Source organism: Nocardioides sp. LS1, assembly GCF_003865225.1.
GTDB lineage: Bacteria > Actinomycetota > Actinomycetes > Propionibacteriales > Nocardioidaceae > Nocardioides > Nocardioides ginsengisegetis.
Genome location: NZ_BIFF01000005.1, coordinates 1 through 55,501 on the forward strand (window position 1 = coordinate 1; position 55,501 = coordinate 55,501).

General features: G+C 71.5%; 53 protein-coding genes and 5 tRNA genes (1 of these 58 cut by a window edge). 21 read left to right on the forward strand and 37 right to left on the reverse strand.

What is annotated here, in order from left to right; all coding sequences use genetic code 11:
- Positions 1–170: 170 nt before the first annotated feature.
- From clpX to EJF31_RS22350, 12 genes are all read right to left on the reverse strand, one after another.
- Positions 171–1,454: an ATP-dependent Clp protease ATP-binding subunit ClpX gene (gene clpX, locus EJF31_RS14150; RefSeq protein ID WP_125037819.1), complete on the reverse strand. Its 1,284-nt coding sequence runs from the start codon at positions 1,452–1,454 to the stop codon at positions 171–173.
- Between the two features lie 102 nt (positions 1,455–1,556).
- Positions 1,557–2,168: an ATP-dependent Clp protease proteolytic subunit gene (locus EJF31_RS14155; RefSeq protein WP_125037820.1), complete on the reverse strand. Its 612-nt coding sequence runs from the start codon at positions 2,166–2,168 to the stop codon at positions 1,557–1,559.
- A 2-nt stretch (positions 2,169–2,170) separates the two neighbouring features.
- Positions 2,171–2,776, reverse strand: a complete 606-nt coding sequence (locus EJF31_RS14160) for an ATP-dependent Clp protease proteolytic subunit (protein WP_125038411.1) — start codon at positions 2,774–2,776, stop codon at positions 2,171–2,173.
- Positions 2,777–2,901: 125 nt separating this feature from the next.
- Entirely contained in the window at positions 2,902–3,372 is a 471-nt protein-coding gene (locus tag EJF31_RS14165; RefSeq protein ID WP_125037821.1) for an SRPBCC family protein, read from the reverse strand.
- 7 nt (positions 3,373–3,379) lie between these two features.
- Positions 3,380–4,558, reverse strand: coding sequence for an alpha/beta hydrolase (locus EJF31_RS14170; protein WP_125037822.1), 1,179 nt, complete (start codon positions 4,556–4,558; stop codon positions 3,380–3,382).
- A gap of 230 nt (positions 4,559–4,788) precedes the next feature.
- Positions 4,789–6,180, reverse strand: a complete 1,392-nt coding sequence (gene tig, locus EJF31_RS14175) for a trigger factor (protein ID WP_125037823.1) — start codon at positions 6,178–6,180, stop codon at positions 4,789–4,791.
- Positions 6,181–6,219: 39 nt separating this feature from the next.
- Positions 6,220–6,292 (reverse strand) — tRNA-Pro (locus tag EJF31_RS14180).
- A gap of 45 nt (positions 6,293–6,337) precedes the next feature.
- Positions 6,338–6,411, reverse strand: a tRNA-Gly gene (locus EJF31_RS14185).
- A 126-nt stretch (positions 6,412–6,537) separates the two neighbouring features.
- On the reverse strand, positions 6,538–7,641 hold the full coding sequence (locus tag EJF31_RS14190; protein WP_125037824.1) for a PP2C family protein-serine/threonine phosphatase: 1,104 nt from the start codon (positions 7,639–7,641) through the stop codon (positions 6,538–6,540).
- 25 nt (positions 7,642–7,666) lie between these two features.
- Complete coding sequence (locus EJF31_RS14195) at positions 7,667–8,518, reverse strand: Fpg/Nei family DNA glycosylase (RefSeq protein ID WP_125037825.1); 852 nt, start codon at positions 8,516–8,518, stop codon at positions 7,667–7,669.
- A complete protein-coding gene (locus EJF31_RS14200; RefSeq protein ID WP_125037826.1) occupies positions 8,511–9,026 on the reverse strand; it encodes a ribose-5-phosphate isomerase in 516 nt (171 codons plus the stop codon). Before EJF31_RS14200 ends, EJF31_RS14195 begins: the two co-directional genes overlap by 8 nt.
- 25 nt (positions 9,027–9,051) lie before the next feature.
- Positions 9,052–10,560, reverse strand: coding sequence for an alpha/beta hydrolase (locus EJF31_RS22350; RefSeq protein ID WP_260430867.1), 1,509 nt, complete (start codon positions 10,558–10,560; stop codon positions 9,052–9,054).
- A gap of 33 nt (positions 10,561–10,593) precedes the next feature.
- Between EJF31_RS22350 and EJF31_RS14215 the strand changes: the two genes are divergently transcribed.
- Complete coding sequence (locus tag EJF31_RS14215) at positions 10,594–10,953, forward strand: DUF2568 domain-containing protein (protein WP_185736282.1); 360 nt, start codon at positions 10,594–10,596, stop codon at positions 10,951–10,953.
- Here EJF31_RS14215 and EJF31_RS14220 read toward each other — a convergent pair.
- Positions 10,943–11,536 carry a TetR/AcrR family transcriptional regulator gene (locus EJF31_RS14220; RefSeq protein ID WP_125037827.1) on the reverse strand — a complete coding sequence of 198 codons (594 nt, stop codon included), beginning with the start codon at positions 11,534–11,536 and terminating at the stop codon, positions 10,943–10,945. The two genes, EJF31_RS14215 and EJF31_RS14220, sit on opposite strands and share 11 nt — an antisense overlap.
- A gap of 112 nt (positions 11,537–11,648) precedes the next feature.
- Here EJF31_RS14220 and EJF31_RS14225 point away from each other — a divergent pair, with 112 nt between their 5' ends.
- Positions 11,649–13,175 (forward strand): MFS transporter, encoded by a 1,527-nt coding sequence (locus tag EJF31_RS14225; RefSeq protein WP_125037828.1) that lies wholly within the window; start codon positions 11,649–11,651, stop codon positions 13,173–13,175.
- 12 nt (positions 13,176–13,187) lie between these two features.
- Here the strand turns inward: EJF31_RS14225 and metG are convergent, their stop codons facing one another.
- The 4 genes from metG to chrA are packed head-to-tail and all read right to left on the reverse strand — an operon-like array spanning position 13,188 to position 18,269.
- Entirely contained in the window at positions 13,188–15,005 is a 1,818-nt protein-coding gene (metG, locus tag EJF31_RS14230) for a methionine--tRNA ligase (protein ID WP_125037829.1), read from the reverse strand.
- 23 nt (positions 15,006–15,028) lie between these two features.
- Entirely contained in the window at positions 15,029–16,189 is a 1,161-nt protein-coding gene (locus tag EJF31_RS14235; RefSeq protein ID WP_125037830.1) for a peptidoglycan recognition protein, read from the reverse strand.
- Positions 16,190–16,248: 59 nt separating this feature from the next.
- Positions 16,249–16,905 (reverse strand): disulfide bond formation protein DsbA, encoded by a 657-nt coding sequence (locus EJF31_RS14240; protein WP_307718978.1) that lies wholly within the window; start codon positions 16,903–16,905, stop codon positions 16,249–16,251.
- Positions 16,902–18,269: a chromate efflux transporter gene (gene chrA / locus EJF31_RS14245; RefSeq protein WP_185736334.1), complete on the reverse strand. Its 1,368-nt coding sequence runs from the start codon at positions 18,267–18,269 to the stop codon at positions 16,902–16,904. The genes EJF31_RS14240 and chrA overlap by 4 nt, the downstream gene beginning before the upstream one ends.
- 54 nt (positions 18,270–18,323) lie before the next feature.
- Between chrA and pepN the strand changes: the two genes are divergently transcribed.
- On the forward strand, positions 18,324–20,873 hold the full coding sequence (gene pepN, locus EJF31_RS14250; protein ID WP_125037832.1) for an aminopeptidase N: 2,550 nt from the start codon (positions 18,324–18,326) through the stop codon (positions 20,871–20,873).
- Positions 20,874–20,978: 105 nt separating this feature from the next.
- Here the strand turns inward: pepN and EJF31_RS14255 are convergent, their stop codons facing one another.
- On the reverse strand, positions 20,979–21,362 hold the full coding sequence (locus EJF31_RS14255; protein ID WP_182539756.1) for a DUF5130 family protein: 384 nt from the start codon (positions 21,360–21,362) through the stop codon (positions 20,979–20,981).
- Positions 21,349–21,702, reverse strand: a complete 354-nt coding sequence (locus tag EJF31_RS14260; protein WP_125037834.1) for a hypothetical protein — start codon at positions 21,700–21,702, stop codon at positions 21,349–21,351. The genes EJF31_RS14255 and EJF31_RS14260 overlap by 14 nt, the downstream gene beginning before the upstream one ends.
- Before the next feature lie 124 nt (positions 21,703–21,826).
- Between EJF31_RS14260 and EJF31_RS14265 the strand changes: the two genes are divergently transcribed.
- Positions 21,827–22,888, forward strand: coding sequence for a mechanosensitive ion channel family protein (locus tag EJF31_RS14265; protein WP_125037835.1), 1,062 nt, complete (start codon positions 21,827–21,829; stop codon positions 22,886–22,888).
- A 52-nt stretch (positions 22,889–22,940) separates the two neighbouring features.
- On the opposite strand, the gene EJF31_RS14270 is transcribed toward EJF31_RS14265, so the two are convergent.
- Positions 22,941–23,369 carry an OsmC family protein gene (locus EJF31_RS14270; RefSeq protein ID WP_125037836.1) on the reverse strand — a complete coding sequence of 143 codons (429 nt, stop codon included), beginning with the start codon at positions 23,367–23,369 and terminating at the stop codon, positions 22,941–22,943.
- Positions 23,370–23,463: 94 nt separating this feature from the next.
- On the opposite strand from EJF31_RS14270, the gene EJF31_RS14275 reads away from it, so the two are divergent.
- Positions 23,464–23,847: a globin gene (locus tag EJF31_RS14275; RefSeq protein ID WP_125037837.1), complete on the forward strand. Its 384-nt coding sequence runs from the start codon at positions 23,464–23,466 to the stop codon at positions 23,845–23,847.
- A gap of 313 nt (positions 23,848–24,160) precedes the next feature.
- Here EJF31_RS14275 and EJF31_RS14280 read toward each other — a convergent pair whose 3' ends face one another.
- Both EJF31_RS14280 and EJF31_RS14285 read right to left on the reverse strand, forming a co-directional pair.
- Positions 24,161–25,036, reverse strand: coding sequence for a thioesterase family protein (locus EJF31_RS14280; protein ID WP_185736283.1), 876 nt, complete (start codon positions 25,034–25,036; stop codon positions 24,161–24,163).
- A gap of 37 nt (positions 25,037–25,073) precedes the next feature.
- Positions 25,074–25,259, reverse strand: coding sequence for a hypothetical protein (locus tag EJF31_RS14285; RefSeq protein WP_125037838.1), 186 nt, complete (start codon positions 25,257–25,259; stop codon positions 25,074–25,076).
- A 114-nt stretch (positions 25,260–25,373) separates the two neighbouring features.
- Here EJF31_RS14285 and EJF31_RS14290 point away from each other — a divergent pair, with 114 nt between their 5' ends.
- From EJF31_RS14290 to EJF31_RS14300, 3 genes are all read left to right on the forward strand, one after another.
- On the forward strand, positions 25,374–25,979 hold the full coding sequence (locus tag EJF31_RS14290; protein ID WP_125037839.1) for a TetR/AcrR family transcriptional regulator: 606 nt from the start codon (positions 25,374–25,376) through the stop codon (positions 25,977–25,979).
- An 80-nt stretch (positions 25,980–26,059) separates the two neighbouring features.
- The gene (locus EJF31_RS14295) at positions 26,060–27,277 is read left to right on the forward strand and encodes an acetyl-CoA C-acetyltransferase (protein WP_125037840.1); all 1,218 of its coding nucleotides are present in this window, start codon (positions 26,060–26,062) and stop codon (positions 27,275–27,277) included.
- A gap of 48 nt (positions 27,278–27,325) precedes the next feature.
- Positions 27,326–27,817, forward strand: coding sequence for a MarR family winged helix-turn-helix transcriptional regulator (locus EJF31_RS14300; protein WP_125037841.1), 492 nt, complete (start codon positions 27,326–27,328; stop codon positions 27,815–27,817).
- Positions 27,818–27,928: 111 nt separating this feature from the next.
- Here the strand turns inward: EJF31_RS14300 and ettA are convergent, their stop codons facing one another.
- The 5 genes from ettA to EJF31_RS14325 all read right to left on the reverse strand — a co-directional run bounded on the left by ettA (position 27,929) and on the right by EJF31_RS14325 (position 34,823).
- Complete coding sequence (ettA, locus tag EJF31_RS14305) at positions 27,929–29,611, reverse strand: energy-dependent translational throttle protein EttA (RefSeq protein ID WP_125037842.1); 1,683 nt, start codon at positions 29,609–29,611, stop codon at positions 27,929–27,931.
- Positions 29,612–29,699: 88 nt separating this feature from the next.
- Entirely contained in the window at positions 29,700–30,125 is a 426-nt protein-coding gene (locus tag EJF31_RS14310) for a single-stranded DNA-binding protein (RefSeq protein ID WP_125037843.1), read from the reverse strand.
- Between the two features lie 126 nt (positions 30,126–30,251).
- Positions 30,252–31,907: a GTPase gene (locus EJF31_RS14315; RefSeq protein ID WP_125037844.1), complete on the reverse strand. Its 1,656-nt coding sequence runs from the start codon at positions 31,905–31,907 to the stop codon at positions 30,252–30,254.
- 55 nt (positions 31,908–31,962) lie between these two features.
- Positions 31,963–33,705 (reverse strand): dynamin family protein, encoded by a 1,743-nt coding sequence (locus EJF31_RS14320; protein ID WP_260430869.1) that lies wholly within the window; start codon positions 33,703–33,705, stop codon positions 31,963–31,965.
- Positions 33,702–34,823 carry a PrsW family intramembrane metalloprotease gene (locus EJF31_RS14325; protein WP_125037845.1) on the reverse strand — a complete coding sequence of 374 codons (1,122 nt, stop codon included), beginning with the start codon at positions 34,821–34,823 and terminating at the stop codon, positions 33,702–33,704. The genes EJF31_RS14320 and EJF31_RS14325 overlap by 4 nt, the downstream gene beginning before the upstream one ends.
- 58 nt (positions 34,824–34,881) lie before the next feature.
- Here EJF31_RS14325 and EJF31_RS14330 point away from each other — a divergent pair, with 58 nt between their 5' ends.
- Together EJF31_RS14330 and EJF31_RS14335 are read left to right on the forward strand one after the other, a co-directional pair.
- Positions 34,882–36,315: an aminopeptidase P family protein gene (locus tag EJF31_RS14330; RefSeq protein ID WP_260430871.1), complete on the forward strand. Its 1,434-nt coding sequence runs from the start codon at positions 34,882–34,884 to the stop codon at positions 36,313–36,315.
- A 38-nt stretch (positions 36,316–36,353) separates the two neighbouring features.
- A tRNA-Arg gene (locus EJF31_RS14335) sits at positions 36,354–36,427 on the forward strand.
- A gap of 55 nt (positions 36,428–36,482) precedes the next feature.
- Here EJF31_RS14335 and EJF31_RS14340 read toward each other — a convergent pair.
- A complete protein-coding gene (locus EJF31_RS14340; RefSeq protein WP_125037847.1) occupies positions 36,483–37,133 on the reverse strand; it encodes a response regulator transcription factor in 651 nt (216 codons plus the stop codon).
- 108 nt (positions 37,134–37,241) lie between these two features.
- On the opposite strand from EJF31_RS14340, the gene EJF31_RS14345 reads away from it, so the two are divergent.
- The 3 genes from EJF31_RS14345 to EJF31_RS14355 are packed head-to-tail and all read left to right on the forward strand — an operon-like array spanning position 37,242 to position 40,395.
- Positions 37,242–38,291, forward strand: coding sequence for an acyl-CoA dehydrogenase family protein (locus tag EJF31_RS14345; protein ID WP_221767587.1), 1,050 nt, complete (start codon positions 37,242–37,244; stop codon positions 38,289–38,291).
- Positions 38,288–39,637, forward strand: coding sequence for a bifunctional PIG-L family deacetylase/class I SAM-dependent methyltransferase (locus EJF31_RS14350; RefSeq protein WP_185736284.1), 1,350 nt, complete (start codon positions 38,288–38,290; stop codon positions 39,635–39,637). Before EJF31_RS14345 ends, EJF31_RS14350 begins: the two co-directional genes overlap by 4 nt.
- On the forward strand, positions 39,634–40,395 hold the full coding sequence (locus EJF31_RS14355) for a glycosyltransferase (RefSeq protein ID WP_125037850.1): 762 nt from the start codon (positions 39,634–39,636) through the stop codon (positions 40,393–40,395). The genes EJF31_RS14350 and EJF31_RS14355 overlap by 4 nt, the downstream gene beginning before the upstream one ends.
- A gap of 63 nt (positions 40,396–40,458) precedes the next feature.
- On the opposite strand, the gene EJF31_RS14360 is transcribed toward EJF31_RS14355, so the two are convergent.
- The 3 genes from EJF31_RS14360 to EJF31_RS14370 are packed head-to-tail and all read right to left on the reverse strand — an operon-like array spanning position 40,459 to position 42,775.
- Positions 40,459–41,496, reverse strand: coding sequence for an adenosine deaminase (locus EJF31_RS14360; RefSeq protein WP_260430874.1), 1,038 nt, complete (start codon positions 41,494–41,496; stop codon positions 40,459–40,461).
- Positions 41,497–41,551: 55 nt separating this feature from the next.
- On the reverse strand, positions 41,552–42,289 hold the full coding sequence (locus tag EJF31_RS14365) for a thioredoxin domain-containing protein (protein WP_125037851.1): 738 nt from the start codon (positions 42,287–42,289) through the stop codon (positions 41,552–41,554).
- A gap of 3 nt (positions 42,290–42,292) precedes the next feature.
- Positions 42,293–42,775: a MauE/DoxX family redox-associated membrane protein gene (locus EJF31_RS14370; protein WP_125038418.1), complete on the reverse strand. Its 483-nt coding sequence runs from the start codon at positions 42,773–42,775 to the stop codon at positions 42,293–42,295.
- A 113-nt stretch (positions 42,776–42,888) separates the two neighbouring features.
- Here EJF31_RS14370 and orn point away from each other — a divergent pair, with 113 nt between their 5' ends.
- A complete protein-coding gene (gene orn / locus EJF31_RS14375; protein WP_220481760.1) occupies positions 42,889–43,503 on the forward strand; it encodes an oligoribonuclease in 615 nt (204 codons plus the stop codon).
- A gap of 41 nt (positions 43,504–43,544) precedes the next feature.
- Positions 43,545–43,620: transfer RNA gene (locus EJF31_RS14380), tRNA-His, on the forward strand.
- 70 nt (positions 43,621–43,690) lie between these two features.
- On the opposite strand, the gene EJF31_RS14385 is transcribed toward EJF31_RS14380, so the two are convergent.
- Complete coding sequence (locus tag EJF31_RS14385; RefSeq protein ID WP_125037853.1) at positions 43,691–44,581, reverse strand: alpha/beta fold hydrolase; 891 nt, start codon at positions 44,579–44,581, stop codon at positions 43,691–43,693.
- A 137-nt stretch (positions 44,582–44,718) separates the two neighbouring features.
- Here EJF31_RS14385 and EJF31_RS14390 point away from each other — a divergent pair, with 137 nt between their 5' ends.
- The gene (locus EJF31_RS14390; protein ID WP_125037854.1) at positions 44,719–45,252 is read left to right on the forward strand and encodes a PadR family transcriptional regulator; all 534 of its coding nucleotides are present in this window, start codon (positions 44,719–44,721) and stop codon (positions 45,250–45,252) included.
- Positions 45,249–45,593: a DUF6204 family protein gene (locus EJF31_RS14395; RefSeq protein ID WP_125037855.1), complete on the forward strand. Its 345-nt coding sequence runs from the start codon at positions 45,249–45,251 to the stop codon at positions 45,591–45,593. The genes EJF31_RS14390 and EJF31_RS14395 overlap by 4 nt, the downstream gene beginning before the upstream one ends.
- Before the next feature lie 61 nt (positions 45,594–45,654).
- Here the strand turns inward: EJF31_RS14395 and EJF31_RS14400 are convergent, their stop codons facing one another.
- From EJF31_RS14400 to EJF31_RS14420, 5 genes are all read right to left on the reverse strand, one after another.
- On the reverse strand, positions 45,655–46,302 hold the full coding sequence (locus EJF31_RS14400; protein ID WP_125037856.1) for a hypothetical protein: 648 nt from the start codon (positions 46,300–46,302) through the stop codon (positions 45,655–45,657).
- Complete coding sequence (locus EJF31_RS14405; protein WP_125037857.1) at positions 46,292–46,849, reverse strand: RNA polymerase sigma factor; 558 nt, start codon at positions 46,847–46,849, stop codon at positions 46,292–46,294. Before EJF31_RS14405 ends, EJF31_RS14400 begins: the two co-directional genes overlap by 11 nt.
- Positions 46,850–46,915: 66 nt before the next feature.
- On the reverse strand, positions 46,916–48,964 hold the full coding sequence (locus tag EJF31_RS14410) for a penicillin acylase family protein (RefSeq protein WP_125037858.1): 2,049 nt from the start codon (positions 48,962–48,964) through the stop codon (positions 46,916–46,918).
- A gap of 30 nt (positions 48,965–48,994) precedes the next feature.
- Entirely contained in the window at positions 48,995–49,942 is a 948-nt protein-coding gene (locus EJF31_RS14415; RefSeq protein ID WP_125037859.1) for a pirin family protein, read from the reverse strand.
- A gap of 83 nt (positions 49,943–50,025) precedes the next feature.
- Positions 50,026–52,047, reverse strand: coding sequence for an ATP-binding protein (locus EJF31_RS14420; protein ID WP_185736285.1), 2,022 nt, complete (start codon positions 52,045–52,047; stop codon positions 50,026–50,028).
- 103 nt (positions 52,048–52,150) lie between these two features.
- Here EJF31_RS14420 and EJF31_RS14425 point away from each other — a divergent pair, with 103 nt between their 5' ends.
- The 4 genes from EJF31_RS14425 to EJF31_RS14440 form a co-directional block, all read left to right on the forward strand.
- Positions 52,151–53,722 carry an NAD(P)/FAD-dependent oxidoreductase gene (locus tag EJF31_RS14425; protein ID WP_125037861.1) on the forward strand — a complete coding sequence of 524 codons (1,572 nt, stop codon included), beginning with the start codon at positions 52,151–52,153 and terminating at the stop codon, positions 53,720–53,722.
- A 60-nt stretch (positions 53,723–53,782) separates the two neighbouring features.
- Positions 53,783–53,858: transfer RNA gene (locus EJF31_RS14430), tRNA-Lys, on the forward strand.
- 168 nt (positions 53,859–54,026) lie between these two features.
- The gene (locus EJF31_RS14435; protein ID WP_221767588.1) at positions 54,027–55,025 is read left to right on the forward strand and encodes a plastocyanin/azurin family copper-binding protein; all 999 of its coding nucleotides are present in this window, start codon (positions 54,027–54,029) and stop codon (positions 55,023–55,025) included.
- Positions 55,026–55,081: 56 nt separating this feature from the next.
- Positions 55,082–55,501: the 5' portion of a calcium-binding protein gene (locus EJF31_RS14440; RefSeq protein WP_125037862.1), read on the forward strand. The gene runs 369 nt beyond the window's last position; only the first 420 of its 789 coding nucleotides appear in the window; its start codon is at positions 55,082–55,084; the stop codon falls past the right edge of the window.

Below are 55,501 nucleotides of genomic sequence, written 5' to 3' on the forward strand. Positions count from 1 at the left end.
GGCCTACATCGCCGCCCGGACCACCGATGCCAAGTCGGACCCCCACCTGCGCCGCAAGCTCAAGCGCTACCTCGCCCGCGAACTCTTCACCCTGCTCCGACAAGACCTACGAGCCCTCAACACCCCCACCATCGCGGCTTGACGCGTCATAGGAGCATCGACTCGACCCCTTAGGCCGACTTCTTCTTCTTGGCCTCGGTCTCGCGGGGAACGAGCGTCGGGGCCAGGTCGTCGGTGACGACCTCGCCGGTGACGATGACCTTGCCGACGTCGCCGCGGGAGGGCACGTCGTACATCACGTGGAGGAGGACCTCCTCGATGATGGCGCGCAGGCCGCGCGCGCCGGTGCCGCGCTCCATCGCCTTGTCGGCGATCGCGGCGATGGCCTCGGAGGTGAACTCCAGCTCCACGCCGTCGAGCTCGAAGAGCTTCTGGTACTGCTTGACGAGCGCGTTGCGGGGCTCGGTGAGGATCTGGACCAGGGCCTCCTGGTCGAGCTTGCTGACGCTGGCGATCAGCGGGAGCCGGCCGATGAACTCGGGGATCAGGCCGAACTTCGTCAGGTCCTCGGGGCGGACCTGCAGGAGCAGGTCCTCGGCCTCGCGCTCGGCCTGGCCGCGCACCTCGGCGGTGAAGCCGAGGGTCTTCTTGCCGACGCGCTGCTCGACGATGTGCTCGAGCCCGGCGAAGGCGCCGCCCACCACGAACAGGATGTTGGTGGTGTCGATCTGGATGAACTCCTGGTGGGGGTGCTTGCGGCCACCCTGCGGCGGCACCGAGGCGGTGGTGCCCTCGATGATCTTCAGCAGCGCCTGCTGCACGCCCTCACCGGAGACGTCGCGCGTGATCGAGGGGTTCTCCGCCTTGCGGGCCACCTTGTCGATCTCGTCGATGTAGATGATGCCGGTCTCGGCCTTCTTGACGTCGTAGTCGGCGGCCTGGATGAGCTTGAGGAGGATGTTCTCGACGTCCTCCCCGACGTAGCCCGCCTCGGTGAGGGCGGTGGCGTCGGCGATGGCGAACGGCACGTTGAGCATCCGCGCCAGGGTCTGGGCGAGGTAGGTCTTGCCGCAGCCGGTGGGTCCGATCACGAGGATGTTGGACTTCGCGACCTCGACGACCTCCTCCTTGCTGTGCTTGCCCGCCACGGGCTGGAGGCCGGCCTGCACCCGCTTGTAGTGGTTGTAGACCGCCACGGCGAGGGACTTCTTCGCGTGCTCCTGGCCGATGACGTAGGAGTTGAGGAACTCGAAGATCTCCTTGGGCTTGGGCAGCTCGTCGAGGCTGACCTCGGCGCCCTCGCTCAACTCTTCCTCGATGATCTCGTTGCAGAGGTCGATGCACTCGTCACAGATGTAGACGCCGGGACCGGCGATCAGCTTCTTGACCTGCTTCTGGCTCTTCCCGCAGAAGGAACACTTGAGCAGGTCCCCTCCGTCACCGATACGTGCCACGTGCGGTCATCCTCCAGGTCGAATCCAACAAGCTGTGAAACTCCTTGACGGTACCCCGTGCCGCCCCCGATCGGGGGCGGGACACGAGGAACAGTCGATGCGTCAGCGGACGCTCGCGGGCGTGCCCTTGCGCGACTCGATGACCGAGTCGATCAGGCCGTACTCGACGGCCTGGTGCGCGGTCAGGATCTTGTCCCGCTCGATGTCGGTGCTGACCTGCTCGATGGAGCGGCCGGAGTGGTCGCTGATCATCTTCTCGAGCAGCTCGCGCATGCGCAGGATCTCGTTGGCCTGGATCTCGATGTCCGAGGTCTGGCCGAAGGTGCCCTCGGTGTAGGGCTGGTGGATCAGGATCCGACTGTTGGGCAGCGCCATGCGCTTGCCGCTGGTGCCGGCGGCGAGCAGGATCGCCGCCGCGGACGCCGCCTGGCCGATGCACACGGTCTGCACGTCGGGCTTGATGAAGTTCATCGTGTCGTAGATCGCCGTCAGCGCGGTGAAGGAGCCACCGGGGCTGTTGATGTAGATCTGGACGTCCTGGTCGGGGTTCATCGACTCCAGGCACATGAGCTGCGCGATGACCGCGTTGGCGACGTCGTCGGAGATCGGGGTGCCGAGGTAGATGATGCGGTCCTCGAACAGCTTGGCGTAGGGGTCGATCCGCCGGAAGCCGTAGGACGTGCGCTCTTCCCACTGCGGGATGTAGTAGTTCATGTTCAGTCCTTCACTCGGGCCGGGCGGCCATCGTCGGCGGCTTCGCGGGCGGACTTGATGACCTGGTCCACGAGGCCGTAGTCACGGGCCTGCTCGGCGGTGAACCACCGGTCGCGGTCCGCGTCGGCCACGACCTGCTCGATCGCCTGGCCGGTGTGCTCGGCGATCAGGTCGAGCAGGACCTTCTTGATGTGCAGCGACTGCTGCGCCTGGATCTTGATGTCGGAGGCGGAGCCACCCATGCCCGAGGAGGGCTGGTGCATCATGATCCGCGCGTGCGGCAGGGCGTAGCGCTTGCCCTTGGTGCCGGCGCAGAGGAGGAACTGGCCCATCGAGGCGGCCAGGCCCATGCCCACGGTCGCGACGTCGTTGGGGATGTAGTTCATCGTGTCGTAGATCGCCATGCCGGCGTCGACCGAGCCACCGGGGCTGTTGATGTGGAGGAAGATGTCCGCCTCCGGGTCCTCCGCCGAGAGCAGCAGCAGCTGGGCACAGATCGCGTTGGCGTTCTGGTCGCGGACCTCGGAGCCGAGGAACACGATGCGCTCGCGGAGCAGCCGCTGGTAGATGTGGTCGTCGAGGACGCTGAGGCCGGCCCCGCCATTCATCTGGGGGGCGAAGTCAGGGCTGGGATTCTGGGTCACGCTAGGACCCTAGCCCGAAGGATCGACAGTTCCACGGCATATCCACCCCTGTTCGCCGACAGCGGAAGCCCGCGGCCGGCGGGGCCGGATCAGCCCGCCTCGGCGGCCGCCTTCAGCCGGGCGCAGGTCTGCTGCATGCCGGCCTCGAGCTCGTCGGCGTGGCCGACGCTGCCGCCCAGCGCGAGCGGCGCGAACACCTTCGAGAGCAGCGTGATCCGCTCGGGCACCGGGCGGCGGTGCACGACGCGGGTGCCGCCGGCGCCGTCGGGCTCGAGCTCCCAGATCCAGCGGGCTCCGCTGGAGCGGGTGTCCCAGGCGACCCGGCGGCCCGGCTCCAGGACGGCCAGCACGCTCCGGGTCGGCCAGACCACGGCCTTGCGGCGGTTGAGCCCGAGGTACCACTGCCCCACCCGCAGGCCGCCCGGCTTCAGCGGCAGCATGGTCACCAGCTCGGGACTCCACTCCGGCATCCGGGCGAAGTCGCTCAGGAGCGCCCAGACCGCCTCGGGCGGTGCGGCGATCGTCGTCTCGGCCCGCAGCTCGCGGTCGGCACCGGTCATCGGCTCATCACGCGAGCCACTCTGCCAGTGCGCGGTGGATGTCGGGATGGTTGAGCAGCCCGAAGTGGTCGGTGCGGCCCACGTGCAGGACGTCGGCCCCCGGGAAGAGCTCGGCGCCGAACCGGTCCCGCCCGTACGCCGACGGCGGCCGCACCAGCAGGTCCCCGACGTAGCGCCCCACGGGGTGGCGCGCCGACGTCGTCACGGTCGCCGCGACCAGCCGGTAGCGCGCGTGCGGCAGCGGCGGGACGTCCTCGGCGAGCCCCGCGACGAGGTCGTGCACCCCGGTCGAGCGCCAGTCCAGGATCCGGCCGAACGCCGCGGTCTCGGGCAGCCGGGCCATGCCGCGACTGCCCTGGCCGACGCCCCGGGCGATGGGCGCGCCGAGGTGGGGCGTGCCGAGGGTGACGACGTCGGAGACCCGGCCCGTCCACGGCTCCTCGACGTCGGCGGCGACCGCCCCGGCGGCCCGGACCACGAGCCCGCCCATCGAGTGGCCCACCAGGGCGATCCGCGTGACCGGGGTCGGCCACTCCTCCACGAGTCGCTGCATCAGGGCGGACAGGGCGACGCCGTTCTCCCGCAGCGGCAGCCCGGTGTTGGCCCGCAGGAAGGCCGGTGTCCAGCCGCGCTCGGCCAGCGCCTCGCCGTACGTCGGATGGCCCTCCGCGCGGCCGCGGTCCCAGTAGGACTCGTTCTCGCAGAGGCCGTGCAGGAACACCACGACGCGACCGGTGGCCGCGGGGAACGCCGCGGCCAGCTCCGCCCGCTCCAGGGGTACGTCGCTCCCCGCGCGCCGGACGGCCATCGGGATGGCCAGCTGCGGGCGCTCCCGCAGGAGCCGGTCCCCGATCAGCCCGTTGACGGCCGCGGAGACGAACCGGCCGCGGGCGTCGTCCTCGAGCCGCGGACCGACCCCGGTCGCGGCCACGGCATCGAGCCCCTTCGACGCAGCCCGGAAGCCCACCGACAGCCCGCCGTAGACCGCCGCGGCGATCCCCCGGTGGGCCAGCTCCGGGACCGTGGAGGTGCCGCCGCTGGCCCGTCGGGCCAGGCCGTGGACGCGGTCGGCCCAGGCGTAGTGGGTGTCGCGCACGGTCTTGACGACGAGCTCGTCGGCGACCTCGGAGAGCAGGCTCAGCGCGTCGAGGACCGTGGGTCCCGGGGAGCGGTGCGGTGCGGTCATGGCCCCAGCCTACGATTTGAGTGGACGGTTGTGCACTCACCTCGCCGGTCGAATCGGGACTTCCAGCCACATGAATCGGGAGTTCGGACCACGCGAGTCAGGCGACTGACGAGAAGTCCCGAGTCGACTGACCAGAAGTCCGGATTCGAGTGGTGGAAAGTCCCGACTCAACGGCGACGGCCCGCCCGGACAGTGTCCGGGCGGGCCGACGTACGACGTGCGGGTGGTGCTCATGCCTCGGTGGGCTCCTCGGCGGCGTCCTCGGAGGAGGCCGCGGCCTCGTCCTCGGGCTCGCCGATGGTGCCGTCGGGGCGCAGGTTCTTCAGCTCGACCGCGTTGCCCGAGGCGTCCTTGACGACCGCGGACTCCACGATCGTGGCCAGCGCCTTGCCGCGCAGGATCTCCTGCACGAGGTCCGGGATGTGGTTGTGCTCGAACATGTGGTTCGCGAACTCCTGCGGGTCCTGGCCGGACTGCTGGGCGCGGCGGACCAGGTGGGAGGAGAGCTCGTTCTGGTCGACGCCGAGCTCCTCCTTCTTCGCGACCTCGTCGAGGATGAACTGCGCGGCGACGGCGTCGCGGACGCGGCGGTCCAGCTCGGCCTCGAACTCCTCGATGGTCTGGCCCTCGTCCTCGAGGTACTTCTCCATCGTGATGCCGGCGTAGGCGAGCTGCTGCTCGACGTTCTGGCGGCGGGCGTTGAGCTCGTCGGTGACCATCGTCTCCGGCAGCGGCACCTCGACCTTGTCGAGGAGCTTCTCCAGGACGGCGTCGCGCGCGGCGGCGGCCTGCTCGAGGCGCTTGCCGCGGCCCAGGCGCTCGCGCACGTCGGCGGTGAGCTCCTCGGCGGTGTCGAACTCCGAGGCGAGCTGCGCGAAGTCGTCGTCGAACTCGGGGAGCTCCTGCTCCTGCACCTGGGTCACGGTGACCGCGACCTCGACGTCGGCGCCGACGAGGTCGCCGCCGACCAGCTGGGAGGTGAAGGTCTTGTCGTCGCCGGCGGACATGCCGGTCAGGGCCTCGTCGAGGCCGTCGAGCATGCCGCCGCGACCGACCTGGTAGGACATGCCGCTGACCTCGGCACCCTCGACGAGCTCGCCGTCCTGGGTGGCGCGGAGGTCCAGCACGACGAAGTCGCCGTCGGCGGCGGGGCGCTCGACGTCGCTGAGCGTCGCGAAGCGCTCACGCAGCGCCTGGACCTGCTCCTCGACGTCGGCGTCGGTGATCTCGACGTCCTCGACCTCGGCCTCGAGGCCGTCGTAGGCCGGGAGGGTGATCTCGGGTCGGATGTCGACCTCGGCGGTGAACTCGAGGGTCTCGTTGTCCTCGAACTTGGTGACCTCGATGTCCGGCTGCGCGAGCGGCTGGAGCGAGTTCTCCTGGAGGGCCTCGATGTACTTCTTGGGGAGCACGTCGTTGATGGCCTCGTCGAGGACGGCGCCGCGCCCGACCTGGCGGTCGATGACCGTCGGGGGCACCTTGCCGCGGCGGAAGCCGGGGATGTTGATCTGCTGGGCGATCTTCTTGTACGCCGCGTCGAGGCTCGGCTTGAGCTCCTCGAAGGGCACCTCGACGGTCAGCTTGGCCCTGGTCGGGCTCAAGGTCTCGACGGCGCTCTTCACAAGGTTCTCCTCATCAGTTGTTCCTGGTCCGGTCATGCGTCGGGGCGACAGGACTCGAACCTGCGATCTCCTGCTCCCAAAGCAGGCGCGCTAGCCACTACGCTACGCCCCGCCAAGTGGGCACCCGCCCCGTGATCGGCACGGACCGGACCCTGCTTGGAGCGGATGACGGGAATCGAACCCGCGTAATCAGTTTGGAAGACTGAGGCTCTACCATTGAGCTACATCCGCACGCGTGCCCCGGCCCCGCGAGTGGCCGGAAATCTGCGGGTGTCATGGTGCCACACGGCGAGGGCTGCGCCCCAACCGAGGCAGGCCCGTACGCCGGCCGCCGGGTCCATGCCGGGCCGATATGCGTCAGCGGCGGTGCACCAGGAGCAGCGCGCGGTCGTCGTTCTGCGAGCCCAGGGCCTCCACGAGACGGGCCGCTCCTCCGTCGAACTCGCCGCGCAGCAGGCGCTCGGCCTGGCCGACCATCCGGTCGATGCCGAGACCGATGTCACGCCGCCGGGTCTCGACCATGCCGTCGGTGTAGAGCAGCAGTGCGTCGCCGCGGCGCAGCTCGCCCCGCACGCAGGGGAAGTCCGCGCCCTCGATGAGGCCCAGGATCGGCCCCTCGGTCTCCAGGACCGCCCAGCGGCCGGACCCGGCCGCGAGCTGGATGGCCGGCGGGTGGCCGGCCGTGCGCACCTCGAAGGCGCCGGTGTCGAGCTGGAGGGAGAGGTGGACCGCCGTGGCGAACCCCTCCTCCCACTGCTGGCGCAGGAGGTAGTTGTTGGCCGACGGGAGGAAGTGAGCGGGGTCGAGCGCGGTGAGCAGGCCACCGAAGGCCCCGGAGAGCAGCAGTGCGCGGGTGCCGGCCTGCTCGCCCTTGCCGGACACGTCGACGACCACGACCTCGAGGCGCTCGCCGCCCGGGGAGGTCGTGGCGACGATGAAGTCGCCCGCGAAGGGCGTGCCGCCGGCCGAGCGCAGCGCGGACTCGGCGTACCAGCCGTGCGGGAGCTCGGGGATGCCGCCCTGGCCGAGGATCCGGTCGCGGAGGTCGACCAGCATCGACTCGCCGAGCACGCCGGCCACGCCGAGGCGCGAGCGGCGGAAGGAGGTGAGCAGGATGATGAAGCTGAGCAGGAAGACGATCGCGACGGCGATGACGGTCCGGATCTGGATCACCGACTGCCGGGTGAGCGCGAGCATCAGCCCGACCATCACGAACACGACGAACCACGGCAGCTGGCGCGGCCCGAGGAGCAGGCTGCCCAGGAGCAGCGGCACGACCAGTGCGTTGATCGGGATGACGTTCGGGAAGACCATGATCGACGCGGTGATCGCGATCGCCGCAAGGGTCAGCCAGAACACGATCCGGCTCTCGCGGGCGGCGCCGGCGAGGCTGGGGAATCGTCGCGGACGACGCACGGGGGTGGGGCGCGCAGCCCGGGCCGGCTCACGGAGAGCGGTCATCGTCGGTCCTCTTCGCAGGGTGGGTTCACTGTACGGCGCGCGATCGGAACGTGCGTTGACATTGGGGACACCAGAACAGGTTGCGTCCCTGCAGCACCTCGGTGCGGATGGAGGACCCGCAGACGTGGCAGGGCTGGGCCGTCCGGCGGTAGACGTAGACCTCGCCGCCGTGGTCGTCCACGCGGGGCGGGCGGCCCATCGCCTCGGGGGTGTGCTCGGGCCGGACCGTGTCGATCCGCCCGGTCCGCACGCCCTCGGCCATCAGCGCGACGAGGTCGTCCCACATGGCCAGCCACTGGCCGACGCGGAGCGTGTGTCCGGGGCGGAGCGGGTGCATCCGGTGGCGGAAGAGCACCTCGGCCCGGTAGACGTTGCCGACGCCCGCCAGCACCGACTGGTCCATGAGCAGGCCGCCGATCGGGGCGCGGCTGCGCCGGATCCGCTCCCACGCCAGCATCGGGTCGGCACCGGCCCGGATCGGGTCCGGGCCCGACCGCGCCACGACGGCGTCGCGCTGCTCGGCGGTGACCAGCTCGCAGGTGGTGGCGCCCCGGAGGTCGGCGTACGACGTGGTGCCGGGCTCGCCGCCCGGCCCGACGAGCCGCAGCCGGACCTGGCCGACCGGCGGCGACACCTCGTCGACGTCGGGGTGCAGGTCGAACTTGCCGTAGAGGCCGAGGTGGACGTGGACGAAGCGGTCGCCGAAGGAGACGAACAGGTGCTTGCCCCACGCCTCGGCACCCTCGAGCAGGTGGCCGTCGACGAGTGCCGCGGAGTCCGCGAAGCGCCCCTGGGGGCTGCCGACGCGCACGAGCCGGCCACCGAAGACCGACTCGATGTCACCGGCGAGCCGGTGGAGGGTGTGCCCCTCAGGCATCAGTTCCGTCGACGCGTCCGAGGGCCGACTCGGGCAGCGGCGGGAGCTCCCGCGTCGTCTCGTAGGAGGAGAGCTGGCCGATGCGGCGCACGTGGCGCTCGTCGCCGGGGAACGGCGTGGCCAGGAAGACCTCGACGAAACGGGTCATGTCGTCCAGGGAGTGCATCCGGCCACCGACGGAGACGACGTTGGCGTCGTTGTGCTCACGGGCCAGGACCGCGGTCTCCTCGGACCACACGAGCGCCGAGCGGACGCCGTGGACCTTGTTGGCGGCCATCTGCTCGCCGTTGCCGGAGCCGCCGATGACGACGCCGAGGCTGTCGAGTCCCTCCGCGCGGTCGGCGGCGACGCCCTCCGCGGCCCGCAGGCAGAAGACGGGGTAGTCGTCGAGGGCGTCGTAGACGAAGGGGCCGTGGTCGACCGGCTCGTAGCCGTGGTCGGTCAGCCAGTTGAGCAGGTGGTCCTTGAGGTCGAGGCCGGCATGGTCGGAGCCGAGGTGCACGCGCATGGGATCGATCCTCCCGAACCCCCGCTCAGGAGTGCAAACGGAAGAAGCCCGCCACCTGCCCCAGTAGCGGTTCTGTCGCCGGAAACACACTCGGGTGCCGCCAGAAGCCGTGGATCTGGCCGAGGTAGCGGGTCGCGGTGACCTCCACGCCCTGCTCGGCGAGCAGCCTCGCGAGGTGCTCCCCCTCGTCGCGGAGCGGGTCGTGCTCGGCCGTCACGACCAGGGTCGGCGGCAGCGTCGCGAGGTCCGGCGAGAGCAGCGGCGCGAGGTCGGGGTCGACCAGGTCGGCCGGCGTGCCGGCGTACTGCTGCCAGTACCAGGCGGCCTCGCGCGGGTCGAAGCCGTCGGCGGCGGTGCCGTACGACGGGAAGCCGGCCGTCGGGTCGAGGAAGGGGTAGACGAGGGCGACGGCACGGAAGAAGCCCGGGTGCCGCAGGGCCGCGACGAGGGCGAGGTTGCCGCCGGCGCTGTCGCCGTGGACGTACGCCGGCCCGCCGATGCCGTGCTCGCGCCCGTGGCCGGTGAGCCAGCGGACGACCGTGGAGACGTCGTCGGGGGCGGCCGGGAAGCGGTGCTCCGGCGGGCGCCGGTAGTCGACGGACAACACGGTCGTGCCGGTGCGGTTGGCCAGGCGGCGCGCGCCCGCGTCGTGGACGTCGATGTCGTGGAAGACGAAGCCGCCGCCGTGCAGGTGCAGGACGACCGCGTCGGAGCGCTCGGTGGTCGAGCTTGTCGAGACCGTCGAGCTTGTCGAGACCGGGCGGAACAGCCGGCACCGCACCCCGTGGCAGTCGAGGTCGACGACCTCGGCGACGTCCTCACGGGGCTCGGCGGCCGCGGCCGCCCGCGCCTCGGCGCGCGAGGCCGCGATCGAGAACTGCGGGTCCCAGACGGGCAGGTCACCGGCGGCGGCGTCGACGGCCCGCCGGGCCTCGGGGAAGAGCACCACGGTGGTGGGCTGGGTCAGCGCGCCATGAGGGCGTCGAGGCCCACGGCCACGGCGGCGGCCACGCGGAAGTCGACCCGCTGGTCGGGCACCGTCACGGTGTACTTGTCGCGCAGCGTGGCCTGGCGCTCGCTGGACATCAGCGGGGCGCCGGCGCTGTCGACGAAGTCGAAGTGGAAGGGCAGGAAGCTGATGTCGGTGAAGCGGCGCAGCAGCCCGACGACCTGGCTGCGCTCCTGGCCGACGCCGGCGTAGCCCGGGCCCTCGAGGTGGAAAGGTCGAGCGCAGCAGGCTGGCGCCGAAGTCCTTCTTGAAGAAGCCGATCTGCTGGCCGGCCTCGTCGGTGATGTCGTAGCCGGAGTTGAGGTCCATCACCTTGCGGGCCTTGAACGCGAACACCGGCCGCGACTTGGTCTCGTCAGCGAAGAACGTGACCTGCTCCTTGAACGCCATCCGCTTCTGCTCGGCGAACCCCATCAGCTGCCCGAAGCTGCCGTCGGGGTTGGCCGCGAAGATCTCGTAGCGGTTGACCATCAACGTCAGCTTCTGCTTGACGAAGAACTGGGGCAGGTACATCGCAGCACTCATGCGGGGAACGCTACTGGCTGGGAGGATGCCGCCGTGGTGATTCTGGGGTGGTCGGTGCTCGCGCTGGTGTTCGTCGACGAGGTGCTCGCGGTGGTCGCGGCCGGGGTGTGGGGCCAGCACGCCGCGGGCTGGTGGCTCGCCGTGCTCGCGCCGGTCGTGACGATGCTGGTGTGGTTCCTGTTCGCCTCGCCGAAGGCGGAGCACAGCGGTCCCGTGGTCCGGCCGGGGACGAAGGTGCTCGTCTTCACGCTGGCGGCGCTCGGCCTGTGGGTGGCGGGCCACCACGGCCCGGCGGTCGCGTTCCTCGCGTTCTCCGTCGTGGTCAACGCCGTGGCCCAGGCGCCGTCGATCCGGGCACTGATGGCCGCCGCGGAGACGCCGCTCAGTCGGTGAGGCCGCGCTCGATGACGAGCAGCATCCGGTCCAGCTCGGCGGCCCGCTCGGCGGCGGGCAGGTCGCGCAGGGGCCCGCCGAGGTTGAGCACCGCGAAGCCGTGCACGGCCGACCAGCAGACGGTCTCGGCCCCGGGCCGGCGGGCGGGGTCCATGGCGCCGACCTCCACGAGCCGGTCGAGGGCCTGACCGAGCTGGGTGTAGGGGTCGGCGTCGGCCATCTCGCCCTTGAGCTCGTGGCTGGCGAAGGCGCAGGCGAAGAGCCCGGGCTCGGCCAGGGCGTACTCGACGTAGGCACGGCCGATCTCCCGCAGCCCGGCCCGCGCCCGCTCCTCGGGCGTGGCCCCCTCGACCGAGCCCACCCGGCGAGCCATGGCGGCCGAGAGCCCTGCGAACGCCTCCCCCGCCACCTCGGCGAGCAGCTCGTCGCGGTCCGCGAAGTGCCGGTACGCCGCGTTGTGGGACACCCCGGCCTGGCGCGCCACCGCGCGCAGCACCACGCCCGCCTCACCCTTCTCGCGGGCGAGTCCGACGGCCGTCCGGACCAGCTCCTCGCGGAGGTTGCCGTGATGGTAGGTGCTCATGGGGAGGATGGTACGCCCATGTTGACAGTGTCCACATCCGATGCTTCACTCGTCATGTTGACAGTGTCCACATAGGACTCACCTTCGCCACCCTTCCCATCCGGAGCGCCCCATGAACCGCAAGCTCGGCATCCTCCTGGCGGTCTACACCGCCGCCCTCGCGATCAACCTCGACGTCACCATCGTCAACGTCGCCCTGCCGAGCATCGCCCGCGAGCTCGACGCCGGCACCCGTGGCCTGCAGTGGGTCGTCGACGGCTACAACCTCGCCTTCGCCGCCCTCGTCCTCGCCGCCGGCAGCCTGTCCGACCGCTACGGCCGCCGTCCCGCCCTCATCGTGGGGCTCCTCGGCTTCGCGGCCACCAGCGTCGCCGGCGCCTTCGTCGACAGCACCAGCGCCTTGATCGGCGCCCGCATCGGCATGGGCGTCTTCGCCGCGCTGATCTTCCCCACCACGCTCTCGGTCATCTCCAACACCTTCACCGACCGCCGGCAGCGCGCGGCCGCCCTCGGCGGCTGGGGTGCCGTGGTCGGTGCCGGCGTCGCGCTCGGACCGGTCACGGGCGGGCTGCTGCTCGACCACTTCTACTGGGGCAGCGTCTTCCTCGCCCTGGCTCCCGTGGCGCTCTTCGCGACCGTGCTGACCGTGTGGCTGGTCCCCGAGTCGAAGGACCCCTCGGTCCCCCGCCTCGACCTGCCCGGCCTCGGCGTCTCGGTCGCGATGCTCAGCCTGCTGACCTACACGATCATCGAGGCGCCGAGCCGCGGCTGGTCCTCGACCACCACACTGGCCGGCTTCGCCCTCGCCGCCGTGCTCGTCGCGGTGTTCGTGGTCGTCGAGCGGCGCGCCGCGCACCCGATGCTCGACGTACGCCTCTTCACCGACCGCCGCTTCAGCGCGGCCAGCGGCGCCGTGATGATCACGTTCTTCTCGCTGGCCGGCTTCATCTTCCTGATCACGCAGTACTTCCAGCTCGTCCGCGGCTTCGGCCCCCTCGCCACCGGTGCGCGGATCCTGCCGGTCGCGATCAGTATCGCGATCGCCTCGGTGGCCGGCGGCATCCTGGCTCCCCGGATCGGCACCCGCTCTGTCGTGACGACCGGCCTGCTGATGTTCGGCTCCGCGATGGCCTGGGTCGCGACCGCGACCGTGACCACGGACTACGCGACCGTGATCGTCCCGCAGATGGTGCTGATGGGCCTTGGCATGGGCCTGATCGCGACGCCCGCGACCGAGTCGATCATGCTCGTCCTGCCCCCAGCCCGCGCCGGCGTCGGCTCGGCCGTCAACGACGCGACCCGCGAGCTCGGCGCCACGCTCGGCGTCGCGATCGTGGGCTCGCTGTTCTCCTCCGTGTACGGCGCCCGCCTGGCCGACGGTGCCTTCGGGGCACTGGCCGGCGGCCGGCTCGACCAGGCCCGCGACTCGGTCGCGGTGGCGATCGGCATGGCGGGCCGCGACCCGCGCCTGGTCGCCGCCGCGCAGGACTCGTTCATGGCCGGGCTGCACGCGGGCTGCCTGCTCGTGGCCGGCATCTGCTTCGCCGGCGCGGTCGTCGCGGTCTTCGCACTTCCGGGGCGCAACTTCGTCCCGCGGGACGTCATGCGGACCGAGCCCTCCGCGGCTCTGTCCGTATGACGTTGCGCGGGCTCAGCCACCGAACCGGGCGAGCTCCTCATCGACCACCGACGGGTCGAGCTTGGTGAAGATCGGCGACGGCTTGGCGATCTTCGTGCCCACCACGATCGGCCGCGGGGCCCACTCCGGGGTGGCGGTGTAGTCGCCGGTGATGACCGGGTAGAACGACAGGCCGGCACCCTGGTCGGGGTCGAGCTCCTCGACCTGGTCGACCCGCGGCATCGGCATGAACTCCCCCTCGCCCCCGAACGTCGCCCACACCTTGTTGGCCGAGTGCGGGAGGAACGGCGAGAGCAGGGTGTTGCAGTCGACGACGCACTGGGCGGCGACGTGCAGGACGGTGCCGAGGCGCTCGCGCTGCGACTCGTCCTTCATCTTGTAGGGCTCGGTGACGGTGAGGTACTTGTTCACCTCGCCGACGACGCGCATCGCCTCGGCGATCGCGCTGCGCAGCCGGTGGCGTCCGATCAGGTCCCCGACGGTGTCGAAGGCGCCGCGGACCGACGCCAGCACGGCCTCGTCGACCGGCTCGAGGGTCCCGGCCGCCGGGACCTCGCCGAAGCTCTTGGCGACCATCGTCGCCGTGCGGTTGACCAGGTTGCCCCAGCCCGCCACCAGCTCGGAGTTGTTGCGGGTCACGAAATCGGCCCACGTGAAGGCGGCGTCGGAGGTCTCCGGGCCGGCCGCGCAGATGAAGTAGCGCAGCGCGTCCGGGCCGTAGCGCGCGAGGAAGTCACCGACGTAGATGACATGGCCGCGGCTGGAGGAGAACTGCTGGTCCCCCATCGTGAGGAACTCCGAGGAGACGACCTCGGTCGGCAGGTTCAGGTCGCCGTAGACACCCGGCTCGCCGCCGCGCGAGCCGCGGCCGTCGTACGCGAGGAGCTCGGCGGGCCAGATCTGGCTGTGGAAGACGATGTTGTCCTTGCCCATGAAGTAGTAGGCCAGGGCCTCGGGGTCGTTCCACCAGTCGCGCCAGCGCTCCGGACTCCCCCCATCTTCCTTGGCGAGCCGGCGAGCCCACTCGATGGACGCCGACAGGTAGCCGATGACGGCGTCGAACCAGACGTAGAGGCGCTTGGTCGGCTGGTCCTCCCAGCCCGGGACCGGAATGCCCCAGTCGATGTCACGCGTCATCGCCCGCGGGCGGATCTCCTCGAGGATGTTCTGGGAGAACTTGATGACGTTGGGCCGCCAGGTGCCGGACTCGGCGCGCTCGTCGAGCCACACCTTGAGCGCGTCGGCCAGGGCGGGCAGGTCGAGGAAGTAGTGCTGGGTCTCGATGAACTCCGGCGTCTCGCCGTTGATCTTCGAGCGCGGCTCGAGCAGGTCGGTGGCGTCGAGCTGGTTGCCGCAGTTGTCGCACTGGTCGCCGCGGGCCTCCTTGAAGCCGCAGATCGGGCAGGTGCCCTCGATGTAGCGGTCCGGGAGCGTGCGGCCGGTCGACGGGCTGATCGCGCCGAACGTCGTCTGCTCGACCATGTAGCCGTTGCGGTGGACGGTCCGGAACATCTCCTGAACCACGTTGTAGTGGTTGCCGGTGGTGGTCCGGGTGAAGAGGTCGTAGGACAGCCCGAGGTCGAGCAGGTCCTGCACGATCACGGTGTTGTTCTTGTCGGCCAGCTCACGGGCGCTCACGCCGTCCTTGTCGGCGGCGACGAGGATCGGGGTGCCGTGCTCATCGGTGCCCGACACCATGAGGACGTCGTGCCCGGCCATCCGCATGTAGCGGCTGAAGACGTCGGAGGGCACACCGAAACCGGCGACGTGGCCGATGTGGCGCGGGCCGTTGGCATACGGCCAGGCGACGGCTGACAGGACTCGACTCATGCGTGAATCCTAGGAGTACGACGTCAGTAGTGCCGGACCCGGATCGTCGCCCGCCGCCGGATGCCCGGGAGCTTGGCGTAGAGCCTGCGTCCCGGACAGGCCGTCTGGTTGGTGTCGCGGTGCCCGTCGATCCTCGGCAGGACGACCGTGCGACCCCACCGGAACCGGTCGCTGCCGTGGGAGAACACGTGCGCCCAGTGCGGGACGTCGCGGTGGTACTTGTCGAGCTTCCACGACGCCAGCCGCACGATCGCGGTCAGCATCTTCTGGCTCGGCTTGACCAGCTCGAAGTTGCCGATCGCCGCGATGCCGGTCGAGGTCTCGTTGAAGCCGAGCGTGTGCGCGCCCTGCACCGGCAGCCCCGCGCCGCCCTTGCGGCCCTCCCAGATCCGGCCGAAGCGGTCGACGAGGAAGTTGTAGCCGATGTCGGACCAGCCGAGGTTGTGCGTGTGGTAGCGGTACATCCCGCGGATCAGGGCGGGGACGTCGGCGCGCGAGTAGCGGTTGGCCGTCACCGTGTGGTGGATGTGCACCTGCTGGATCGTGCGGACGTACCACGGCCCGCCGTTGCGCCAGCTGTCCACCGCGCCCCACGCCTTCCGCAGCCGGATGGGCGGCCGCGGCGCGTGCTTCCAGTGGTGGTGGCCGGTCCGGTTGGTCGGCTCGGGCTCGGCACTGTCGGACTTGCGGCGGCCGGGGTCGATGAGGACGAGGGTGAGGCGTTGCGGGATCGGTCCGTGCAGGCCGATCTGGACGGCGTCGGACCCCCCGACCCACAGCGGCTCGGTGCCGCTCGTCGCGCTCGCGTCGGGGCTGTCCGCGCTGGGCAGGTCGCTCAGCGCCGGCATCGGGTGCCACGCCGACCAGCCGGAGCCGGCGCGGTTGCGCATCATGAGGCTCGAGCCGTCGCCGCGCCAGGTCAGCCCGGCGAGCCGGTACGACGAGGTGCGCAACCGCTTGGTGCGCCGGTCGCCGTCCGCACCGTCCGTCGTGTCGTGGAAGTCCGAGCGCCGGAGCCGGACGTCGGCCTCGCGGACGCCCGAGTCACCGACCGACCGGAGCAGGACCTCCGGCGGCCGGTGCGGCTTGCCCGCCGCGTGGGCGCCGACCGGGACCGGCAGGGCGAGCCCTGCTGCCATCACCAGGGCGGCGGCCGCTCGTGCACCCGAGGCTCGACCAGACATGGCACAACATCATGCGCCACTCCCGTCACACTGGCAACGGGCCCCGCCGTACGACGGGCTCAGCTGAAGTCGAGCGCCTTGTCGCGGGCCCGCTTGAGCTCGTAGAAGTGCGGGTAGGCCGAGAGCGTCACGCAGGCGTCCCAGAGCCGGCCGGCCTCCTCGCCGCGCGGCGCCTTGGAGATCACCGGGCCGAAGAACGCGGCACCGTGGAACGCGATGGTCGGCGTGCCGACCTCGTTGCCGACCTGGTCCATGCCCGCACGGTGCGACGTACGGATCGCCTCGTCGTAGGAGATGTCGTCCATGGCGTCGGCGAGCCCCACGTCCAGGCCGGCCTCCTCGAGCGACGCCTCGATCATGGCGCGGTCCTTGTCCTGCTTCTCGAGGTGGATCCGGGTCCCCATGGCGGTGTAGAGCGGCAGCACGACGTCCTTGCCGTACTTCTGCTCGGCGGCCATGAGCACGCGCACCGGCTGCCAGGCGGTCTCGAGGAAGGAGCGGTACTCCTCCGAGACGTCCTTGTCCTCGTTGAGGAAGGCCAGGCTCATGATGTTCCAGGTCACCTGGATGTCCCGGACCTTCTCCACCTCGAGGATCCACCGCGAGGTGATCCAGGCGAACGGGCAGGCAGGGTCGAGCCAGAAGTCAGCGTTGGTCATACAAGGTGCAACGACCTCGGCGGCGCGGTATTCCGCAGCGCCGTCACTGTCGCTCACGTCACCAGCGCCAGGCCGAGCCCGGCTAAGGCGCACACGCCGAGCGTCCGCAAGACCGACCACCGGGCCCCGAACACCAGCGCCAGGGCGAGCGCCGCGACGACGACGGCCTCCCAGACCCACGACGACCAGACGGGCACCAGCAGGTCCACGGGTCCGGGCCCGACCGTCCGGGTGCGGGCGAAGAGCGTGTGCACGGTGAAGAACAGCGCCAGGTTGGCGATCACGCCGACGATCGCGGCGGTCACCCCGGTCAGCGCGGCCGAGAGGGAGGCGCTCCCCCGGAGCCGCTCGACGTACGGCGCCCCGAGGAAGACCAGCACGAAGCACGGCACGAAGGTCACCCAGACCGTCAGCAGCGAGCCCAGCACGGCCGCGACCCACGGGTCGAGGCCGCCGGGGTTGCGGTAGGCGCCGAGGAACGCCACGAACTGCACCACCATGATCAGCGGCCCGGGCGTGGTCTCGGCGAGCGCGAGGCCGCGCACCATTTCGCCGGCCGTGAGCCAGCCGTAGGTGCCCACGGCCGCCTGGGCGACGTAGGACAGCACCGCGTAGGCGCCGCCGAACGTCACCAGCGCCATGCCGCCGAAGAAGACGCCCTGGTCGGTGAAGACGGACTGCTCGCCGGAGACCAGCGCCCACGCGACGGCGACGGGGGTCACCCAGAGCACCAGCCCGATGCCGAGGATCGTCAGGTTGCGGCGGGCCGAGGGGCGGGCGTGGTGCAGGGCGTCGTCGGGGATGAGCGGAGCGGGTCCGTCGTCGGCACCGGCCGCCTTGTTCGGCGGGGCCATCAGGCCGGGCCGCCACCGGCCGAGCGCCCATCCGATCGCGCCGGCCCCCAGCACGACCAGCGGGAACGGCAGGCCCAACAGCGCGAGGCCCAGGAAGGCCGCGATCGCCAGCACGACCAGCGTGCGGTTGGTCAGCGCCCGGCCCCCGACCCGCACCACGGCCTGGAGCACGATCGCGACCACGGCCGGCGCGAGCCCCAGGAACAGCCCGGAGACGAGCGTCGTGTCCCCGTGGGCGACGTACAGCCAGGAGAGCCCGAGCAGCGCGACCACGCCGGGCAGCACGAACAGGACACCGGCGACGAGCCCGCCGAGCCACCCGTTGAGCAGCCAGCCCGTGTAGATGGCGAGCTGCTGGGCCTCCGGACCGGGCAGCAGCATGCAGTAGCTCAGCGCGTGGAGGAAGCGCCGCTCACCGATCCAGCGCCGCTCGTCGACCAGCGTGCGCTGCATGACCGCGATCTGTCCGGCGGGGCCGCCGAAGGTCTGGAGGGAGATCAGGAACCAGGCCCGGGTCGCCTCGCGCAGCGGGATGACGTGCCGTTCGGAGGTGGTCACGGCGCCCATCATGGGCGATAACCGTTTTCCTCCGGACGTGACGTGGATGACATGATGCGCCCCATGCCTGGAACCAACCTCACCCGGGACGAAGCCGCCACCCGCGCCGCTCTCCTGGACGTCACGTCGTACTCCATCGACCTGGATCTCACGACCGGCGACACGACCTTCGGCTCGACCACCACCATCGAGTTCACCTGCAGCCAGCCCGGCTCCTCGACGTTCGCCGACCTCGTCGGCGCGACCGTCCACGAGATCACGCTGAACGGTGAGTCGATCGACCCAGCGACGGCGTACGCCGACCACCGCATCGCGCTGTCCGGCCTCGCCGCCGACAACGTGCTCGTGGTCCGTGCCGACTGCACCTACTCGCGCACGGGTGAGGGCCTGCACCGCTTCGTCGACCCCGCCGACGACCGGGTCTACCTCTACTCGCAGTTCGAGGTCCCGGACGCGCGCCGCGTCTACACGACCTTCGAGCAGCCCGACCTCAAGGCGCCGTTCACCTTCAACGTGACCGCGCCGACCGGCTGGAAGGTCGTCTCGAACTCCGCGACCCCCGAGCCGAAGGAGATCGGCGAGGGCGTCTCGCTGTGGAACTTCGCGCCGACCAAGCCGATGTCGACCTACATCACCGCGCTCGTCGCCGGTGAGTACCACGAGGTCCAGCACGTCTACCGCGGCAAGCACGGCGACATCCCGCTGGGCCACTACTGCCGCCAGTCCCTCGTCGAGCACCTCGACGTGGAGGAGCTGGTCAAGCTCACCGAGCAGGGCTTCGCGTTCTTCGAGGACCTCTTCGACTACCCCTACCCGTTCGGCAAGTACGACCAGCTCTACGTGCCGGAGTACAACATGGGCGCGATGGAGAACGCCGGCTGCGTGACGCTCCGCGACGAGTACCTCCCCCGCTCCCGCCAGGACCGCTCGTTCTACGAGTTCCGCGCCGAGGTGATCCTCCACGAGATGGCGCACATGTGGTTCGGCGACCTGGTGACCATGCGCTGGTGGGACGACCTCTGGCTCAACGAGTCCTTCGCCGAGTGGGCCTGCTACCACGCGGCCGTCGAGGCCACCGAGTTCACCGAGTCGTGGGTCGGCTTCACCAACGCCCGCAAGAACTGGGCCTACCGCCAGGACCAGCTGCCCAGCACGCACCCGATCGCGGCGGACAACTACGACCTGCAGGCCGTCGAGGTGAACTTCGACGGCATCACCTACGCCAAGGGCGCCTCGGTGCTCAAGCAGCTCGTCGCCTGGGTCGGCCTGGAGAACTTCCTCGAGGGCATCCGCGGCTACTTCAAGGACTTCGAGTTCTCCAACTCCGAGTTCACCGACCTGCTGGCCGCGCTCGAGAAGTCCTCGGGCCGCGAGCTGGAGTCGTGGGCCCAGGAGTGGCTGCAGACCTCGGGTGTCAACACGCTCGCCCCCGAGTTCGAGCTCGACGAGGACGGCCGCTTCACCTCCTTCGCCGTCCGCCAGACCGCCGCCGCCGACTACCCGACGCTGCGCCGCCACCGCCTCGGCATCGGCCTCTACGACGAGGTGGAGGGCCGCCTGGTCCGTCGTACGTCGATCGAGATCGACGTCGAGGGCGCGAAGACCCAGGTCCACGACCTCATCGGCCAGCAGCAGCCCGCGCTGCTGCTGCTCAACGAGGGCGACCTCGCCTACGCCAAGATCCGCCTGGACGACCGCTCGCTGGCCACCGTCGTCGACGGCCTCGCCACGCTGGACGACCCGCTCGCCCGGGCCCTGTGCTGGGGCGCCGCGTGGGACATGACGCGCGACGCCGAGATGTCGGCGACCGCGTTCGTGAAGCTCGTGCTCAGCGCGGTCGGCTCCGAGACCGACGCCTTCGGCGTCAGCCGGATCCCGGGCTACGCCGCCCAGGCGATCAACGCCTACAGCGCCCCCGACAACCGGGCCGCCCTCAAGGCGACCTGGGAGCAGGGCATCCGGGAGCTGTTCGTCGCCGCCGAGGCCGGCAGCGACCACCAGCTGTCCTTCGCCCGCGCCTACGCCTCGGCCGCGCACAGCGACCAGGCGCTGACCGACCTCGAGGGCCTGCTCGACGGCACGGTCTCCTTCGAGGGCCTCGCGGTCGACACCGACCTGCGTTGGCTGCTGCTGAACAGCCTGGTCAAGGCCGGCCGGGCCGGGGTCGAGGCGATCGACGCCGAGCTCGCCCGCGACAACACCATCTCGGGCCAGGAGCACCACGGCGCCGCCCTCGCGCTGCGCCCGACCGCCGAGGCCAAGGCCGACGCGTGGGCCAGCGCCGTGGAGCGCGACGACATCCCCAACGAGACCCAGCGGAGCATCGTGCTGGCCTTCCAGGTGTTCGGCCAGGAGGAGTTCCTCGCGCCGTACGTCGAGAAGTACCTCGCCGTCGCCGACACGATGTGGGAGGAGAAGGGCACCCAGCGCGCCTCGACCGCCCTGGAGTACCTCTTCCCGCGCCCGCTGGCCAGCCAGCAGCTGCTCGACCGCGTGGACGCGTGGCTCGAGAGCTCGCCGGCCAACCCGGCCGCCAAGCGCTACGTGCGCGAGGGCCGTGCCGACGTCGCCCGGGCGCTGGCCGCCCAGGCGAAGGACGCCGACCCGTCGTGAATTGACGCCTGAAAGCGCCGACCCGTCGTCAGTTGACGACGGGTCGGTGTCATTTCAGGTCAAGAAGCGACAGGTCGACGCGGCTGGGCGTCAACGAGCGACGGGTCAGGCTCCGGCGTGCAGGGTGTTCTGCGGGCGGGCGTGCTCGGCGAGCATCGCGATGCCACGCGTCAGGCCGCCGACGAGGTCGCCCTCGGCGAACGTCGACTGCATCTGCGCGGCGGTCAGCTCGACCTCCTTGTCCGACAGCGTGCGGCGCACGTAGCCGCCGGTGACGATCTCCAGGGCGCGCGCCGTGGGGTCGACCATGATCAGGATGCTGCGCGTGGGCGAGACCAGCGTGTTGTGCAGCTGGGTCGCGAAGGCGCGCGGGTCGCCCTCGGACGTGCCGACGAACAGCGAGAACTCGACGCGAGACAGGGTCTCGGCCTTGCGGATGGCCTCGTCGAGCGTGTAGCGCTCCGACGAGGTGAACTCACCAGCGGGCACTTGCGCCCCCGGCCTTGGACTCATCGGTGTCGGGGCCGGCGAGCTCGGCGGTGCCCTTCCGGGGACCGCCGAACCACTGGTCCTCGACGGGCGAGGAGCCCGGGGTGCGCTCGCCGCGCAGCATGCCGGGGAGGTAGCCCAGCGCGAAGATCACGACGAAGAGCAGCAGCGGGACGCCACCGAGGACCAGCACGGCGTGCAGGCCGTTGACCTCAGTGTGAGGGGCCCACCCCTCCGGGACGTCGGCCGACGCGGGCCCGGCCACGGCCACGAGCGTGGCGGCGCTGGCCAGCGAGACGGCGGTGCTCCGGCGGACGATGGTCTCGAGCATGGTGGTCACCGGTGCAGGATATCGGCTCGGCGACCATGCCCAAGACCGTGACCGCCCGCATGCGGAGTCGACTGGGTCACACCCCCGCGAGCGAGTTCGGAATCGTCGTCGCGACCTGTCCATACTGGGGCCCATGTTTCCGCTCGAGACGACCACCCCGTGTGCTGCAGGCGAACAGATCTGCAAGGCCACCATGGAGATCACGGGCAACCAGCGTCTGGCCAACGCCTCCGACCTGCTGATCGGCAAGCCCCTGGCACTCGCCGGCCTGCTGATCTTGGCCCTGGCGATCCGATGGGTCCTGCACAAGCTCGTCGACCGCCTCGTGCGCCGCGCGGAGGACGGTGTGCTGCCCAGCCGGATGCCGAAGCTCCCGCGCGGTGCGAAGGCCACCGCCGCGCGCGGCGCGACGCCGACCGCGCGCGACATGGTCACCGCGACCCGCCGGGTCCAGCGCGCCAAGACGATGGGCGACCTGCTCAAGAGCATCATCACCGGCGTCGTGGTGGCGATCATCGGCACGATGATGCTGAGCGAGCTGGGCCTCAACATCGCCCCCATCATCGCCAGCGCCGGCATCATCGGCTTGGCCGTGGGCTTCGGCGCCCAGTCGCTCGTCAAGGACTTCCTGTCCGGCATCTTCATGATCTTCGAGGACCAGTACGGCGTCGGCGACGTCGTCGACGTCGGCGAGGCCTCCGGTGTGATCGAGGCGGTCAGCCTGCGCGTCACCCGGCTCCGCGACCTCAACGGCACGGTCTGGTACGTCCCCAACGGCGCGATCATGCGCGTGGGCAACATGAGCCAGAACTGGTCGCGAGCGGTCGTCGACATCTCCGTCGGCTTCGGTGAGGACCTGGCCAAGGTCCAGCGGATCATGACCGACGTGGCCCACGACCTGTGGGAGGACGACGACTTCAAGGGCCTGATCATCGAGGAGCCCGAGGTCACCGGCGTGGAGGCCTTCGGCCCCGAGTCCGTCTCGCTGCGGGTGCTGATCAAGACCGCGCCGATGGAGCAGTGGGGCGTGGCCCGCGAGATGCGGCAGCGGATCAAGGCGCGGTTCGACCACGAGGGCATCGAGCTCCCGCTCCCCCAGCGGGTCGTGTGGACCCGCGAGGGCGAGGCTCCCCAGGCGACCACGGCGCCGGCGAGCGGGGACAGCACGGCCACCGTCCCGCCGAGCGCTTCGTGAGCTCCGCGGCGGGGTGAGGCGGCTGAACGCGCCTCACCCCGCCGCGCGGAGATCAGCCTGCGAGGGCGGCGTCCAGCGTGATCGTGGTGCCGGTCAGCGCCTGGCTGACCGGGCAGCCCGTCTTGGCGCCCTCGGCGGCCGCGACGAAGTCCTCGTTGCTCATGCCGTCCACGACGCCGCGGACGGTCAGCTTGATGCCGGTGATGCCGGTGCCGGGCGTGAACTCCACGTCCGCGCTGGTGTCCAGCGAGGTTGCGGGCGAGCCGGCCTTGGCCAGGCCGTTCGACAGCGCCATCGAGAAGCAGGCCGAGTGTGCGGCCGCGATGAGCTCCTCGGGGCTGGTCTTGCCGTTGGCCTCCTCGGCACGGCTGGGCCACGACACGTCGTACGTGCCCAGGCCGGACGACTCGAGCGTGACCTGGCCGGCGCCCTCGAACAGGGTGCCTTCCCAGTGCGTCGTCGCCTTGCGGGTGGTGGCCATGCGCAATCACTCCTCAACGGATTCAGGTGGTACGTCGGTGGGTCGCTGCGAGTCTTGCACGCCGGTGTCGGGCGCCCCGGCGGCCCTCGGCACAATGGGACGCGTGACGACGTTCTACGAGGAGATCGGCGGCTTCGAGACCTTCCGGAGGATCGTCGCCAAGTTCTACGAGGGTGTGGCCGAGGACGAGGTGCTGCGGCCGCTCTATCCCGAGGAGGACCTCGGTCCCGCCGAGGAGCGCTTCCTGCTGTTCCTCGTGCAGTACTGGGGCGGGCCCACCACCTACTCCGAGCAGCGCGGCCACCCGCGCCTGCGGATGCGGCACGCGCCGTTCGCGGTCACGCCGCTGGCGAAGGACCGCTGGCTGCACCACTTCCGGGCCGGCCTCGACGAGGTGGCCCTCACCCCGGAGCAGGACGCGCAGTTCTGGGACTACGTCACCCACGCGGCGCAGTTCATGGTCAACAGCTTCGAGTAGGCCGGTGGACCAGACCATCACAACATCGGTGTAACGATCACCTCTCCCGGCGACAAGAGGACCGTGGGAGCACCGGTTCAGCGGTGTCAGGGGGTCTCCCCCAACCCCGCCACGCCCCGCAGGCCGAGTCCCCCCGTCGGTGCCTGCGGGGCGTCGGCAGTTCCGGGGCCCTGTAACGCGGCACGGCCCTCGCGACAGGAACCTGTGAGGGGCGAGACCGCGCAGCGGCAGCCCAGGAATGAACCCCCGACGCCCCCACACGCACCCCGGCGACCACCCGCAGCACCTGTCGGTCGTCGGGGTGCCCCCTGTCTCAGGCAGGTGCCGGCTGGAGGGCGGCCTCGAGCGCCGCCCGGTGCTCCGGGCTCGGCTCGGTCGACCCCTGGGTCTCGCGGTCGAAGAAGACCAGGACCACCCGGCAGCGGGACAGCACCAGGTCGCCGTCGCAGATCTCGGAGTCGATCGTCAGGGAGCGCTCGCCCACCCGCGAGATCCAGGTCCACGCGTCGTACGGCTCGGGCCGGAACAGGATCGGGACCTTGTAGTCGACGTCGGTCTGCGCCACCACGACCTCGGGCGTCGGGCCGTCGAGGTCCCGCCAGAGGCGGGCGTTGAGGAGGATGCGCGCCTCCTGGAAGTACTCGAAGTACTTCACGTTGTTGACGTGACCGTAGACGTCCACGTCGGAGAACCGGACGTGGACCGGGTAGTGCCCGACCTTCTCGTGCCGGGCCGGGTCGATGGAGTAGCGCGGGCGACGCTCCTCGGGCTCCAGGAAGTGCGCGAGCGTCTCGCGCTCGACGTCGGTGAGCCGGCGCGGTCGCTCCGTGGCGAAGACGTACGGCGTGAGCAGGGTCGTGGCCCGCAGGTAGACGCGGCGCCCACCCTCGGCCTCGGGGTCCTCGTGGAAGATCTCGTAGGCCATCGTGAAGGACGCGGCCCGGATCTCGGTGACCCAGCACTCGATGCGCACCGGCGCGAACCGGAAGGTCAGGGGCGCGCGGTAGGTGACCTCGTGCCGGACCACCACGACCCCGTCGGTGAGCTCCGCGCTCGTCGCGGCCGGGCCGTGGGTGCGCAGCATGTCGACCCGGGCCTCCTGGAGGTAGTCGACGTAGACAACGTTGTTGACGTGACCGAGGAGGTCCATGTCGGCCCAGCGCATGGGGCACTCGTAGACGTGGCGCACGCCCCGATGCTGTCAGACCAGGGCGGTCGGGTCGGGATCAGTGCGTGTGCGCGAGACCGCCGTAGTAGCTGCGGACCGTCTGGCGCCGGGCGACGCGGACGCTGCGGTTGCTGAGCACGAACTCGGCGACGGCGCCGATCGCGAGGGCGGCACCGAGGATGGCGACGACGTAGAAGGCGATCATCCACGCGGCGAGGGTGGTGGGGTCGAAGCTGGCGGCCATGACGATTCCTTTCTACACATGTAGAATCTCTACATCTGTAGAAAGTACGCCCCTCGCGGCGGCAGCGCAAGCCGGCGGGTAGTGTCGCGGGTCACCATCCTCGGAAGGGTCCGCATGTCCCCGTCTCCCCCGGTCACCACCGACCTGAGCCCCCGGCGGCGCCAGCTGCTGGACGCCGGGCTCCAGGTGGTCGCCGACGAGGGCCTGCGCGGGCTGACCCACCGCGCGGTGGACCGGCAGGCCGGGCTCCCCGAGGGCAGCTGCTCGGCGTACCTCCGGACCCGCAAGGCGCTCCTGGTGGCCCTGACGGAGTACGTCGCGTCGTCGCTCGCCGGCGACGTCGACGCGCTCGCCCGGGACCTGCAGGGCTGCCCGGGCGAGTCCGACCGCGCGGTCCAGCTGACGAGGCGGCTCTTCCAACGCTGGGTGGAGGAGCGCGAGCTGCTGCTGGCCAAGCTGGAGCTCTCCCTGGAGGCCTCGCGCGACCCCGAGCTCGCCGAGCTGATGGCGACCTGGCGCAGCCGGCTGGTCGACGTCGTCGACGGCATCATGGCCGCGCAGGGCAAGGAGCACAGCGCGGAACGGGCCGAGACCCTCGTGTCCTCCTTCGACGGCATCCTCTTCGCCGCCCTGCTCAAGCCACGCACGGCGCGCAAGGACTTCCTCGCCCGCTCGCTGCAGCTGCTGATGACCTCGATGGCCGCCCCCGGCCAGGGGTGACGGACGCCTCGCCCACGGGCCCGCGCGACGGTCTAGGGTTGCTGGCGCCCGCGTCCCGCACCCCCTGATCGGAGAGTTCCATGCCCGAGGCCGTCATCGTCTCCGCCGCCCGCACCCCCATCGGCCGCGCGAACAAGGGGTCGCTCAAGGACCTGCGTCCCGACGACCTGAGCGCCTTCATCATCAAGACGGCGCTCGAGAAGATCCCGGGCCTGGACCCCAACACGGTCGACGACCTCTACCTCGGGTGCGGCCTGCCGGGCGGCGAGTCCGGCAACAACATGGGCCGGATCGTCAACGTCCTCAACGGCATGGACGAGGTGCCCGGGGCCACCATCACCCGCTACTGCGCCTCCTCGGTGCAGACGACCCGGATGGCCTTCCACGCCATCAAGGCCGGCGAGGGCGACGTCTTCATCTCCGCGGGCGTGGAGACGGTGTCCCGCTTCGCCAAGGGCACCTCCGACCACTGGCCCGACACCCAGAACCCCCTCTTCGCCGACGCCAAGGCGCGCACCGACAAGACCGCCGAGGGCGGCGTCGACTGGCACGACCCGCGCGAGGACGGCCTGCTCCCCGACGCCTACATCGCCATGGGCCAGACCGCCGAGAACGTCGCCAAGCTGCGCGGCCTCTCCCGCCAGGAGCTCGACGAGTTCGGCGTCCGGTCGCAGAACCTCGCCGAGAAGGCGATCAACGACGGCTTCTGGGCCCGCGAGATCACCCCCGTGACCACCCCCGACGGCACGGTCGTCAGCACCGACGACGGCCCCCGGGCCGGCGTCACCTACGACGCCATCAAGGACCTCAAGCCGGTCTTCCGTCCCGACGGTGTGGTCACCGCCGGCAACTGCTGCGCCCTCAACGACGGCGCCGCGGCCGTGGTGATCATGTCCGACACCAAGGCGGCCGAGCTCGGCCTGACCCCGCTCGCCCGGATCGTCTCCACCGGCGTCAGCGGCCTGTCCCCGGAGATCATGGGCCTCGGCCCCGTCGAGGCCACCAAGCGCGCGCTCAAGCACGCCGGCATGAGCATCGGCGACATCGACCTGGTCGAGATCAACGAGGCCTTCGCCGCCCAGGTCGTGCCGTCGTACCAGGACCTCGGCATCGACATCGACCGCCTCAACGTCAACGGCGGCGCGATCGCCGTGGGCCACCCCTTCGGCATGACCGGCGCCCGCCTGCAGAACACGATGCTCAACTCGCTGGAGTGGCACGACAAGAGCACCGGCCTGATCACGATGTGCGTCGGCGGCGGCCAGGGCATGGCGCTGATCCTCGAGCGCATCGGCTGAACCCCGGATACGCGCGGCGGGGGCGGGCCCACGCAATACGCTGGGCCCATGACTGAAGTTCCCCGCTTGGCGCGCTGGCTCGACACCGACCAGCAGCGGTCGTGGCGAGGGCTGGTCATGGGCACCACCCTGCTCTTCGACCGGCTCGACGACGACCTCCGCCGGGAGTTCGACATCTCCCTCGTGGAGTACGAGATCCTCGTCCGGCTCTCGGAGTGCGACGGCCGCAAGCTGCGGATGGCGCAGCTCGCCGACGCCCTGGCCCACAGCCGGTCCCGGGTGACCCACACGGTCACCCGGATGGAGCGCGCCGGGCTGGTCACCCGCTCGGTCTCGCCCGAGGACGGTCGCGGCATCCTGTGCTCGATGACCGACAAGGGCTACTCCCTGCTGCGCCGGATGGCGCCGGTGCACGTCAACGGCGTGCGTGACCACCTCGTCGACATCGTCGACCCCGCGGACCTCGAGGCGCTCGGCCGGGTGATGAACGCCGTCGCCGACCACCTGGTCGCCGGACATCCGGAGATGGAGATCCGCTGAGACGGCACTCCCCGGCACTCCCGAACGACCGAGAGGGCACTTTCCGGGACTTCGAGTTCCGGAAAGTGCCCTCTCGCACGTCTGGGAGTGCCGGGGAGTGCCCTCTCGCGATCAGTCGCGCGTGAGGCGGCGGTGCGTCACGCGGTGCGGACGCGCCGCCTCGACGCCGAGGCGCTCGATCTTGTTCTCCTCGTAGGACGCGAAGTTGCCCTCGAACCAGAACCACTTGGCCGGGTCCTCCTCGTCGCCCTCCCACGCCAGGATGTGGGTCGCGACGCGGTCGAGGAACCACCGGTCGTGGGAGGTGACCACGGCGCAGCCGGGGAACTCCAGCAACGCGTCCTCGAGCGAGGACAGGGTCTCGACGTCCAGGTCGTTGGTCGGCTCGTCGAGGAGCAGCATGTTGCCGCCCATCTTCAGCGTCAGCGCGAGGTTGAGGCGGTTGCGCTCACCACCGGAGAGCACGCCGGCCTTCTTCTGCTGGTCGGGCCCCTTGAAGCCGAACGAGGCGACGTAGGCGCGGGAGTTCATCTCGAAGTTGGCGACCTTGATGAAGTCCAGGCCGTCGGAGACGACCTCCCAGACGTTCTTGTTGGGGTCGATGCCGCCACGGCTCTGGTCGACGTAGGAGATCTTCACGGTGGTGCCGACCTTGAGCTCGCCCTCGTCGGGCTTCTCCTGGTCGGTGATCATCCGGAACAGCGTCGTCTTGCCGACGCCGTTGGGGCCGATCACGCCGACGATGCCGGCACGGGGCAGCGAGAAGCTCAGGTCGTGGATGAGCGTGCGGTCCTCGAAGCCCTTGCCGAGGTCGTTGGCCTCCAGGACGATGTCGCCGAGGCGAGGACCGGCCGGGATGTTGATCTCCGAGGTGTCGATCTTGCGCATCCGGTCGGCCTCGGCCGCCATCTCCTCGTAGCGCGCGAGACGGGACTTGCTCTTGGTCTGGCGGGCCTTGGCGTTGGAGCGCACCCACTCGAGCTCGCGCTCGAGCATCTTGGCGCGCTTGGCGTCCTTCTGGCCCTCGATCTTGAGGCGGTCCTTCTTGGTCTCGAGGTAGGTCGAGTAGTTGCCCTCGTAGGGGTGCGCCTGGCCGCGGTCGAGCTCGAGGATCCACGAGGCGACGTTGTCGAGGAAGTACCGGTCGTGGGTCACGGCCAGGACGGCGCCGGGGTAGGAGGCGAGGTGGCCCTCGAGCCACTGGACCGACTCGGCGTCGAGGTGGTTGGTGGGCTCGTCGAGGAGCAGCAGGCTCGGCTGCTGGAGCAGGAGCTTGCACAGCGCGACGCGGCGGCGCTCACCACCCGAGAGGTTGTCGACGATCGCGTCCGGCGGCGGGCAGCGCAGCGCGTCCATCGCCTGGTCGAGCCGGCTGTCGAGGTCCCACGCGTTGGCGTGGTCGAGGTCGGTCTGCAGGTCGCCCATCTCGGCGAGGAGCTTGTCGTAGTCGGCGTCCGGGTCTGCCAGCTCCTCGGAGATCTTGTTGTAGCGGTCGAGCTTGCCCTTGATCTCGCCGACGGCCTCCTCGACGTTCTCGAGGACGGTCTTGCCCTCGCTCAGCGGCGGCTCCTGCTGGAGCATGCCGACCGTCGCGTCGGGGTCGAGGATCGCGTCGCCGTTGTTGGCGTGGTCGAGCCCCGCCATGATCTTCAGCAGCGAGGACTTGCCGGTGCCGTTGGGGCCGACGACGCCGATCTTCGCGCCGTGCAGGAACGACAGCGTCACGTTGTCGAGAACGACCTTGTCGCCATGGGCCTTGCGCACATTGCGCAGGGTGAACACATACTCCGCCATGGGTCAGGAGCCTACGGGGGAAACCCCCGGGCGCCGATTCCGGGGTCAGGGCACCGGCGCCCGCGACCGACCCGCTCTCCGGCGGCCCTCAGGCAGCCACCTCCTCGGCGGCCTGCGGGGTGGCCTCCTGCGTCGTGGCTTCCTGCGGCCGCGGTGCCTGGAGCTTCGTGAAGTGGGTCGTCCCGCGGTTGAGGTCGTGGCCCACCGCGATGGCGTCGATCTCGAAGGACGTCATCTCGACGCCGGCCGAGCTGACCCATGTGGAGGCGTTGAGCCGGCCGTGGACGACGACCGGGTCACCACGGCGCAGCGAGGCCGCGCAGTGCTCGCCGAGGGCGCGCCACGCGTTGACGGTGAACCACTGGGTGGTGGCGTCGCCCCACTCCCCGGTGGCGCGGTTGAGCCGGCGCGGCGTGCAGGCCAGGCGGAAGCTCGCCACTATCGCGTCGCCTGCCTGGCGGGTGCGCACGTCGGCGCCGAGCCAGCCCTGGACGGTGATCTGGGATTCGTTCATCGGTGTCTCCTTGTCTCGATCCGGGTGATCGGTTCGAGACTCGGTGGCAGCACCGACGAGACCGGACGGCTCCCCCAGGCCTTGGGGAAGGGAGCGACCGCGGGTCGACCTGTGGACGACAGGTGGCTAGCGGAGCGCCTGGCCCAGGCCCTCACGGACCGTGGTGTAGGCGGTCAGCTCGGCCTCGACCGGGTCGACGACCAGCTCCTGGGCGACGGTGCGCACCGCCTCCCGCAGTCGAGCGTCGGCCCGCCGGGCACGCCGCCGGGCGGTCGCGCGCACCAGCAGGCGGCAGACGAGGGCGAGCACGATGCCCAGACCGATCCCGCCGAGCAGGAGCACGGTCGGCACGGGGAGGGGGCCGACGTCGGGCGTGCCCGGCGCGGACATCTGGAGGTAGTCGAGGACCGCGAGCGTCCCGAGCCAGACGGCGCCGGCCAGCGCCGCGACGATGAGCAGCCACTGGAGCAGGCGCACGGCGCCGGCCCACACGGGCATCCGCGCCACCCCCAGCTCGGTGTCGGAGAGGGCGCCGTCGAGGCGGTCGCCGAGGTCGGGGAGCCGCGCGACGGACGCGCGGCGCACGGACTCGGCCCACGGGCGGGCGAGCCCCTCGGAGACCTCGTCGGCGAGCATGCGGACCTCGGCGTCGACCCGGGCGCGCTGGACCTGCGTGGTCTGCGGCATCGACGTGCGCGACCGTCCGGTCAGCTGCTTGCCGTCGGCGCCGAGGTCGAGGTGCAGGCGCTTGAGGGGGTCGGGGCGGAGCCGGGACAGCCAGGACGTGACCGGCCACCCGGTGGCCCGGCCGGCCCGCAGTCGGGTCGAGCGCTCCACGGCGTCGACGACCGTCGGCACGCCGGCGGCCTCGGCGAAGGCGTCCTCGAGGGCGGCCACCCGCTCGCGCGGCAGGGCGCGGGTCCGGCCGGTGCCGCTGGCCTCCTGCATCCTCGAGGCGGCCGCCTTGAGGTCGGCCTCCAGGCGCGCGCGGGTCATCTTCTTGGCCGAGACCCGCTGCTGGATCTCGCCCCGCAGGTCGTCGAGGCCGATGCCCTCGCGGGCGCTGATCGGGATCACGGGGACCTTGGGGAGGCCGTCGGCGTCGAGGAGGCGGCGTACGTCGTCGACCATGGACTGGCGACGGTCGGCCGGCACGGTGTCGATGTGGTTGAGCACGACGACCATCACGCCCTGGTGGGTCGCCAGCGGGGCGAGGTAGCGGTCGTGGATGGCGGCGTCGGCGTACTTCTGCGGGTCGAGCACCCACACGAGGAGGTCGGCGAGCTGGACCAGCCGGTCGACCTCGAGGTGGTGGGCGACCTCGGTGGAGTCGTGGTCGGGCAGGTCGAGAAGGACCACGCCCTGCATCGCGTTGTCCTCGCGCTGGGTGTCCAGCATCGAGTCGCGGGTGGTCTGGTGGCGCGGCGGGATCCCCAGCCACTCGAGGAGCTCGTCGGCTCCCTCACGGCCCCACACGCAGGCGGTGGCCCAGGACGTCGTGGGACGGCGTACGCCGACCGCCGAGAGCTCCAGCCCGGTCAATGCGTTGAACGTCGAGGACTTGCCCGAGCCGGTGGCCCCGGCGATCGCGACGACCGTGTGGTCGGCGGAGAGGCGGAGGCGGCCCGAGGCACGGTCGACCACGGCGCGCGCATCCGCGACGAGATCGTCGTCGAGGCGACCGCGGGCGGCTTCGGTGGCCCGGTCGAGCCCGTCGATGCGGACACCGATGTCGGTGCCTCGGGTGACCAGCTTCTTGGCACCCTCGAGCAAGGACGTCATCTTCTCCCCAGACCGCGGAACAACACTGCTGGGCCAACCCTATGCCGTCGGTCGGTCAGGAGTGGCCTTCGGCACGAGGCTGCACCGCCGCGAACCGCAGGTCGTCCACCCGCCGAGACGCGGCTCGCAGCTGCTCGGGGGTGTCGGCGGTGATCCCGAGGCCGTCGAGCAGGTCGGTGTAGCGGCGCCGCTCGGCCTCGAGCAGTGCCGTGACCCGGACCTCCAGAGCACGGCGCGACCGCTCGGCGAGGCTGCGCACGGCCTGGTCGCCGAAGACCGCCTCGAGGAGCTTCTGCCCGAGCACCGCGGACCCGCCGGCGATGCCGACCTCAGCACCGGTGATCCCGGCCGTCGCGGAGAACACGACCACCATGAGCGCGACCGAGAGCCCGTTGACCCCGTAGGCCAGGAAGCGCGCGGTGGTGCGCTTGTCGGCGCCCTCGCTGCGGACCATCTCGAGCACGTCGTTCTGCCAGTCGCGCACGGCCCTCTCGGCCTGGCGCCGCAGCCCGCGGGACGCGCGGCCGAGGTCCTGGCCGGCGGCGGCGAGCAGCGCCTGGCCCGAGGCCAGCGACTGCCACGAGGCCTCGGCCCGCTCGGCGGCGGCCTCGGCATGCTCCATGATCAGCGTCTCGAGGCCGGACTCCACGGCGACGGTGACCCGCTCGGCCTGCTGGGGCTTGCCCTTGACGGCGTTGACGACGCGGTCGCGCAGCCACCCGACGCGGTTCTCCAGCGACTTGAGCAGCTCCCCGGTGCCGACGAACTCCTGCCAGCGCGCGAGCACCTCGCCGCGCAGCAGGGTGCCGTCGGCCGAAGCGGTCGTGATGGCGGTGATGGCCGCGTCGTACGCCTTGTCGCTGTCCTCACGCAGGCGGCGTACGGCGCTCGCCTGCTCCGCGGCCGCGTCGGCCACACCGTGGGTGCGGCGGGCGAGCGTGCGGATGGCGCCGTCGAGCGTCTGCTTGACCACGGCCGTGCGGGCCTCGGTGTCGTCGGCGAGGGACTCCAGCCAGCCGCGGATGTCGGAGACCGACTCGGCCGGGAGCAGTCCGTCGTCGGAGACGGGCCCCTCGTGGACGGTGAAGAGGGGCGAGTCCTTGAGGCCGCGGCTGGCGAGCATCCGGGCCAGGTGGGTGGCGACGGTCTGGACGGCCTCGGCCGGCGTGCGGTCGAGCACGATCGCGACCGCGGCGGAGCGCTCGGCCGCCTGGCGCAGGAAGTCCCACGGCACCTGGTCGGCGTAGCGGGCGGCGGAGGTCACGAACAACCACAGGTCGGCGGCGGCCAGGAGCTGCGCGGCGAGCGTGCGGTTGCGCTCCTCGACCGAGTCGATGTCGGGGGCGTCGAGGATGGCCAGGCCGGCCGGCATCGACAGCGACGGGACCAGCTGCAGCGCGGCCGGGTCGGTGGTCGCGTGGGTGACCCGCTCGAGGTCGGGCAGGAGCCGGTCCTGGCCGAACCACTCCGCGTCGTCGGGGTGGTGCACCAGCACGGGCGAGCGCGTGGTCGGACGCAGCACGCCGGGCTCGGTCACCCGGTGGCCGACGAGGGAGTTGACCAGGGTCGACTTGCCGGCGCCGGTCGAGCCGCCGACCACGGTCAGCAGCGGGGCGTCGATCGTCATCAGGCGCGGGATGACGTAGTCCTCGAGCTGGTCGACCATCTCCTGGCGCGCGGTGCGCTGGGCGTCGACACCGGGGATCTCGAGCGGCAGCTCGGCGTCCTGGAGCGACTGGCGCAGCCGGACGAGCGCGGTGATCATCCGCGTGCTGTCGGCCGTGGGCTGGTCGGTCATCGCGTGGGAACCACCTGTCCGGGGAAGGCGATGTGCGGACGCACCTCGCCGATGCGGGCGACGTACGACTGACCGCGCGCCGCGAAGTCGGGCGGCGGGGTGCCGCGGAGGAAGCGGTGGTGCAGGAAGCCGAGCTCGATGGCGGCCTGCTGGTAGTCGCGCATGGCGCGCTCGGCCGCCTTGCCGCCCTGCTGGCGCGCGAAGGCGCGGCTGCGGCGGCGGGCCCTGAGGTCGACGACCCAGCCGATGTCCGTGGCCGGGATGAGCCCGCGCTGGGCGGCGTCGGAGAGGGCTGCGGTGAGCATCCGGCGCTCCGAGCGGCGCGACCACACCGCGAAGCAGGCGATCGCGACGAGGGCGGGCGCCATCAGCACGAGGTAGACCGTGACGAAGTTGCCGAAGCCGTAGACGGTGGAGGTGTTCCACGTCGCGTGGGCGGCGACGGCGCAGGCGTAGCCGAGCAGGGGCGCGATGAAGCGCAGCGAGCGCGTGCGGGCGCCGACCGCCACCCCGACCCCGATGCCGGTGAAGGCGGTGAAGAGCGGGTGGGCGAAGGGGCTGATGAGGCAGCGCATCACGAACGTGCCGGTGATCGCCGAGGTCCCGCCCGGGCCCATCCCGTCGGTGCCGTTGTAGGCGGCGGCGAGGTAGAGGATGTTCTCGGTGAAGGCGAACCCGACGCCGACCATGCCGGCGTAGACGATGCCGTCGAGGACCCCGTCGAGCTCGGCGCGGCGCCACCACAGCAGGAGCAGCAGGAACAGGCCCTTGCTGAACTCCTCGCTCACCGGCGCCACCACCTCGAGGGTCTCGTTGTCGGTGAAGCCGACCACGAAGCCGCCGACGCCCTGGATGACCAGCGCGGCGGCCGTCGCCACGAAGCAGCCCCACAGCAGGCCGGCCGCGAGCAGCTTGCGCGGCTCGGGCTCGTAGCGGTCCAGCCAGAGGTAGAGGCCGACCAGCGGGCCCACCGGCAGAGCGGCCAGCGCCGTCGCGAGCAGGAGCGTGCCGGCACCACCGGACAGGGCGATGACGAGCAGCATGCCGAGGGCGCCGAGGCCCACGAGGATGGTCACCACCACCGTGAAGGCGACGCTGTCACGGCGGGCTGCGGGCATGCCGCGAAGCCTATCGGGAGTCGCGGATCTTCCCTGCTTCCGGCGTACAGTTGCCGCCGTGAGCGAGCAGAACACTTCCGAGACCCCCTCCGAGTCGACGCAGCCGAAGACCGAGTCGCACGACCCGAGCGTGCCCGAGGCCTGGGCCGCCTTCATGCGCACCGGCTGGGGCAACCGCGACCTCGACCTGCCCCGTCTCCCGGTCGCCGACCCCGCCGCACGCCGCCGTCAGGCCCTCTCCGAGGCCTTCCCGGGCGAGCGCCTCGTGCTGCCGGCAGGCACCTACAAGGTCCGCTCCAACGACACCGACTACCGCTTCCGTGCCGACACCGCGCACACCTACTTCTCCGGCAACCAGACCTCCGACGCCGTGCTCGTCGTCGAGGACGGCGAGGCCGTGCTCTACGCCCGCCCCCGCTCGAGCCGCGAGACCGACGAGTTCTTCCGCGACCGCCAGTACGGCGAGCTGTGGGCCGGCCGTCGTCCGTCCATCAACGAGATGTCGACGTCGCTCGGGCTGCCCGTGCGCCACATCGACGACCTGCCGACGGCCCTGTCCGGCTCCGGCAAGACGCGCGTGCACCGGGGCGTGTCGTCGTACGTCGACGGCCTGGTCGCCGCCGACGAGACCCGCGACGCCGACCTCGCCCGCGTGGCCTCGGAGATGCGCCTGATCAAGGACGACTGGGAGGTCGCGGAGCTGCAGGAGGCCTGCGACATCACCACGCTCGGCTTCGAGGACTCGGTCCGCGACTGGGCCGACGTGCTGAAGTACGGCGAGCGCTGGATCGAGGGCACGTTCTTCCGTCGCGCCCGCGCGATGGGCAACGACATCGGCTACGACTCGATCGTCGGCGGCGGCAAGCACGCCACCACGCTGCACTGGATCGAGAACTCCGGCCCGATCACCCCCGGCGAGCTCGTGCTGCTCGACATGGGCGTCGAGGGCCGCAACCTCTACACCGCCGACGTCACCCGCACCCTGCCGGTCGACGGCACCTTCACGCCGCTGCAGCGCGAGCTCTACGACCTCGTGTACGCCGCGCAGGAGGCCGGCAACCAGGCCGTGAAGCCGGGCGTCCCCTTCACCGCCGCCCACCAGGCCGCGATGGCCGTCCTCGCGCAGGGCCTCGACGACCGCGGGCTGCTGCCCGTCTCGGTCGACGAGGCGCTCTCGCCGGAGAGCAAGGTCTACTCCCGCTGGACGCTGCACGGCACCAGCCACATGCTCGGCATGGACGTGCACGACTGCGGTGCGGCCGCGCCGGAGGCCTACGCCCGCGGCACGCTCGCCGAGGGCATGGTGCTCACGGTCGAGCCCGGCCTGTACTTCCAGGAGGACGACCTGCTCGTCCCCGAGGAGCTGCGCGGCATCGGCATCCGGATCGAGGACGACATCCTCGTCACCGCCGACGGCTACCGGAACCTCTCCGCCGCCCTGCCCCGCACGTCGTCCGACGTCGAGGCCTGGATGGCCAGACACCAGCGCTGAACCCCGGGGACCTCATGGGCCACAATGGTCCCCGCCCAGCCCTCGTAGCTCAGCTGGATAGAGCAAGTCACTTCTAATGTCTAGGTCGCAGGTTCGAGCCCTGCCGGGGGTGCACTGATCGTGGAGTCCTTGGCGCACCAGGTGCGCCACGGACTCCACGATCTCGTCTACTCGCGGTGCGCGGTCTCCACGACGCGCAGCTTGTCCGGCTCGAAGCCGTGCTTCATCCCCCACACGACCGCCTGCGCGCGGCGCTCGACGCCGATCTTGCGGTAGGCGGTGCGGATGTAGGTCTTGACCGAGTTGATGGACAGGTAGGAGCGCTCGGCGATCTCCTGGTTGGACAGGCCCTGGGTGATCAGGGCCAGCACCTCGGCCTCGCGGGCGGTCAGTCCCGCCTCGCGGCCGGGCCAGTCCCCCGCGGCACCGCGGTCGACGGGGGAAGCCTCGGAGGGCGTGACGACCGTGCCGGCGTGGACGGCCTCGACGGCCTCGACCACCTCGTCGCCCGACAACCCCTTGGAGAGGTAGCCGCTGGCGCCCTTGTCGATGGCGCGGGCCACGAGCTCCGGCTGGAGGTTCCAGCTGAAGATGACCACCCGAGCGTCAGACCCGCGGACCAGGTCCTCCAGGTCGATGCCGTCACCCTGCACCTGGCCGAAGGTGTCGTAGAAGATCACGTCGACGTCGCTGATCACCGGCATGCCGGAGTCGAGCTCGACGACCGCCACCCGCTCGTGGAAGGGCGACAGCATCGCCGCGACTCCGGCGACGACGAGCTCGTAGTCGTTGACGATCGCGAGGCGGATGGGGGCCATGGCTGCATGATATTCACCCAGCGGGGGGAGCCCGGGCGGAATGACCGACCCGTAGGTTGGGGGGACGACCACCCGCGCCGCGGGAGCCACCAACCCCCGAGGAGTCGAGTGCCGGACGATCCGACCTGGCCGGTCCACCTGCGGGACGATCGGCCCCCGGACGACCGACGGCTCCTGGCTCAGCTTGCTGACGCCGCCCACGTGGCCTCGCGCGGGGTCCCCGCAGGCGCGCTGGAGCTCGCCGAGCGCTGGGGTCAGCGGCTGCCGCTCCCCGGGCGGTCCACCACCCTTCTGCTCTGGGAGGCCCTGGCCACGGTCGCCGCCGTCGACCTCTCCGTCGCCCGCGCCCTCGAGCCGCACCTCGACGCGGCCGCGATCCTGGCCGAGGCAGGCGAGGCGATGCCCTCGGGAACGACCTGGGGTGTCTTCGCGGCCGAGGGGCCCGGCGTGCGCCTCACCGCCACGCCCGTCGACGGTGGCCACGTCCTCGACGGCACGAAGCCGTGGTGCTCGCTGGCGGCGCACCTCACCCATGCCCTCGTCACGGCCTGGGTCGGCGAACAGCGCGGACTCTTCAGTGTCGACCTGCGCCACCCGGGCGTACGCGTGACCGACGGCGCCTGGCACGCGCTCGGCCTGCACGAGGTGGCCAGCGGACCGGTGGAGCTCGACCGGGTTCCCGCCACGCCCGTGGGCGACCCGGGGTGGTACCTGCGCCGCGACGGCTTCGCCTGGGGCGGCATCGGCGTGGCCGCGGTCTGGTACGGCGGCGCCGTCGGCGTCGCTCGTCGGCTCTGGGCGGCGGCCGGGGAGCGACCCCCCGACCAGGTGGCGCAGGCCCACCTCGGCGTCGTCGACCTCCGGCTCCACGCCGCGCGCACGGTCCTGGCCGAGGCGGCGCGGCTGGTCGACGACGGCAAGGCGTCCGGTAGGGTGGGCGCCCTCCTCGCCAGCCGCGCACGCGGGGTCGTGGTCGAGGCGGCCGAGACCGTCCTCACCCAGACGGGGCATGCGCTCGGGCCGGCTCCACTCGCCCTCGAGGAAGCGCACGCACGCCGGGTCGCCGACCTCACCCTCTACCTCCGCCAGCACCACGCCGTGCGCGACGCCGCCGCGCTCGGACGCCAGCTGCTCGAGTGCACCGGGTGCCCCTGGTGACCGCCGCTCCGTTCACGCACGACAGCCCCGGCACCCCCGCGGAGGAATGGCGGCGCCACCCCAGCTGGGGCACGGTGCCGCTCCTCGTGCCGGACGGAGACGTCCCCTGCAGCCGGCTGGTGGTCGTGGCCGCCCATCCCGATGACGAGAGCCTGGGAGCGGGCGGGCTCATCGCCGCCGCCCACGACGCCGGCACCACGCCGTACGTCGTGCTGCTCACGGCCGGGGAGGCCTCGCACCCCGACTCACCGACCACCACACCGCAGACGTTGGCGACCCGTCGCCTCGCCGAGGCCCGGGAGGCGTTGGAGATCCTGGCCCCCGGCGCTCCGCTGGTCTTCCTGGGGCTTCCCGACGGCCGGGTGGAGGGGGCCGAGGCCGAGGTCACGGCCAGCCTCGTCGACCTGATCGGCGACGGTCGCTCGACGTTGCTCCTCGCGCCCTGGCGCCACGACGGCCACCCCGACCACGAGGCGGCCGGCCGGGCGGCCGCCGCGGCAGCAGTGCGCACCGGTGCCCGGCTCGCCGAGTACCCCATCTGGATGTGGCACGCCCGGAGCGTCGACGAGGCGCCGTGGGGAGCCATGAGCCGGGTCGACCTCGACGACGAGGCGGCCCGCCGCAAGTGGCTGGCCGTCCAGAGCCACACGAGCCAGGTCGAACCGCTCTCGGACCTCCCGCACGACGAGGTGCTGCTCCCCGGCCACGTCCTCGCCCACTTCGATTCCCGGGTCGAGCACTTCGTGACCGGGGACGGGGGCGCCGACGACGCCCTCGAGGTCGTGCACCGGGCCGACGCCGACCCCTGGGGTGTCGACGAGCGCTGGTTCGAGCTGCGCAAACGCCAGCTCACCCTCGCGGTGCTCCCCCGACCACGCTTCCGCCGCGCCCTGGAGGTCGGCTGCTCCCGCGGCGCCCTGGCGCACGACCTGGCCGGTCGCTGCGACGAGCTCGTCGCGGTCGACAGCAGCCCCTCCGCCGTGGCCGCCGCGCGGCGGCGGCTTGGTCACCTGGCCGCCGTGCACGTCACCCACGCAACGGTCCCCACCGACTGGCCCGAGGGAGCCTTCGACCTCGTCGTGGTCTCCGAGGTCGGCTACTTCCTGAGCCCGATCGATCTCGACCTTCTGGCCGCCCGCATCGAGGGCTCGCTCACCGAGGCCGGGGTGGTGCTGCTCTGCCACTGGCGCCATCCGATCGAGGGCTGGGTCCTCGACGGCCCCGAGGTGCACGAGCGACTCCGCACCAGCCCGCTGCTGCCCCCGGAGCTCGCCCGCTACCGGGACCCCGACGTCGAGATCTGCGTGCTGGCCCGGTCCGGGCACTGGCCGGATCCCGCCCGATGAGCCCGCCGCGGGTGCGCACCGCCATCGACCAGGTCCAGGTGGTCATCCCCGCCCACGACGAGGAGGGACTCCTCCCGCGGTGCCTCGCCTCGGTACGCCGCGCGGCCGACCACCTCGCCGAGGTGCGGCCGGGTGTGCGGGTGGGCATCACCGTCGTGGCCGACTGCTGCACCGATCGCACCGTCGAGATCGCGACGGGGTGGCCCGCCACCCAGGTGGTCGTCAGCCGGGCCGGCAATGTCGGGGCCGCCCGGCGTGCGGGTGTGGACCACGTCGTCCGCCACACCCTCGCCACACCTCCCGAGCTGGTGTGGCTGGCGCACACCGATGCCGACAGCGTGGTGCCCGAACACTGGCTCGCGGCCCAGCTGATGCTCGCCGACGCCGGATTCGCCATGGTGGTGGGGACCGTGGTGCCTGCGCGGACCGACCTGCCGCCCCACATCTGGGACCAGTGGCGGGCCCGCCACCACCTGGGCGAGGGACACCCGCACGTGCACGGCGCCAACCTCGGCCTGACCCTGCACGCCTCCCAGGTGGCGGGGGGCTTCCAGCCCGCCCCTGCCCACGAGGACGTGAGCCTCGTGGCGGCCGTCAGGTCCGCGGGTCTGCCGTGGTGCGCCACCGCGGCCACCCAGGTCACGACGTCGGGCCGCCAGCAGGGGCGCGTGGCCAGCGGATTCGCCCGCTACCTCGCCCGCCTGTCGTCCCCGACGACACGCGTCGAGGTCCCCGGCGTGCGGGCCCTCTCGAGATAGAAAAGGAATCGGCCCCGCGGAGTATGAGTCCGCGGGGCCTGTGCGTTCCCGGAGTGCGTCCGCTCAGCGAGCGACGTACGCGTCGATCTCGCCGAGGATGCGGGTCTTGACGTCGTCCGGCGCCCACGACGCGTTGACCGCGGCGCGCGAGAGGTCCGCGACCCCGGACTCGTCGAGGCCGAGCAGGTCGGCGGCGATGACGTACTCGCGGTTGAGGTCGGTGCCGAACATCGGCGGGTCGTCGGAGTTGACCGTGATCGTCACGCCGGCGTCGCGGAAGGCCACGATCGGGTGCTCGGCGAGGCTCGAGACCGCACGGGTGGCGATGTTGGAGGACGGGCACACCTCGAGAGGGACACCCGTCTCGGCGAGGTGGGCCAGCAGCATCGGATCCTGCGCCGAGGACGTGCCGTGGCCGATCCGCTCGGCGCCGAGGAGGCGCAGCGAGTCCCACACCGTGTCCGGACCGGTCGTCTCGCCGGCGTGCGGCACGCTGTGCAGCCCGGCGCTCAGCGCCTGCTGGAAGTGCGGGGCGAACTGCGGACGGGGCACGCCGATCTCCGGTCCACCGAGCCCGAAGCCGACCAGGCCCTCGGGTCGGTGGTTGAGCGCGAAGTCGAGGGTGGCGTCGGCCGCGGGCAGCCCGCTCTCGCCGGGGATGTCGTAGATCCACTGCAGCACCAGGCCGAAGTCGCGCTGCGCGGCGACCCGGGCGTCCTCGATCGCCTCGGTGTAGGCCTCGATCGGCATGCCGACGCCGTCCTCGTGCGGGCGCACGGACGTGTACGGCGTGCAGGTGAGCTCGGCGTACCGGAGCTGCTGGCCCTCGGCCATCTCGCGGGCCACCTCGTAGGTGAGGTAGCGGATGTCGTCGGGGGTCTTCACGAGGTCGACGACCGCGAGGTAGACCTCGATGAAGTGGGCGAAGTCGCGGAACTCGTAGAACTTCCGCAGCTCCTCGGGGTCGCTGGGCACCGTCCCCGGGTGGCGCTCGGCGAGGCCGCCGACGATCCGGGCCGAGGCGGAGCCGACGTGGTGGACGTGGAGCTCGGCCTTGGGCAGGCCGGCGACGAAGTCAGTGATGTCAGGCAGGGTGCTCACCGCGTGAAGTCTGGCAGCGCCGGGCGGCGAACCGGAAAACCTCGACCACCCGCCGTCACGAGATGGCGCCGAGCGCGCCCTGGATCGCGGCGGCGAGGGTCGTGCCGGTCGGCTTGCCGTCGACCAGCACCGTGGGCGTGCCGTTGACGCCGTTCTTGGACATCTGGTCGGTGGCGTTGACGACCCACTGGTGGAAGTCGTCACCCTCGATGCCCGGCCGTACGGCGCTCTCGGTGGCGCCGGCCTGCACGGCGTACTGCACGAGCTGGTCGTCGGTCAGGCCGGCGCTGCCCTCCTCGGGCTGGTGGGCGTAGAGCAGGTCGTGGAACTTCTCGAACGTCGCGACGCCGGAGGTGTCGAGGACGACCGCGGCGGCGTTGAGCGCGCGGGAGGAGTAGTCGGTGCTGGACGCGCGGTCGAGGAAGGCGACCATCCGGTAGTCGATGCGGACCTTGCCGGCCGCGACGGCCGCGCGCAGCTTGGTGCCCGTCTGGCTCTCGAACTCCCGGCAGATCGGGCACTGGAAGTCCTCGTAGACCGTCAGGGTCCTGGGTGCCGAGGCCTTCCCGACCACGACCGAGTAGCCGCCGGTCACACCCTGCGGGGTCGTCGCGGCCGCGCCGGCGGTGTCGCGACGGCTCTGCACGACGACGCCGACGACCGCCACCACGACCAGCACGGCCGCGACGGCGGCCACGACCAGCAGGTTGCGCCGACGCTCGCGCCGCTGCTGGGCGATCAGGGCGGCGGCCGCGCGCTCGGCGCGGGACTCCTCACGGTTCTTCTTCGACATCGGTCAGCCTCGTGGAGTGGGTTCGGGCGCCGCGGTGAGCGGCCGGAAGAGCAGGCCGTCCAGCGCGAGCCGCGTCCGCGGCCATCGCACCAGGAGCAGCGAGAGCAGGAGCAGCCCGACGTCGCGGGCGATCTCCCAGGGGTACGACGAGGACGCGCCGGGCTGCGCGCCTCCCCCGCCGAAGCAGCCGCACTCGATCGAGATGCCCCGCGCCCACACCGAGGAGATCCCGATGATGAACGCGACGAACAGCACCGACGAGATCAGGGCCGCGCCGCGGGTGAGCACGCCGAGGACCAGCGCCGTACCGATGACGACCTCGACGACCGGCAGGGTGTGGCCCACGGTCGGCACCACCGCCTCGGGCAGCAGGTCGTAGGCGCGGACCGCGGCCACGCTCGCGTAGGGGTCGGGCAGCTTGAGGGCCCCGGCGACGATCCACACGCCACCCGTCACCAGACGTGCCACCAGGCCGAGCCACCGCATCACACCCTCGAGGCTAGGTCGCGTCGCTGAGGTTCGACTGAGAATCCGGTGTGGGAAGACGCGCAGTAAGGTGGCTCCTCGTGAACGAGCGACTGGTGTGGATCGACTGCGAGATGACCGGCCTCGACCTGGGGGCTGATGCCCTCATCGAGGTGGCGGCGCTCGTGACCGACTTCGACCTCAACGTCATCGGTGAGGGCATCGACCTCATCATCAAGCCGCCGGCCGAGGCGCTCGCGCAGATGAACGACTTCGTCCGCACCATGCACGAGAAGTCCGGGCTCCTCGAGGAGCTCGACCACGGCATCACGATGGCCGAGGCCGAGGAGCAGGTGCTCGCCTACATCCGCCAGCACTGCCCCGACGGCAGCCGCCCGCCGCTGGCCGGCAACACGGTCGCGACCGACCGCTCGTTCCTCGCCCGGGACATGCCGACCCTCGAGGCGTTCCTGCACTACCGGATCGTCGACGTCTCCTCGATCAAGGAGCTGTCGCGGCGCTGGTTCCCGCGCGCCTACTTCCAGGCGCCGGCCAAGCGCGGCAACCACCGGGCGCTCGCCGACATCCAGGAGAGCATCGAGGAGCTGCGCTACTACCGGGAGGCGGTCTTCGTCGCCTCGCCCGGTCCGGACAGCGAGCGGGCCCGCACGATCGCGGCCAAGCACGGCGGCGCGCTGACCGGCATCACCGAGGACGTGCCCGATTCCGGCAATCCCGGGACCGACTAGTACACTCCTCACCGATCCCGGCACTGCCGGGATTCGCCTTGGTGGGTATAGCTCAGCTGGTAGAGCGCTGCGTTGTGGTCGCAGATGTCGCGGGTTCGAGTCCCGTTACTCACCCCAGTGTGATCGAGCCCCTGACCTGCGAACGAGGTCAGGGGCTCGATCCATTTCCGCCCTGGGCAGTGCGGGCTCAGCCGATGTCGGTGTGTTCGGTGATCGCGTCGACCAGGTGGGGCCACAGCGCGCGAGGTCGGTCGTGCCCCATGTCCTCGACCAGCAGGAGTCGGGCGCCGGGCACCAGCTCGGCGGTCCGCCGTCCGCCGCTGGGGTCGATGAGGGTGTCGTCGAGGCCGTGGATGACGAGGGTCGGCACGTCGAGGGACGTCAGCGCCTCGGCCCGGGAGCCGTCCAGGATCATGGCGGCGAGCTGTCGGGGGACACCGTCGGGGTAGTACGCGCGGTCGTAGCTGGCCGCAGCGAGGGCCCGCAGCTGGGCGGCGTCACCGTAACGACGCGAGGCCCAGACGAGCTCGCGCTCGGCCCCGGCGACGTACCCGTCCCGGTCGGCTGGCCGGGAGGCGAACAGCACCTGCCGCGCCTCAGGCGTCGACTGCCCGTACTCCGGCTCGCCGGTCGAGGACATCATCGAGGTCAACGACAGCACCCGGTCGGGGAACTCGATCGCCATCTTCTGCGCGATCATGCCTCCCATCGAGGACCCGACCACGTGAGCACGGGTGATGCCGAGCCGGTCGAGGACGGCGATGCCGTCGGCGGCCATGTCCCGCAGCGAGTACGGCGCCATCGCGAGCGCGCGCTCGAACGCGCCGGAGGTCACGGCGGTGATGAAGTCGCCGAGGCGGACCGGGTGCTCGTCCAGCTTCGTCGACAGGCCGCAGTCGCGGTTGTCGTAGCGGATGACGTAGCGGCCGCGGGCAGCGAGCATGCGGCAGAAGTCGGCGTCCCAGCCGAGCAGCTGAGTGCCGAAGCCCATCACGAGCAGGACGGCCGGGTCGCCAGCGGCGCCGAAGGTCTCGTACTCGATGGAGATGGGCTTGCTGAGGCTGTCGGTGAGTGACATGGCCGTCTCACTGGTCGCGGGTCTGGGGTCAGGTGGGCCGGTGCCGAGCTGGGGGGCTAGCAGCACCGGCCACTTGAAGAATGTCACATGTAAGAATCAACATGTCAAGAATGACATGTTTGAGATAGGGTGTGACCATGACGTTGCGCTACGCGGTGCTCGGCCTGCTGGCCCGCCGCCCCTCCACCGGCTACGAGCTGACCCAGACCTTCGACCGGTCGCTGCGAACCTCGTGGCACGCCCGGCACAGCCAGATCTATCCCGAGCTCGCCAAGCTCGAGGACGCCGGCCTGGTCGAGGTGGTCGGGCATGGGGCGCGTCGCAGCAAGACCTACGCGATCACCGAGGCCGGCCGTGCCGACCTACGACAGTGGCTCGTCGAGGCGGAGCCCGACCGGTCCCAGCGCAGCGAGAGCGGTCTCCGCCTGTTCCTGACCCCGCTGCTGGACCCGGTCGACAGGCAGGCGACCTACGAGCGCGACCTCGCGCACGTCGACCATGACCTCGCCACCCTCGAGGAGGTGCGAGCCGAGGTGCGAGCCGCGCCGGGGTCGGAGGTGTTCGCCCCGCAGGTCGAGCTCGGCATCCGGATCAACACCGTGCTGCGGGACTGGCTGCGTGAGCAGATCCAGGCATCCGCCGACGGCGCGCAGGAAGGGAGCCCGACGTGACGAGGACCTACCGGGTGCAGGTGACCGGTCAGTTCGCTGACCTGGCCCCCACCATCCGCGCCCGGCTTCGAGCCGAGCAGGCCGAGCACGACCTGTTCCTCGCGGCGTTCACGCAGGAGGGGACCTTCACCTACACACCCACGCTGACCCGCTTCACCCTGCGCTACCTCCTGGAGGTCGTGGAGGGTTCGGCCGCGGAGGCCGATGAGGCTGTCGGAGTGGAAGGCGAGCTCCTGGCCATCGAGTTTCTCGAGGCTCGGAGCATCGCCCACAAGCCGTTGACGGTCTCGGCCGTCTGCGTGGATGACGTCAAGGTCAAACGCCGACGCGGCACGTCATGAGCGGCGACCCGGTGGCGCCGCACGGCCCCGGCCTCTCGCCGGGGCCGCCTTTCCGGCAGCCTCACTCCCGGGTGAACCGCACGGACGTGAACAGCGCCTGCCTGAGGACCTCGCCCGGGATCTGACGGAACGTTTCCGCCACCGTCAGCACGAGGTGGCCGTCCACCACGTCCAGCCGGTACTTCGTGCTGCCGTCGGCTGCCGTGAGGGGGCGGATCACCATCTGGCGAGCCGTCGTCAGGAAGAAGAAGTGATCCGCCTCCCGCGCGCCGACGTTGGTGTCGGCCAGGCCGCCGTAGATGCGGAGGTGGATGCGGAAGGCACCGTGCGGCAGGCTCGCGACGTAGCCGTCGGCCGAGCCCAGCCCGGCGTCGCGCAGGGTGCGCGCCACGGCTTCGCGCGTGAGCGGCGCGGTCCGCCACTCACCGTCGAGCGGTCCGCCCGGGAGAGCCTGCACGTGCGCCGGCGCGCTGCTCGCGGGTGGTGCCGGCGCGGGCACGGGCGAGACGTCGGGCGGCCGCCACCCGGACAGCACCAGCGCGCCGGCCAGGGCCAGCGCGGCCGCGGCCCCTCCGCCGGTGATGGCCAGGCGGCGCCGGCGCGCGCGAGCGGCCCCGGTCACCACCGCGTCGTACGCCGAGGAGGTGCGTGCCTCCCACGCCGCGTCGTCGACGCGGAACGCCTCCCGCAGTCGGTCGTCAACGGACATCGTCGTCCACCTCCTCGGCGAGGAGGCGGGCCAGCCGCTTCCGGGCGGTGTGCAGCTGGGACCACCCGGCGGAGACCGAGCACCCGACGAGGTCGGCGATCTCGGCCATGGGTCGATCCTCGAAGTAGAACAGCACGACGACCGCACGTTGCTTGGGCGCCAGGGTCTCGACCGCTGCCCGGACCTGGTCGTCCGGGCCGTCGGGGTCCTCGACCCAGGAGCGCGGCGCCACCGACCGCTCCAGCTGGCCGCGGCGCCAGGTCCGGTGGCGTTCGCGCTGGGCCGCGCGGATCGCGACTCTCCGGACCCAGAGGTCGGGCCGCTCGTAGCGGCTCACGGTCCGCCAGTGGCCGAGCAGCTTGACGAAGGCGTCCTGGGTGATCTCCTCGGCCACGGCCCGGTCCCCCACGATGAGGTGGACCGTCCGCGCCACCGCGGCGAACGAGTCGGTGAACAGCGTCCGGAACTCCTCGTCCGCACCCACGCGCTCCACCCGCCCCGCCATGACGGTGTCGACGCCGAGGCTCGTGGTCGCTGCATCTCCCATGACCCTTCTCCTCCCACCCCATGACAGTCCCGGGACGGGCAGGAGTTCCACTCCCCGCAGGCAAATTCAGGGGCGGAGCCGCTCCCAGTCCGTCACGACCGGCGCCAGCCGACCCGCCGCCCACAGCGGGAGCTGGTCGAGGTGGTGCGGGTCGCGCTGGTCCGCACTGGCCCCCATCGGGACCACCCAGCCGCTCCGCTCGCGGTCGGCGAGGTCCCACACGTAGCGGGCCACCGAACCCCGCGCGCACGCGTCGGTGACGCCCGGCACCGAGCCCGTGCAGCGCACGCAGTCGATGTCGCCGGCCACCGGCAGCGCCGGCACGGCCGGGGGCTCGAGCCCCGAGCCGTCGAACGCATGCACCGGACGCACGACGTGGGTCTCGCCCCACGTCTCCGGGTGTCCCGCGGCGTCGTCCAGCGCCGCCGCGGCGAGCGCCCGCAGGTCCAGCCCGTACGGCGTCCCGCCGGCCAGCGCGGCCGGCAGCAGCGAGTCCAGCGCCAGCCCCAGCCGGCCGGTGAGGTCGAGCCAGGGCGCGAAGACCGGGTCGTCGACCAGCGGCACCCGCAGCGGCGCGAAGACCGGCTCGGCCGCGAGGCGTCGTACGAAGGCGGAGCGCCAGGCGGCGAACGCCGCAGCGCCGGCCGAGCCGATCTCCATCCGGCCGTCCCAGCCGAGGATCGCCTCGTGCACGGGACCGGGGCCGGCGTCGTGCAGCAGGGCCCGGACCTCGGCCAGCGTCGGCAGCAGCGCGTCGCCGTGGAAGGACGCGAAGTCCTCGGGCGTCAGGTCGCTGCGATCGGTGAGCAGGGCGTGCAGCCGGGCGGCGCGGTGCGGGGGCGCGAAGGTGGTGCCGACCGCGTCGCTCTCGGGGCCACGGCGCTCGTTGGCGGTGACGACCTGGTCGTCAGAGGACAGCACGGTGCGCGGCAGCGGAGCCAGCCAGCCGGTCCAGCCGGCGTCCGGGTCGGTCGCGTCGGCGATGCCGCGTCGCGTCGTCTCGGGCCGCACGGGCACCCGTCCGGCGATCCGGTAGAGCAGCTGGCCCGCGCGGTCGGCCACGACGACGTTGTTGACCGGCTCGACCCAGGCGTCGAGGGCGGCGTCCACGTCGGCGACGCTGCGGGCCCGCAGCAGCGGCAGCAGGGCGCCGAAGCCCAGCTCCCCCACCACCATCGCCGCATCGCGCAGGCTCCAGGCGCGCCCGTCCTCGCCGTCGGCGAAGACCGGCCCCCGGGCCGTGACCACCACCTCGACCGGGACCGGGTCATCGTCCCGGACCGGGATCTCCTCGGCGTGCGACTCCGTCGGCTCCCAGCCGTCGGGGCCCTTCGCCTCGACGCGCCCGTGGACCCGGCGCAGCCGCTCGGCGAACACGTCCTGGTAGTCGGCCATCGCGTTGGTGATCGCCCACGCCACGTCGCCGGCGTGTGCGAAGTGCTGCACGCCGGGCACCCCGGGGAACGCGAACCCGACGACGTCGAAGGCGTCGTCGGGGTCCTCGCAGGCGAGCCGGACCTGCTGGTAGACGCCGGGCGACTCGATCGTGCGGTGCGGGTCGCCGGCGACCAGCGGCATGCCGCTGGCGGTCCGGCCACCGCCGACGGCCCAGGCGTTGCTGCCGCTGGCCAGCGGCCCCTCGTGCGACAGCAGGGCCGCCTCCTCGCCCAGGACCTCCCGGGCGCGGGCGTCCCACAGCTTGCCGGGCAGGCTGGCGAAGAGCAGGTGCTGGGCGTGGAAGACGGCCAGCGGCATCCACTCCTCCCACGCGCCGGGCTCGGCCCCGAGGGTGAGCAGCTCGGGCACGTCGGCGCGCAGGCCGGCGTTGACGCCCGCGACGTACGACGCCACGAACGCGCGCGTCGCAGGGTCGAGCGCCGCGTGGGCCCGGAGGGCCGTGTCGACGACCCGGGTCCTGCGGACCAGGCGGTCCCACGGCACGCAGCCGGCGCCGAGCAGCTCCGCCGACGTGCCGGTCGCCCGGCGCCGCAGCCACTCCAGCTGCCAGGCGCGGTCGTGGGCGGTCACCCGACCCTGCTCGTGGGCCAGCTCGAGGAGCGAGCCCGCGCGCACGTGCGGCACGCCGTGGTCGTCACGCAGGGTCCGGGCACTCATGCCCCGGAACCTACTGACTCACGAGAAACCTCAGGCGGGGATGTGCCCGAAGTGGCCGCGCTGGAAGTCCTCGTAGGCCTTGAGGACCTCGGCCTTGGTGTTCATCACGAACGGACCGGCCCAGGCCAGCGGCTCCCGGATCGGGCGGCCGCCCACGACGATGACGTCGAGCTTGGGCGAGCGGCTCTCCTGGCTGCCGTCGGCGGTGATGGTGAGGTAGTCGCCGGCGCCGAGCACGGCCGACTGACCCATCCGGACCGGGCGGCCCTCGGTGCCGACCGTGCCCTTGCCGTTGAGGACGTAGACCAGCGCGTTGAAGTCGACGTCCCACGGGAGGTCGAGGCGGGCGCCGGGCTCGATGGTGGCGTGCACCAGCGTCATGGGCGTGTGGGTCGATCCCGGGCCGGCGTGGCCGTCCACGGAGCCGGCGATGACGCGGACGAGCGAGCCCGCGTCGGGCGAGGTGACGAGGGCGACCTCGCCGGAGCGGAGGTCCTGATAGCGCGGGTCGTTCATCTTCGCGTCGCGGGGCAGGTTGACCCACAGCTGGATGCCGTGGAAGAGCCCACCGGACTGCACGAGCCACTCCGGCGGCGCCTCGATGTGGAGCAGGCCGGACCCGGCCGTCATCCACTGGGTGTCGCCGTTGGTGATGGTGCCGCCACCCCCGTGGCTGTCCTGGTGGTCGAAGGTGCCGTCGATGATGTAGGTGACGGTCTCGAATCCGCGGTGGGGGTGCCACGGGGTGCCCTTGGGCTCGCCGGGGGCGTACTCCACCTCGCCCATCTGGTCCATCATCACGAACGGGTCGAGCTGGGCCAGGTCGATGCCGGCGAAGGCGCGACGCACGGGGAAACCCTCGCCCTCATAGCCCTGCGGGGCCGTCGTCACCTGCCAGACCGGGCGCGGCTGGTCACCCAGGCCGGGGCTGCGGAGCCGCTCCAGGGTGGTGAGGTCGTTGACGGTCACTGCGGGCATGGGGCCCACCTCCTCGAGGTGTCGTGCGGACGCCGGGCTCAACGATAGTTGAATCTTGGATATTCCACGAGGGCGACCGCGGGTCACACGACGATCGGCACCGTGACCCGGAACGCGGTCCCCTCGTCGACGACCGAGTCCACCTCGATGGTGCCACCGTGCTTCTCCACGACGGCCTTGGCGATCGACAGGCCCAGCCCGCTGCCCGGGATCGCGCGCTTCTGGGCGTTGGAGGAGCGGAAGAACCGGCTGAACAGCCGGCCGACCTCGCTGGACGGAATGCCGATGCCGGTGTCGCGGACCTCGACCACCGCGGTCTCCTCGCCGACGTCGAGGCGGATGCCGACCTCCCCGCCGTCGGGGGTGAACTTCACCGCGTTGCCGATCAGGTTCACGAAGACCCGCTCGATCCGGTCGCGGTCCCCGAAGAACGGCACCGGGTCGGCGGGCAGGTCGAGCACCACGTCGAGCGGCCGCGCCGACCAGGCCGGCGCCACGACGTCGTGGCCGCCGCGGACCACGTCGCGCAGGTCGAAGACCCGGTCGGAGCGGGCGATCCCGTCATCCTGGACCCGCGAGAGGGTCAGCAGGTCGTCGATGAGCGAGAGCAGCCGGGTGCTGTTGTCCGAGACCCGTCGTACGGCGTCGGTCTGCGCGCTGTTGAGCTCGCCGAACTCGCCCTCGCGCAGCATCTCGAGGTAGCCGGTGATGCTCGTGATCGGCGTGCGGAGCTCGTGGCTGACCGAGGACACGAACGCGTCCTTGACCTGGTCGACCTGGCGGAGCCGCTCGACCGCCTCACGCTCGGCCTCGAGCGCCTCCTCGGCCGCCCGCTGCGCGCGGACCCGCTCGGTGACGTCCTCCGACGTCGACACGTAGCCGGTCACGCGACCGCGCTCGTCGGTCATCCGGGTCAGCGTGATCGAGTGGGTGCGCTCCTCGCCCGACTTCGTCCTGAACCGCACGTCGCCGCCCGCGGCCTCCGGCATCGCCAGGGCCCGCGCGACGTGGACGTAGTCGTTGGGGACGCCGAGCTCGCGGGCCTTGTCGGCGATCGCGGCCGGGCTGTGGAACATCGCCGTCGTGCGCCCCAGCACGTCCTCGAGGTCGTAGCCGAGCAGCCGCTGGGCGCCGGGGTTGAACAGCGTGATCCGGCCCTCGCTGTCGGTGCCGATGATGGCGACGCCGGTGGCGCTGTTGACGATGTTGCTCACCTTGTCGCGCTCCTCCGCTGCCGAGCGGGCGTTGGCGAGCTGCTGTCCGACGGTGAGCATCAGCGGGATCACGACCATCGCGCAGTCGATGGCGAAGGTGGCCAGCACGACCCCACGCGAGTCGACCGGCATCCCGAACGTCTCGGGGACGCGCGCGATCGGGCCGTAGCCGTAGGTCGTCAGCACGATCGCGATGCCGAGCACGACGAGCAGCTGGACCAGCGCCTCCCACTGGGTGTTGCGCAGCGCGCCCCAGCCCAGCAGCGGGATCACGGCGAAGACGACCGACGGGAAGTGGTGGGGGTAGAACACCAGCGGGGTGAGGGTCAGGATCAGTGCCCACTGGGCCAACCGCTCCCCCACGGGGGCGACGGCCGGGTGGTCCTGGAGCCGGGCGAAGAACGGCAGCAGCGTCAGCTGCGAGGCGAGGTGCGCGGTGGCGAGCGCGAGCCCGACCAGCCACGGCGTGCCCCAGTCGAAGAGCCAGGACGTCGCGAAGGCCACCACGAACGTCACCGACGCCCCGAGCGCGGTGGCGCCGAAGAACAGGCGCATGTCCTCGTCGGTGTGCAGCACCGGCTGGACCCGGCCGTTGCGGGTCAGCAGGCGCCAGATCAGCCAGACCTCGAGGGCCGTGCCGAGGGCGTAGCCCGCGGCCACCTCGACCGGACGGCCACCCGCGGTGATCGTGACGACCGCGACGAGGGGGATCAGCACGAGGAGGTACGGCACCCAGCGGCGGCCGGCCACGATCAGGCTGCCGGTCGCCAGGCCGACCGGCCAGATGCCGGTGACCTTGCCGTCGTCGGGCGCGCCGAACACCGCGAAGAAGCCGGTCACGGTCATGACCAGCAACAGCGCGGTGAGCACGAGACCGCGTTGCTTCGACACCCTGCCCCTCCCCCGAGTCGCCCTCCGACCCGTCGATCCTTCCATCCCCGAGCCCGGCTGACGGGCAACAACGCGACATTCCTCGGTGCCGTAGGTTGGCGCCGTGACCTCGACGAAGCAGCAGTACGACGTGGTCGTCGTCGGAGGTGGGCACAACGGGCTCGTCTCGGCGGCGTACCTCTCCCGCGCAGGACTCTCGGTCCTGGTCCTCGAGCGGCTCGACCACACCGGGGGCGCGGCCGTCTCGGCCACCGCCTTCCGCGGTCACCCGGCGCGGCTCTCGCGCTACTCCTACCTCGTCTCGCTGATGCCCGAGCGGCTGGTCAGCGACCTGGGCCTCGACATCCGGCTCGCCTCGCGCACGACGGCGTCGTACACCCCGACACTGCGCGGCGGGACGCCAGGCGGCCTCTTGGTCGAGCGGCCCGAGGGCGACGCGACGCGTCGCTCCTTCGAGGACCTGACCGGCGGCCCCGAGGCGTACGACGCGTGGCGCGAGTTCTACGCCGACGTCGCCGACCTCGCGCACGTCGTGGCGCCGACCCTGCTCGACCGGCTGCCGTCCGAGCGGACCATCCGCGACCAGGTCGACCCCGGCATCTGGCGCGACTTCGTGACCACGCCGCTGGGCGCGGTGGTAGAGAGCCGGTTCAGCGACGACACCGTGCGCGGCGTGGTCGCGACCGACGCGCTGATCGGGACCTTCGCCTCGATGCACGACCCGTCGCTGATCCAGAACCGCTGCTTCCTCTACCACCTGATCGGCAACGGCACCGGTGAGTGGCGGGTGCCGATCGGCGGGATGGGCGCGGTCACCGACGCCCTCGCCAAGGCGGCCACCGAGGCCGGCGCCGAGGTCATCACCTCGGCCGGCGTGAGCAGGATCGACGCCACCGACGACGGCGCCGAGATCACCTGGCACGACGGCGAAGCGAACAGCACCGTGTCGGCGCGCTACGTGCTCTCCAACGTCGCGCCGTGGGTGCTGCGCATCCTCATGGGCGAGGCGGAGGAGCCGGGCAGCAAGCCCCAGGGCTCCCAGCTCAAGATCAACTTCCTGCTCGACCGCCTGCCGCAGCTGAAGTCGGGCGTGGACCCGGCGGTCGCGTTCGCCGGCACCCTCCACCTCGCCGAGGACTACACCCAGCTGGAGAAGGCGTACGCCGAGGCGGCCGCCGGCCAGGTCCCGTCGGTCCTGCCGGGCGAGGTCTACTGCCACTCGATCTCGGACCCCTCGATCCTCGGCGACGCCCCGGAGGGCACGCAGACGCTGACCTACTTCGGCCTGCACACCCCGGCGGCCCTGTTCGAGCAGGACCCGGTCGGCCAGAAGGAGCTCGCGGTCGCCCGCGCGCTCGCGTCGCTCAACGAGCACCTCGTCGAGCCGATCGAGTCCTGCCTGGCCACCGACGCCGACGGCAAGCCGTGCATCGAGGCGAAGATCCCGCAGGACATCGAGGCCGACCTGGCGATGCCGGGCGGCCACATCTTCCACGGCGACCTGGACTGGCCGTGGGCACCCAACCGCTCCCGGCTGGACACCCCGGCCCACCAGTGGGGCGTGCAGACCGACGTCTCGTCGGTGCTCCTGTGCGGCTCCGGATCGCGTCGCGGCGGCGCCGTGTCAGGCCTCGGTGGGCACAACGCCGCACAGGCGGTGCTCGAGTCCCTGTGACCTGCCGCCCCGATTTTTCCTGTCGGGCAGGCGCTGGTAATGTTCACGTCGCTTCACCACGCGGCATTAGCTCAATTGGCAGAGCAGCTGACTCTTAATCAGCGGGTTCGGGGTTCGAGTCCCTGATGCCGTACCACCCACCGAAGGCCGGTCCGACCAGGACCGGCCTTCGATGCATTTCGGGGACATCCCCGCGGTGCCGATCACCATTTCCCCGGATGAGGCGATGGCGGCTCCGGGCGGCGGGAGTAGATCTGGCGAGAGCACCGAGCCGCTCCGTCGCATCCCACCCAGGAGTCATGCCATGGTCATCAGTCTGCTGTCGCACTCCCGTCGCGCCGGGCGCACCGTCGCCGTCGCCGTCGTCCTGCTCATGACCGCGGCGCTGGGCGCGGGACTCGGAGCCGTGACCACCGCGGCACAGGCGGGCGCACCACCCGCGCCCGTGACGTGGACCGTGCTCGTGGGGTCGCAGACCGATGACATGGCCATCCAGGGTCAACGCTTCCTGCCCGGCGACATCACCATCGACGCCGGCGACACGGTCACCTGGCAGGCGAACGGGATGGAGATCCACACCGTGACGTTCCTCGACGGAGGTACGCCGCAAGCGAGCCTGCCTCCGCTCGACCCGACCGACCCGCAGCAGGTGACGCGGCAGGGTGGCGACACGATGGACGGCACGTCGTACTTCAACTCGGGCGTGCTGACCACCGGGCCCGACGCCGGCCCCCTGCCTGTGCCCGCCTACGCGAGCTACTCGCTGACCTTCCCCGACCAGGGCACCTTCACCTACTACTGCCTGGTGCACGGCGTGATGATGCGCGGCGTGGTGCACGTGCAGCCCGCCGGCGCCCCCTACCCCGCCACCCAGGCCGACATCGACGCCGAGGCCCAGTGGCAGACCAACGCCATCAACAACGACGGCTACGCCCTGTGGGACCAGGCCCGGGCCGCCAGCAGTCGGCACCGCGTCTTCATGGGCGCCGACGACGGCGTGGCCATGCTGATGCGCTTCGTGCACCGCAAGGTGGTCATCCACCTCGGCCAGAAGGTGCACTTCGTCAACACGATGTCGGTGGGCGCCCCGCACACCGTGACGTTCGGCGAGGAGCCCCAGGGGCCGGCCATCTTCCAGCCCTCGGGCGACCCGACCGACTACGAGGGCGGCGACCTCCACTCCGGCTTCATGGTCCCGGGCTCGAAGTTCACCGTCACCTTCAACAAGGTCGGCCGGTTCCACTACATCTGTGCCCTCCACGACGACATGGGGATGAAGGGACTCGTCGTCGTCAGGCCCTGACCTGCCTGGCGCCGCTCGCAGGTCATGGAACCAGGCCCGCCCGGAAGGAGCCGTCGATGAGGGTGCCAGCTCTCGCCCTTGCTGCAGCGCTGGTCGTTCCAGGCTCAGGCAGCGTGCACGCAGGCGGCCATCCGACGCTCGGCGCCCCCATGTGCTTCGGCAGCGCCGCCACGATCGTCGGCACCGGCGCGTCGGAGACGATCAACGGCACCCCGGGTCCGGACGTGATCGTGGGCGGGGACGGGAACGACACCATCAACGGGCTCGGCGGTGATGACCGGATCTGCGACCCGAGCGGATCGAACAACGTCAACCTGCTGCGTGGCGGTCCCGGCGACGACCGGCTCCTCGGGTCGGCGAGCCTCCACGGAGGCGCCGGCAACGATGTCCTGGTCGTGGCCGGGACCGTGGGGAGCACCGTCCTCGTGGACGGCGGCACCGGCAACGACACACTGCGGGCCCCCGTTCTCAAGGCC

Coding starts and splice junctions, on each gene's coding strand:
- EJF31_RS14155 (WP_125037820.1), bottom strand. CDS start 2,168: ATGAACTACTACATCCCGCAGTGGGAAGAGCGCACGTCCTACGGCTTC.
- EJF31_RS14160 (WP_125038411.1), bottom strand. CDS start 2,776: ATGAATGGCGGGGCCGGCCTCAGCGTCCTCGACGACCACATCTACCAG.
- EJF31_RS14165 (WP_125037821.1), bottom strand. CDS start 3,372: ATGACCGGTGCCGACCGCGAGCTGCGGGCCGAGACGACGATCGCCGCA.
- EJF31_RS14170 (WP_125037822.1), bottom strand. CDS start 4,558: ATGACCGCACCGCACCGCTCCCCGGGACCCACGGTCCTCGACGCGCTG.
- EJF31_RS14190 (WP_125037824.1), bottom strand. CDS start 7,641: ATGACCGCTCTCCGTGAGCCGGCCCGGGCTGCGCGCCCCACCCCCGTG.
- EJF31_RS14195 (WP_125037825.1), bottom strand. CDS start 8,518: ATGCCTGAGGGGCACACCCTCCACCGGCTCGCCGGTGACATCGAGTCG.
- EJF31_RS14200 (WP_125037826.1), bottom strand. CDS start 9,026: ATGCGCGTGCACCTCGGCTCCGACCATGCCGGCCTCGACCTCAAGGAC.
- EJF31_RS22350 (WP_260430867.1), bottom strand. CDS start 10,560: ATGAGTGCTGCGATGTACCTGCCCCAGTTCTTCGTCAAGCAGAAGCTG.
- EJF31_RS14220 (WP_125037827.1), bottom strand. CDS start 11,536: ATGAGCACCTACCATCACGGCAACCTCCGCGAGGAGCTGGTCCGGACG.
- EJF31_RS14225 (WP_125037828.1), top strand. CDS start 11,649: ATGAACCGCAAGCTCGGCATCCTCCTGGCGGTCTACACCGCCGCCCTC.
- metG (WP_125037829.1), bottom strand. CDS start 15,005: ATGAGTCGAGTCCTGTCAGCCGTCGCCTGGCCGTATGCCAACGGCCCG.
- EJF31_RS14235 (WP_125037830.1), bottom strand. CDS start 16,189: ATGTCTGGTCGAGCCTCGGGTGCACGAGCGGCCGCCGCCCTGGTGATG.
- chrA (WP_185736334.1), bottom strand. CDS start 18,269: ATGGGCGCCGTGACCACCTCCGAACGGCACGTCATCCCGCTGCGCGAG.
- pepN (WP_125037832.1), top strand. CDS start 18,324: ATGCCTGGAACCAACCTCACCCGGGACGAAGCCGCCACCCGCGCCGCT.
- EJF31_RS14265 (WP_125037835.1), top strand. CDS start 21,827: ATGTTTCCGCTCGAGACGACCACCCCGTGTGCTGCAGGCGAACAGATC.
- EJF31_RS14270 (WP_125037836.1), bottom strand. CDS start 23,369: ATGGCCACCACCCGCAAGGCGACGACGCACTGGGAAGGCACCCTGTTC.
- EJF31_RS14275 (WP_125037837.1), top strand. CDS start 23,464: ATGGGACGCGTGACGACGTTCTACGAGGAGATCGGCGGCTTCGAGACC.
- EJF31_RS14285 (WP_125037838.1), bottom strand. CDS start 25,259: ATGGCCGCCAGCTTCGACCCCACCACCCTCGCCGCGTGGATGATCGCC.
- EJF31_RS14290 (WP_125037839.1), top strand. CDS start 25,374: ATGTCCCCGTCTCCCCCGGTCACCACCGACCTGAGCCCCCGGCGGCGC.
- EJF31_RS14295 (WP_125037840.1), top strand. CDS start 26,060: ATGCCCGAGGCCGTCATCGTCTCCGCCGCCCGCACCCCCATCGGCCGC.
- EJF31_RS14300 (WP_125037841.1), top strand. CDS start 27,326: ATGACTGAAGTTCCCCGCTTGGCGCGCTGGCTCGACACCGACCAGCAG.
- ettA (WP_125037842.1), bottom strand. CDS start 29,611: ATGGCGGAGTATGTGTTCACCCTGCGCAATGTGCGCAAGGCCCATGGC.
- EJF31_RS14310 (WP_125037843.1), bottom strand. CDS start 30,125: ATGAACGAATCCCAGATCACCGTCCAGGGCTGGCTCGGCGCCGACGTG.
- EJF31_RS14315 (WP_125037844.1), bottom strand. CDS start 31,907: ATGACGTCCTTGCTCGAGGGTGCCAAGAAGCTGGTCACCCGAGGCACC.
- EJF31_RS14320 (WP_260430869.1), bottom strand. CDS start 33,705: ATGACCGACCAGCCCACGGCCGACAGCACGCGGATGATCACCGCGCTC.
- EJF31_RS14325 (WP_125037845.1), bottom strand. CDS start 34,823: ATGCCCGCAGCCCGCCGTGACAGCGTCGCCTTCACGGTGGTGGTGACC.
- EJF31_RS14340 (WP_125037847.1), bottom strand. CDS start 37,133: ATGGCCCCCATCCGCCTCGCGATCGTCAACGACTACGAGCTCGTCGTC.
- EJF31_RS14355 (WP_125037850.1), top strand. CDS start 39,634: ATGAGCCCGCCGCGGGTGCGCACCGCCATCGACCAGGTCCAGGTGGTC.
- EJF31_RS14365 (WP_125037851.1), bottom strand. CDS start 42,289: ATGTCGAAGAAGAACCGTGAGGAGTCCCGCGCCGAGCGCGCGGCCGCC.
- EJF31_RS14370 (WP_125038418.1), bottom strand. CDS start 42,775: ATGCGGTGGCTCGGCCTGGTGGCACGTCTGGTGACGGGTGGCGTGTGG.
- orn (WP_220481760.1), top strand. CDS start 42,889: ATGACCGGCCTCGACCTGGGGGCTGATGCCCTCATCGAGGTGGCGGCG.
- EJF31_RS14385 (WP_125037853.1), bottom strand. CDS start 44,581: ATGTCACTCACCGACAGCCTCAGCAAGCCCATCTCCATCGAGTACGAG.
- EJF31_RS14390 (WP_125037854.1), top strand. CDS start 44,719: ATGACGTTGCGCTACGCGGTGCTCGGCCTGCTGGCCCGCCGCCCCTCC.
- EJF31_RS14400 (WP_125037856.1), bottom strand. CDS start 46,302: ATGTCCGTTGACGACCGACTGCGGGAGGCGTTCCGCGTCGACGACGCG.
- EJF31_RS14405 (WP_125037857.1), bottom strand. CDS start 46,849: ATGGGAGATGCAGCGACCACGAGCCTCGGCGTCGACACCGTCATGGCG.
- EJF31_RS14410 (WP_125037858.1), bottom strand. CDS start 48,964: ATGAGTGCCCGGACCCTGCGTGACGACCACGGCGTGCCGCACGTGCGC.
- EJF31_RS14415 (WP_125037859.1), bottom strand. CDS start 49,942: ATGCCCGCAGTGACCGTCAACGACCTCACCACCCTGGAGCGGCTCCGC.
- EJF31_RS14435 (WP_221767588.1), top strand. CDS start 54,027: ATGGTCATCAGTCTGCTGTCGCACTCCCGTCGCGCCGGGCGCACCGTC.